The sequence below is a fragment of the Gracilibacillus sp. YIM 98692 genome (assembly GCF_010993965.1).
Lineage (GTDB): Bacteria > Bacillota > Bacilli > Bacillales > Amphibacillaceae > Gracilibacillus.
On record NZ_WIXM01000006.1, the window covers coordinates 4,529 to 62,199 of the forward strand.

Genomic DNA, 57,671 nt, shown 5'->3' on the forward strand with positions numbered 1-57,671 from the left:
TATGGCTGACGAACCAAAGGTTGATGACAAAAATGTTTGGGAAATGTTACAGATAATTAGTGGAATTGATATTTTAGATTCACCCAAAACCTATCTACATAACGAAGAAGATATAAAGGAATGGATTGAAAAAGCAAAAGATTTGTTGTGAAGCTAACGGGTGCTTATCTGGATTTAGCCCTTATTGTGTTAATGAAGCAAATAATGAAGGATGCGATTTAAGAATAATTTATAACTACGAGGAGGTACATCACATGAACTATCTATTACTTATTGTTGCTTTTTTTGTTTTGTTATTCTCCTTGAGAAGAATTTCTATGATTAAATATCATAAAAAGCCTTCTGCTTTAAAAGAGGCTAAACAAAATGCATTTCGATGTTATGGGGAATTTTAGTAATTTCAGCAATTATATTTATCCCTTATCAAGTTTGGGTATTAACTGGAAGGTCTCATTACTTTGATGCAGTATATATTATCGGCGGAACAGCTCTTTTAATAATAGCTCTAAGTTTTCTTTATTATTATAAAAGTGCTGTAAAATTTAACTAATGGGTGCAATAGCTGAACAAGGGGCTGTCGAATGCGGCAGCTCCTATTGCGTTAAAGAGCAGTTATGCTTACAAATGTGCAGCACAACCTAATAAAAAAGTAGAAATAGATGTTTTAACTTATGCAACGTGGAATTTTCCCGGCCTACCAAACAATAAAGTTATAGGTTCAGGGACGATTTTGGATAGTGCGCGATTGCGTTATATGTTAGGGGATTATTTTAATGTAGATACAAGAAATGTACATGCGTATATATTAGGAGAACATGGCGATTCTGAATTTCCTTGCTTGTGTAGGAGCTCAATCCATTTATCAGTTCTCTGAAAGTGTGACAAATAACCGCGATAAGTTTGAGGAAGATTTACAAAATATATTTGAAAATGTAAGAGATGCTGCGTATCACATCATCAATAGAAAAGGTGCCACATATTACGAAATTGCCATGGGGGTAGTTCGTTTAACCGAAGCGATTCTAAATAATGAATCCTCCATATTAACCGTTTCTTGTTTGATAAAAGGTCACTACGGTACAGAGGATGTCTATATTGGTGTTCCAGCAATCCTCGATAGAGAAGGTGTTAGTGATATCATAGATCTTGATTTGAACGAAAAAGTAAAAAACAATTTTTAAATTCAGCCAATATTTTAAAAGAGAATGTGAAAGTCGTTAACAAGTCACTCTAGTAATTTGAGTATATAAAAAGCGCTGAAGAGTAGGTTTCTGGTAAATTAAGAAACAGTAAAATCTCCAGGGCATATACTGAATTATAAAATTACCTGGGGGAATTGTTGTGATCGATCCTATTCAGATTATCTTATTACTGCTTTACCTACTGTTGATCATCATTTTACAAAAACCGCTTTTTAACGACCATCATTCAAATTCAAATCAGAATCCAATTACGATTGTCGGAAACATAGGACCAACAAGCTATGAGGACGGGACATTAAATATCCAGTATATCGGATATCCTTTTATTCCGTTTCAATGAGGAATCCTTAGAGCTGACTTATTGTCAAATGAGTAAAAAAACTAAAAATGTATATATAAAAAATGGTTTCAGCTGAAAAGGCTAATAACATAGATGAAGAAGAAAGATGCGATCATTAGTGTAAAAGCTCAGATACCTTCTACCACATCAATACACATGGAAGGAGCTAATAATGGATAAACAAAGACGAGCTTTAACAGAAAAGAATGCGGCCCCGACAGCCTTGATGAAGAAGATTCCTATAGAAAAGATGCAACAAATAAGAGATTCGAAAAGGCGAATCTTCAAAAGTCACGAGACTCGTTTATAACGAGTATAATGCAAGTGAACCGGAATAAAGGGTATGAATATGAGAAAAAAGTGGGTGTCCCAAGCGCAGATATTGGGACACCCACTTTTACTTATAGTCTAGTAATTTTATTTTTAGAAAAATTTATATCATACCGTTCTTAGTCTTTATTGTTTCTGTGATTACGACATATACAATATTTAATCCAACGTTTTGGGTTTGGGTAGTTATCTATACATTGGGACGAACAATCATTTCATTAATGTCTGCATCCATTAAATAACTTGTATCGTTGGGTGAATTAAGATTTCGCTTATTGTAACAGTTTCAGATGTACTAATCACATCAGCTTCTACATCTGCGGGTATAGCTTGATTTCAAGGAAAAACTTTCTTCTGTGTCCATAAGCTTCTTTACCCATTCTCGGTTGGGTGCCCTATACTTATTATTTCATCTTCTAAGATAGTTAAAAGTGTACCTTTAGGAACATCTTCAAAGCCTGTTGTAACAACTCTCATTAAATCATCATCATCAACTACAGTGACAAGCGTACCTTCTATTGTATGACCACTTCGCAAAAGGACTACGATTTGGTCCTCAACTTCGATGCCACTATTTTCTAATATTTCATTTATATCCATATTATATCTCTCCTTTTGTGTTATGTAGTAACAATTTATGCAACTACAAACAAAATGTTTGAACAAATAAATCATGTTAAATATGGATTTTTCTTTAAAAACAACTAAGCCGATGGGGGCTGACCCACTTTCAGTAGATATATAATCAATCCGTCGGAATGTTTATGATGGGTCATATATTGATAAAGAATGCTTGAGTAGAGTTGTAACTGAATATTGTGAGGGTTGTAGGTTGTCGTTCTTCTTTCCATTGAAAAAAAGGAGATGAACGTAACTTAGTTGTTCAAAAAGCGAAAGGTAGTCCTAGTCTATCAGTAGAGAGCTAGATTTTAAAAAGGCAATCAATGATTGTCTTTTCTTTTTTGAATAAAAAATTGGAATATTATGTTATTATTGAATGGGGAGATATTGAGCTAACTGGCAGTTTAGTTTAAGTAGATAAAAAGGATAAAGGGGATAACATAATGCTAACAGAAAAAGTTCATATTGCTGTGCCAACAGCTTTTTTTGAAGATGAATCTTTAAATATTCAAGGAACCATAAGCCATATAAGAGACCTGTATAAACAAGGAGTAAAATCTGTTCTTGTCTCTGGAACTACAGGAGAACAGCATAGTCTAAAGCTCCAAGAGAAAATTGAAATAATAAACGGTTTAGAATTGGAAGAAGAACTCATTAGTAATATGGAAATTATATTTGGGGTGGCTTCAGTTAGACAGAAAGAAGCAGAGGAATTAGCTGAAAAGATTCGTCACACAAAAATATCAGGTATCATGCTTGGGTATCCACCGTATGTTATACCGACACAAGAAGAAGCATTCGTTTATACAAAAAAGATTATGGATATTAGTAATAAATCTACAATTTTATATAACAATCCAAAAAGAACTGGATTTGATTTATCAGAGAAGAGTATTATTCAATTAAGTAAGATAGACTTAGTGGTTGGAATAAAAGATGCTGGGAACAAAGAAAAAGTTGAACGAATAAAAAACAGTATGTATAGAAATGATTTTTATTTTTATGCTGGTGGAGAAGTAGGTTTAGAAGAAAAAGTATTACATGGATATGATCGCCTTTCTTCCATTGCTGGGAATGTTTCACCGACAGAAATTAGTCAATGGTTTCAAAAAATTCTTATGAAGCAAGAAGTAAGTAAACAAGAAAGCGAAAAAATAGAAAATATTATGGAAAAAGTTTATCAAGGAAATGCTATTGGGAATCTGAAAAAAATCATTAATCATAAGGGTATTCTAATTGGGACTTGCAGGAGCCCAATAGGTAATATTTTAGACTGATTATTAAAATGTTTATCTAATCATGTAATATTTTTGTGAATTGCTGCACTTAAAGTAACAGGTAGCATTCTTCAAGAAGGAGTATCCTTTTCATAAGGAGGGTGGTGAGTGAGAAACAAAAATTTAAGAACGAAAATCAGCAACTAGCTATCGATCAAGCGAAGATTACGATGCAGGATTTTGTGGCACTCATGAAAACCAATCCGCAGCTAGCACAAAAACTTGCAGCAATGAATATGGTTGAGATGTAGTAGAGTAGTAGAACAGACAGAAAGCTACCAAGTATCGGTAGCTTTCTGATTTTTCCTAATCCAATCGAAACGAATCAATAGCACGCTTTTTCGATTCAAAGTCAATATGGGTATATACCTGTGTGGTTGCTAATGATTCATGCCTTAACAACTCCTGCAGGGTTTTCAAATCGACTTTTTCTTTCGGTAAATACGCAATATTTCCTTGTTTATCATTGGTCTCCGTTTTTACTTGCTGCAAGAATAACGTGGCAAAAGTATGCCTTAAATGATGTAACGTAAACCGAGCAGGAGGGAGGCCGGCTTTTTTCAAGACCTCTTTAAAGATATAATGAACGCCTTTTGAATTGAGCTTTTTTCCATGCTAATTTAAGAACACGGGCTCCGATGGATAGGTTTGATATTCTCACAAAGAAGCTTTATAACGCTTCAAAACAGGAACAACAACCGAATGGAGGGGGAGGAGGCGCTCCTTTTTTCCTTTCCCATAAATACGAATGGTTTCGTTATAGAAGTCAAGTTGTTCCCAAGTAAGATCGATGATTTCTTGCCGTCTCATCCCAGTGGTGGCAAGCAACTTAAACATGGATTCACTCCGAAGTGAAAGGGGGTGTTCAGTTTGCTCCAGGGAAGTAAACAGCTGTTTTAATTCTTCCATATTCATGTAGACAGGGAGCTTCGTCTCCGATTTTGGTGCTTTGACTCCGGCCATAAAGTTCGTGTCGATCATACGTTCCTTTAAACAGTAGTTACAAAAGGACTTTAAGCTGGAAATGCGCCGCTGCATGGTTCGCGGTTTCATTTTGCCACCGGCCATCTGATCCTGGATAAATCGTCTCACGACGGATCGGTTGAGATCCTGTAAATCGTTAGAACGCTTGTGACGTTCTAAAAATTGATGAAATACGGTGAGATCATATTCATAACTACGAAGTGTATGATCTGAATAATTTTGTTCAATTTTCAAATACAAGAGAAATTCATCCATTGCTTGCTGAAAATGCATGGGTAACGACCTCCAGAGTTTTTTGTTATTTGGACGCACCAAGCAATTAAATCCCGACCCATGAAGTTATCGTGACGACAACGGAAGTTATCCGGACGGCCCAATTAATTATCGTCAAGTGGGGAAGCAACAACTTCCTTATAATAATTATTACAGGAAGTAGGCAAATAAGTTATTGTTCTGTTCACGTTTTATCTAGTTAACATAATATATAGTGAAGGGCGTAAATTGAAGATTAGAGGAAGTTGACATAATTTATCGTTCAAATTTTGATAAGAAGTAGAAAAGTTGATAATTATCGTTCAATCTTTTAATGTAATTCTAGCACATATGTTCTTACATGTCTAATACAATTCTTATATTTTTTAAAGCTAATAAATTCTGTCATGAAACAGTAGTTAATGAATTAGCTGACCTCCATATTCATAAATATAAAACCCGCTCCTGGTTTTAGTAGAAAAATTCGGTAGAATGGATATTGTATAAAAGTTTAGATGGGGCCCATCTAAGGAATATATTTACATAATGAAAGTACAATTCAATTGAAAAAACAAGATAAGCTCGTGATATTCTAGATGATTAATTGAGTAATAATAGTTAAAAACTATCAGTAGACCATATTAGTAAAGTGGTCTTTTTTAAATGTTATACAGTATTCTAGCCAGAATGCGCGATTGTGGAGAAACTCTTATATTACGTAGTAGACCTATACTACGTAACAAAGATCTTCATTTATAGAAGACTTTGCAATAAAATATGAATAAACAACATTTACATGGAGATCCGTAAGCTTTGGCGAATTTTTTTCTTTTATGATTGAATCATTTTTATTTTAAAAAGTAAAGTATCCATTTCTTTATTGGTGAATAGTTCAACACATTGCCCATTTAATTAAGTACATTAATACATACTATGGTTGCTCCTATTCAATATCACATTTTGGTGAGTTTTGCGAGAGTTTATGCAAGTGTTTAAAAGTTTGATACAATCTTAATACTCGTAAACTAGAATCTTGCAAAATATGTTTACGATTGATTATCTTAATATGGTAAAATATTACCATTGAATATTGTAGTAATAATAGATTAGGAGGAAAAATATTGCAGTTTAAGCGTTTTATAAAGTACAAAGCTTACCCTTATGTAAAAATTTATTTGAAGAATAAAGCTTATAATAAAACTCCATTAGTGATCCTTGGTGTTGGTGTCTCTATTATTCCCGGGTTTGACTGGTTTCCTTATTTAGCTCACTTCTTATTTCCTGAAATTGAGAACACCGGTACTTATATCAATATTATATCCATTTTAGTCTCCTTAGCTCTTATATTGTTCTCCTTATATTGGATAAATAGGCAAATGACCCAGCGTGAGAAAGGCCTTGGCTTTCAATCCAAAGTTATACTAAAACAATTCTCTATTGATTCTTCTGAGAAAAACAAAACTTCACTAAACCCTAAAGATGTATCTTATGTAATTTTAGATCAGAGACCTAAATTGTCAGAATCTAAGTTAACTTGGATCAAAAACAACCTTGTTAAACAAAAGGAAGCAATTGGAGATTATTTATATGTAGTCGAAAGATGGGACCAACCAAAATCACAATATGAAGGATTGGCACATATACCTTTCGTATTCTTATTAGGTTATCAGGTTTCTGATAAAAGAAATTTTATTTTCTCGGAATGGGATGAACATAAACTCAAGTGGAATGAATTACCCGAAAATGGTGACTATGCCAAGTTACAATTAGTGAGAGATTTAAACTCTGATAAGTATGAGGCCACTGATGTTAATATATTGATATCCCTTACAGCAGAAATCAAAAAAAGTCAATTAAAGGGCAGTACTACTGAACACAACGATATCTACCATTTAAAACTTGTAAAATGTAAAAGACATGCAATTAAGTGTTCAACCCAGTTAAGTGAGTATAAGGAACAATTTCGATCGCTATTAGATGAACTTTATGAACTTTATCCAAAATTAACAAGAGTAAATGTCTTTATTTCTGCTCAAACCTCCCTAGTTTTTAATATCGGAAGTTCATTAACAAGGAATGATAAAGTAGTATTCATTTACAACTTTGAGAGTAAAAACCCTATTAATTATCCGTGGTCATTAAAGGTTCATAAAGAGACAGAAGTAAGTAAGCTTAGTTCTTATATTGAACACCAAGGGGGAGTATAAATGTTAAATCTACACAATGAAATGAAAGACTTTCATGATTACGAGGTCAAGTTATCTGAAGATGAAGCAAATAAATTAAGAGACTTAAAAGGTACAAATATCAAGAATCTCAAAAGTGGATTAAGTGCAATTAATGACGAAAAAAAGAAAAATTACGCATTAGTGGATGATGTAGTCCAAGGAAGTATGGCTATGCACACAGTTACTCAAAATGATGAGAATGACTATGATATCGATGTTGCGGTAATATTTGATAAAGATAACATCCCCTCTTCAGCATTGGATTGTAGGAAGTTAGTGGAAGATGCATTAAGGAGGAAGTGTACAAATTTTGTTGTACCTCCAACTACCGGAAAGAATGCCGTAAGAGTACAATATCAAGCTGGCTATCATATTGACTTTGCTGTGTACAGAAAATACAAAGAAAATGAAGAAGATGAAGAATTTGTTTTTGAGCATGCAGGACCTTCTTGGAACTCCAGACACCCCAAAGAGATTAGAGATTATTTTAATCAACAAATTAGAGAGGATAGTCCTAAAGAAGATGATGAAGGAGTTGTTGTAAAGAAAAATCAAATGAGAAGAATTATACGACTGCTAAAAATGTTTTGTCGCTCTCGAAGTAATTGGAGTTTACCAGGAGGAATAATATTAACCACGTTAGTAGATGAATGCTATGTTCCCAATTCTAAAAGGGATGACAAATCTTACTATGATACGTTAGTCGCTATAAAAAATCGAATAATGTTGTCCAACAATGTTAACAATCCAACTGATCCTTCTCTTTCCCTGACACCAAAAGAAAACCACAAAAAGAAAGTAACAAGATTAAAAAATTATATAGAAGAGAAACTCATTCACTTAGACGTTTTGTTTGAAAGTGATTGTACAATCGAAAAAGGTAAAAAAGCATGGAAAAAATTTTTAAAACATGATTACTGGACACCTGAAGAGATTTCTAAATCTGCTACAAATGAAATGTTTACCGAAAGAACACAATATCCAGAAACTTATCGTTTAGAAGTAAGATATGTATTATATAATAATAGTAAGACAAGCAGAATCAACTATATAACTAACCGAAGAAAAGAAAGACTGAATCCCAAACACTGTAATTTGCATTTTGAAGCTATTCATAATGTCCCTGTACCTTATGAAATATTATGGGAAGTAAACAACAACGGTGATGAGGCACAAGACAAAAATGACATATCACATTCAACAAAATATCAAAGTTATGAGGGGAACTACCACTGGGAAGGAACTAGCTATAAAGGAACTCATTCAATGACTGTAAAAATATTGAGAAGTAATAATGTTGTAGCTAAAAGAGAAGTTAAAATCAACATCGTGTAATGAAGAAAATGATAGATGTATTATATAGTCAATGTAAATAGCTGCACAGTACAATGAAACTGTGTGATAGATAGACAGTTTTGTATTTAATTTAAGACGATTACATTAAGTAATCGTCTTATTTAGCATTAAAAAGCCAGAAAATCCATAAACAATATTTAACAGAAAATATTATGTTAAGGGAGGAGTAACATACTTTAGACTTAATTAAATATTATAGAGATCTTATATGTTTTAGGAGGTACCCCCAACTCAGGCTTTTAAAAGGCCTTTAATAGTAATCAAAATCCCCTGGTAAACTCAAACAAAATTGGAAAGAAGGGAGAGATAAAAATGACTATTTGGCTTAATGCCGATAAGCCTACGAAGCTACACATTCGCAATGTAGATTTACTAAAAGTCTAAAAGAAACAGCATTAAAAGGAGTAGGAAAAGAAAAACAAGATGGAGGCTGGTTTCAGTTTAGTAGTCGTGAAGAAGCTCGGGAATTTCTTAACTATCAATATCCAAATTTTACTCTTAAAAGCATTGTTAAAAGTGGAATAAAACTACAATACAAATAACTACACCAGCTATGCTTATACTGCAAGATGTAATGATTGGGTGATTAAATTATGTGCCTTTTAAATAACGCTGTTCCTATCTTGTGTACTTAAAAATTTAAACAGTCTACTTTACTTTGATGTTTTTTTCACAAGCATTCAATTCTATACTAAAGCACAGTTTTAATGTACATAATAGCTACCAGGTCTCTAGAAACCCGCTCCTTTTTGACAATTAACTGGTTCAATTGAGACTTAGAATAGCGAGTCTTTCAGATGGGAAATTAGCAAGCTAATTCTGACTTCCTTTTAGTTGTTGTTATACCAGCTATAACATGCTATTCAGCCCCTTTCACTATCGACATACGTACACGATTTTATGTGTTAATTTCTATACTAAATCAGCAAAAATATTGATATTGCAACAAATATAGCAGTACGAATTGTACTGCTATATCATATGTTATTTTATTTTTTCTCCCCACGCACAACCAGTTAATTTGACAATAGGAGCGGGTTTTTTAAATTGGATTACTTGCTTTATAAATGACAAAAGAATAAAAGTAAGCACATTTTCAAAATCAGGCAGTAGAACTTAAACTAACTTCCCATAATATTAGGATTATTGAGTACATACTCTTTAAAATGAAGATTAATAAATGTAAAATAATGTATAGATAACAAGAGAGGTGTTCGATTTGGAAACAAACTTTGCTATTGAAAAGGCCAAAAACTTTTTTGAGTATTTACTCGAATTAAATAATCTGGTTGGAAAAGTAACTAGAGATTATAGAGAATTCGAAAAGAATTGGCATATTGAAGAGTTTGCTGATTTAAACGGTTGTTATTTATACGAAGATTGCCATAATGAAGAAAGTATTTTTGAAATACATAGGCCAAATATAACTGAAAAGGATAAACAACCTCCAAGACCACCTGATTTGATTAAAGAGTGGATTGATTTTAATTTCTTGAATGAAAACTCTAAGCCATCTTTTATTAAAGAAAAGTTATTCATAAATGATGAAGACGAAGTAACAGAATATTTTTTAGATAGTGAAGAGCGAAAATCAAATTATACAGGGTGGATCTCTGAATGGAGCAAATGGTCTGAGTTTTTAAAGGAAAAAAAACAAGTACTAAAAATATATGAAGAATTCTTTGAACTAATTTCTAGATTAGAAAAGGAAGGGGAGTCACTAGAATTTATTTTAGGAAGTGGACTTTTGTGTTGGCAACATCCAGATGCAAAGGTAGGATCAATACGATCACCACTTTTAACCTCTAAATTGGAACTTGATCTAAATGCCGAAAAAGGGGTTATTTCAGCTAGGCTAGTGGATAAAACAATAAAGATCGAACGGGAAATATTCACAGGAGTTCACTTACCAAATATAAATCAATTTTATAAGCTCTTTAGAAATCTTGATTCTAGGGATATTAATGAAGATCTAACTGATTTCTATACTCAATTTATTCATTTACTTGATGCAAACGGGAAGTTCGTAGATGAACCAAAAACAATTAAAACAAATGAGGATCCTATAATATATAATTTTTCTTTGTTCTCATTAAGAAGTAAAAATGTAAGAGTGCTAAGAGAAGATCTACAGCAAATTATTTCTGGTATTTCAGACGGTTACTTAGAACTGACGGATACCGTATCTGCGATAGTCGGAGATGAAATCAAATCTAAACAAAGAGACGAAAATAAATTAAGTGAGAATAAAACCGTTGTAGCGGATAACAGTTTGTATTTTCCTTTGGAATCAAATGAACAACAAAAAGAGATTATTAACAGAATCGAACGTCATCATGGAGTTACTGTTCAAGGACCACCTGGAACTGGTAAGACACATACAATAGCAAATTTAGTGTCTCATTTTTTATCAGAAGGTAAAAAAGTTTTGATTACAAGTCAAAAAGAAAGCCCTTTAAAAGTCTTAAAAAATAAAATCCCAAAAGAAATCAGAGATTTATGTGTTCCTGTTTTGGGTGGAGGCAGAGAATCTCTTCAAGAGATAGAACAATCTATTCGTTCGATAGGGGAAAAATTAGGCGAGCTAGATGTTCAAAATCTACAAGTTGAAATTCAACGGAATAAAGAATACCTAGATAAAAGTAAACGAACAGAAGCACAGTTGAAAAATCAACTTAAAGATTATGCAGAAAAAGAGGGTGATGAACTTCATTATAAAGGAGAAAAACTATATAAATATGATGTTGCAAAACGTTTAGCAGAATCGAAAATTGATTATTCTTGGTTACATGATGATATTGATATGAAAGAGAATTTCCCATTAAATGAAACTGAGTTCAAAGAACTCTGGAAAATTAGGGGAGAATTAAGAGTAGAATACTTACCTCTAAAAGATCAAATGCTGCCTGACGTAGATACTCATATAAAAAATAAAGTGTCATTCAGTTCGTTCATAGAAAATGGTAATGATTTACTACAGTTTAATAAGATTGGTCAGGAAGTGTTTTTAAAATACGACCTTCCAAAAGATGAGAACTTTCTAAAATCCCTTTTAGCTGACATTAGGGGAATTTTAGGTATGGCTGCAATCTTAAATAACAAGAGCTATGATGCAATTATTGAAGACTGTAAAGCTGGAGGAATTCGTGAAGAACGGTGGCGGAATTTATTAAATGATATGGAGTCTTCAAAGCAAAAACTATTTGGACTTTATAATAACCTTGTTACACACAAGATTAGTTTACCTGATAAATACTTTTCATTAGTAAAAGAAGATTTAAAAATTGCAAAAGAAAGGTTAGATAGTGGTAAAAAACCTAATCTAGTCTTTAACCTCTTTAAAGGAAAGCAAGCTAAGTATCTATTTGAGGATCCTGTCTTAAATGACAAGCCATTAAAAAGCTCTGAAGATGTAATCCCAATAAACGAATATATTGAGTATGAAGAATTAAAGAATGAAACAGCTCGTGTATTCAATGGAAACATGGACGAAATCGGACACTCGATTATTGAAGAAACAGAGAAAAGGTTTCCTCATCTTTTGGAAGAACGATTATATGAACTTAAACTAATAACAAAAGCTGTAGATGCTATCGATGCATTAACTGAGAAGTTAAAACCATATAAATTTAATAATGTTGATTATTACTCAACAGACGTGAATAAACAATTAATAGTTGAAGTTGAAAATGCCATCAAACACCTAGAGTTTGAAAATTGGAATGAGAACTTTGTGAATGAACTTCAATACCTAAAAGAGTTGAATTCAAAAGAAAATGTGCATCCAATTCTCCAAGATTTAATCTATGCTTATGAAAAGAAAGATACATCAGAATGGGGAAAATTGTTAAATCATCTTCAAAACTTACATCAAGCAAAAGAGGTTGTATATAGATTTTATGAATTACTTGAAAAAATAGCAAAATTGCTACCTTTCACTAGTAAATCTATAGAAATGATAGTTGGAGAACAGGTGGATTTACCTGAACAACATGAGGATGCTTTTGAATTAAGAAAACTACAAACTTGGTTAGATGAAACGAAAGATATGAACATTACTCTTTTAAAGAAACAAATTGAAGAAGAGCACAAAAAGCAAAAAAGGCTAATTCGTGAAATTGTTAGTGCATCTACTTGGAAGAACCAAGTGGAGAGAATTACTAATGAGGAGAAAAGGGCTTTATCCGCTTGGAAAACGTATATAAAACGTTTTGGTAAAGGTGGAGGGAAATATGCTCATGTTCATCTTCAGGGTGCAAGAGAAGAAATGAAAACAGCTCAAAGCGCTATTCCTGTTTGGATCATGCCTGTAAATCAAGTTTTAGAGAATTTCCCAGTAGCAAATGAAAAGTTTGATGTCATTATCTTTGACGAAAGCAGTCAATGTGATTTATTCTCTATTAATGTTTTATTACGTGGAAAGAAGACAATTGTAGTAGGGGATGACGAACAAATTAGCCCTCAAGCAATTGGAACAAATCTTGAAGATGTATATGAGTTGGTACGTCGTCATTTAAAAGGCATTCCAAATGCCAACTTGTTTGATGGGAATATCTCATTATATGAAATTGCAGAACAGACATTCCCAAAAGAAGGAAAGCTAATGTTGAGAGAACATTTCAGATGCGTACCCGAAATTATTCAATTTTCCAATGACCTTAGTTATGGTGGTGAAATGATACCACTACGGCTACCATTAGAAGAAGAGAAAATAGATCCGCCAGTAACTGCAATCAAGGTCCAAGATGGATACAATGATGAAAAGGATAAAGATTTAAATGTTGCTGAAGTTGATTCAATTGTATCAGACATGGTTGAGATGGTAGATAATCCAAAGTACGCAGATCAAACATTTGGGGTTATAACTTTACAAGGGCAAAAGCAGCATAAACTTCTTGAAACAAAGATAAGAGAAAAAATAGGAGACAAGGAATTTGTAAACAGAAAAGTAATTTGTGGGAATCCTTATACTCTCCAAGGTGACGAAAGAGATATCATCTTTCTCTCGATGGTAGTTGCGCCAAATCGTAATTTCAGAGCTTTAACTAAGCCGTCAGAAAAACAAAGATTTAATGTTGCAGCAAGTCGTGCTAAAAATCAAATGAGGCTTTATCATTCAGTCGACTTAGAAGAGTTAAGTTCATCTGATTTACGTTATCGTTTATTAAGTTACTGCAAAAATCCAACTAGAATTAATGAAGAAATTGAAAACTTAGAGGAGAAATGTGATTCTCCTTTTGAAATTGATGTTCTTCGCATGATTCTCGCTAGAGGTTATCGTGTAACACCACAAGTTGAAGTTGGTCGATATAGAATTGACCTTGTAATAGAGGGGTTACGTGACAGATTAGCTGTTGAATGCGATGGTGAAAAATGGCATGGACCTGAAAAGTTTGAAGAAGATATGCAATGTCAGGAGTCATTAGAAAGAGCAGGCTGGAAATTCTGGAGAATTAGAGGAAGAGAGTTTTATTTTGACCGGATAAAGGCGATGGAAAGTCTTTGGAAAGAGCTTACTAACATGGGAATAGACCCTGTATATTCAACTTCAACATTAAAAAACAATAACAATACTCAGAGACAGACATCAACTTTAAAAGTGGCCAAAATGCAAGAGGATAAAAGAAAACAGTCGTCACTATTAAGTAAAGATAATGATGCTAATATAGAGAAAGATAACAAGTGTAGAACAAATGTTGGGGTTCAATCGGAGTTATTTGATTCATCTATGGAAGAATTCCACCAACAAATTAATTTATTTGAAGATATTATTGATGTAGAAAATGAAAGTTCACACCAAACAACAGATAATAATTCTAATGATGATTCCCTTTATAATTTTTTGGTAAATAAAGGTTTATACGTAATTGATCAAAGGGAAAAAGGAGGAAGTCTTTGGGTTATTGGTGGAAGTGAACTGAAACCATTAATGAGTGAACTCGCACGAAAGAATATTCAATTTACCTTTGCACAAAGTGGAAGTCGATCTACTAAACGAAAACCTGGTTGGTATTCAAAATATAGAGGATAAATATATCCCCTTGAGAGCAAGTATATTTTTTATACAAAATCTTGAGGGGATAATTTCATTGTATAATTATTAGAAGTTTTATTTATTAAATGAATTACTGAAACAATGGATTTAATAAAAAATAACCATTGGCAAAATGAGGTGATAAAATTGCTTACAATTGAAGAATATGTTGCGCGAAGAAAAAAAGAAGACAAGATAGATGAATTTAATGTAGAAGAACGAAATGAAAATATGAGATTGTGTGTTAATTATGTTTTCGAATACTTTAATAACTATTTAAACATTACAGAGGCTGAAGAAAAAACTGCATTAAAAGATGAAAAACTGGAAAAGTACCGAAACAACTTAAGGATTATGACCCTGAAATAATTGAGTGGTTGACTGATATTTATTCAAAGTATGGCAAACAAATAAATAAAAACATAGGAAATATTTTAAAAGCAGATGAATTTTTTTATTTATATAGCTCTGATAAAGAGTTCAGGTCATTGTCATACGACTGCTATTCAAAATTAATCAAAAAGCTACCTTTTATAAAAGACCAAACTGAAATGTTATTTTTATTTATAAAGGATTATCACCGAGTAATGAGTCAAAAAGGAATGGAAAATGATGATTTTTTTATTTCTGATGAAATAAGTGAATGGATCCAACGAACTTGGAAAAAGTATCAGGTTAATTTAAATAAATTCGCGTTCCATTGGGTGAATTTTTTTTGGGAAAATGACCATTTGTGGCCAGCTTCTCATAGGAGAAAGAGTAATACTAACTATAGGAAATATGATTACGATATTAAAAAAAATAATTTATTTAACCTGGATTCCCTTTATAGAAAAATGCCAAAGAGGTCATATACCAAGGGGAGAAAACAAGAGTTTGAGATTTTGATGATGTATTATTGGATTCATGATATAGAAGGTGATGAAAATTACTGGCAGGAATACTTAGAAAAGACATTACCTTATCTTAATTCAAAATAAAAATCATATATTCAATTGTGAAACGTTGCTGGTTGAAGTTGATGAAATACTAAAACCGATTCTTTTATTAGGATAACTCAATTTGTATGGGAATATATAGTTGATATACTATTGGAAAGATTTATAATTACATTAGAGTAATACAGTTTATTTAGAGAGGGATACTTATAGAGCGGGATATTGTTAGCCAAGTGAATGAGGTAAAGGTGAATGCATTAAAAACTGAATTTAAAGAGTATTTAAATAAAAAGTTTAGTCATCTTAAAGATAAAAGTGTCATTGTAAGTGATGCATTTTATCTCAATAGATACGATATTGGAATTAGTTTATGGGAAGCTCTTAATAGTGAAAAGTCAATGAACCTTTGCCGAGAACTACTAGTAGATTATTTTACAAACGTACATAAAGTGAAAAATCCTTCCAGTAATTCTTCCGTATATATGAGATCTATGAAAATATTAAAAGATTTTATAGATAAAACATATGGAAGCGTAACATTATATATAGAGAGTGAATTAGCTAATTATAACACACACGCGTCAAGTTTCTAGAGAAATAATCGAGAAAGAAACAGAAACGAAAAGAGTATATACACCAATAGCCGCCGAAGATATTCTTCCCCCTTCTCATACAGAGATCAAAAAGTATTTACATGTCTGGGACAATTTAGAGCATTCTTCCGTACAGGAAAGTGCCCTTGAAAAATTATTTTTAAGAACTTATCCAAAGAATGATGACATTAATGATGTACTAATAAAAGTATCTGTTTTAAATGACTTTTACAGTACCAATATATTCTCACCATTCAATGTTGCAAAACACATCGTTTATTTGAGTATCGACGATAGACTTTATAAAGGGGATGTAACGCTTGTAGACAAAGTTGCTAGAGTACAAATGGATAATGGAAAAGTAAAGAACTTTTATTCTTTTGCTACCAAATACTGCAGCCACCATAAACCTCTTGAATTTCCTATTTACAATAGCTATGTTGATAAAGTTCTTCGTTATTTCAGGAATGTAGACAAGTTCTATCATTTCAAAAACGATGATTTAAAAAATATAAAGAGTTTAAAAACATTCTTTTAGAATTTAGAGCATTTTATAAGCTTGAACCATACAACTTGAAGGATATTGACAAATACTTATGGCTATTAGGAAAAGAAAAGTTCCCTAATAAATATAATTAAGCACTAATTAAACCAATAATAGCGAAATTTTTGAGTATAAGAAACATATATGATACGAAAATGATATTGAGGAAATCTTTTGTGTTTTGGGTATATTCTTGGGTAACTTACATCTTATTAAATGGATACTTATGGTAATATATAGATATGACTTCAGAATATTTTTCATAGATTTGAAATTAGTAAAATGTTAGAGAGAGGAAAGTAACTAATGTCTCAAGAACTATTTTATATTTTATCTCTAATTATTACATTTAGTTCTGTAATAGTCGCAATAGTAACTTTAAGGGAAAACATAACAACTAAAAAAGCATCAGTGAAACCTCTATTGAACCCAAGTAGAATTGATAAGTTTAATAGCGATGATAATTTGTTTTCGTGTAATTTTGAATATCCTATTTCAGAGGAGTTAGGTGCAACTGCTCTGGTCCACTTTGGCATAAAAAATATTGGCAAAGGACCAGCAAAAAATGTCCATGTTCTGTCTTTTCAGACTGATGGGGATGATCTTGAAAACTTTAGAGTTGGAAGTAATTCAATTAGTATACCAGAGGGCGGTTCAATTCCATTTGTTATAAGAGTTGGAAAGAAGGATGAAACAGATTATTATTTCGGCACTTACAATACAACGATCTATTATGAAGACATTTTTAATAATGGTTTTTATTTGAGTATCCGACTTTGGATTCAACAGTCTGGAGTTACAGTCATTGAGTATGATGATTCTAAGGAACCTGAATGGCGTGACTTTTCAAGTGTTGTTTCTAGAGAAGTAGAGTCTCATGGATATTTTGAGATGTTAAAGTTAGAAAAAACGTTGCAGCAAAATGATTCAAATCCCGATAAATATTCCTGATTATAGGTATAAATTTATTTAAAGAAAATCCAGTAATAAAAGTTAGTCAATAACAAGACGTTTTAATTGAATTTAATCAAACGCCTTCTGAAAATACAAGAACTTATTCATTTCTGTTTTTATATAAACTTTTTAGTTGTATTTTCAGTTCCTTTTTACATAGTTAAATGATGAATATTTTGTTGTTATAGTTATAGCGTATAATGTACTTTAACATTAGTTTACATAAGTTTACATAATCTTTCGAAGCGGCTTAAACCTTGATATGATAGGGTTGAGCCGTTTTTTGATTTTTGTTGTTGACAGGGAAAGTGCGAATAACTTGAAATCAATACAGGTAACTTTCAATCAAGAGATTAATGAAGATACAATTGATAATGTTACAGCAACTGATGCTTCAGGTAATGATGTAGCGACTACTAACTACCTATCAGAAGACGGTGAAACAATTACATTAGTTAAAAACTCAGCTAGCTTCAACCAGCATGACAAAGTTACGGTAACTGTAGACGGCGTAGAAAACACTGATGGTGATGCAGTTGAATATGAAGAAGTAGTTACAGTAACAGATGTTAAGGCTCCAGAAGTAGTGAGCGCTACAGCAACTTCTTCTAAAACTATTGATGTTTACTTCAGTGAACCAGTTGATTTGACTGAAGAGCAAAAAGTTTGGTCAGACGTATTTGAACTTGATGGTGTTGACCTGTTCGCTGACTTAACAAACCATCCTGAAGATAATAAGATCACATTAAATTTATCAAGCAGTATGGATGTTGGAGCACATATATTAGTTGTTAAAGATACAATTAAAGACTATGGTACATTCCCAGTTTCTGAGAAGGAATTAGGAATTGATGTTGCTGAAGATTCAGAAGCTCCTTATATCTCTTCTGCAGAATTAAGAGCTCCTGGTACTGTTAGAGTAGTATTCAGTGAACCAGTTGTTGAATCGTCAATTGCAACTTCTTCAAATGACTTTACAGTTAAAGCAGCTGGTCAAAGTGCTACTCAAATCAGCTCAGTAACCAAGGTTAATAGCACAACATTTGATTTAGACCTTGTTACTGCATTAGACGCAGGTGCTATTGTTAATACTGAAATCACTTATAAAGGTGTTACAGATCTAGAGGGTAATGATGTTGAAGACGCATTATCATATGAATTTGTTGCACCAAATGATACAGATGAACCTACTGCATCTGTTACAAAAGTAGAGAATGGAAATGTTTATGTACAATTCTCAGAGCCTGTTGATTCTACAGCAGTAACAAACGCTTTTGAACTATACGATAGTAACGATACTAAAGTACGTGCAACTGGTGATATCTCAGCTTCAGCAGATCCTGATGTAGAAAATGGATATATTTTATCTCCAAATTCTAAAGCTGACTTAGATGGTAATTATACATTAAAATTACTAGATGACGTAGTAAGCGATACTTCTATCCGTTCAAACTTTGCAAGTGGAGATACATTTGCAGTGACATTTGAAGATACTAAAGCACCAGGAATTGTTAACTCTGAATTAACTGGTGAACTTAAAACAAATGATGACAGTGAATATACTGCATTAGAATTGAAAGTTCCATTTAATGATAAAATGGACGCTGAAACTGCAACAGACTTAGACAACTACATTCTTAATAACGGAACTGGAACAGATATCATTCTAAGTAATGTAACTGGTGCTGAAGCAACGTTATCTGCAGATGGTACTTTTGTTACAGTAAATGTTCCATCAACTGAGAGCACACTATCTACAACTAAACTAGTTGTAAATAGTCAGGACTTCACACCTGCTGATTTAACAGCTACAAACTATGACTTAAAAGTATTAGGTGTAAATGACGATGCAGGTAACACACTAGTTGCTTCTGACATCAATTCAGCTAAAACAGTTAACGAATTTGATGCAAGTTCACTAACATTAACATCAGCTGAAGTAACTGGAAAGCGTACTGTTGTAATCTCTAGTAATACTGCATTCAAATCAATTAAAGCTAACCAAATTAGATTTGTTGAAAGAGCATCTGGTACTGATGTAGCTCAAGAAATCTTGGTAGCAGGTGTAACATTCAGTGATGATATGAAGAAAGCTACATTATCACTTAACACTGACCTTAAGGCAGATGGTACAGGCGATACTGATGAAAGTGATGGTTACAATAGTTTAGACCTTGTTACTATTTCTGACGATGCAATTGTTGATAGCATGAGTCGTTATGTAGCTAATGGTTCACTAACTGACTCAAACACATTTGATAACACTGGTGCAGTTGCTACAAATGTAACTGATGCTATTAATCCTTCAGTATCTGTAACATCAGAAACTGCTACTGACTTAACACTATCTTTCTCTGAAGAAGTTAACGCAACATCTACTGCTGAATTGGCATCTGATATTATCATCAGAGATGAAGACGGCACAATCGTACCATTAGACTTCAGTGGTGGTGCTTCTGACAACACTGAATTCAGTAATAGTGATGCAGATGATGAGTCTGGATTTACTTCACTTACAATCTCTGATCTAACTTCTGGTGAAGAGTACACGGTAGAAGTAATCTCAAGATACATTGAGGATGCTAATACTAATGGTCTTGATGCTTTAACTGAAACGTAGAATAATTGATTAAATATCATTAATATAGAAAAGGTGCCAGTCACTTTCCTGCTATATGTCAAATGACTGATTAAAACCCTGTGAGTCTAAAATACTCGCAGGGTTTTATTTCTGTGTACGCAACATTTGCGCAGACTAAAGATAAGGTGCTTTTCTTTTTAATTGATATTTTTGCTTTAACCTACTGGTTCATATTAGTAAATAAGTTGTAAGGGATTAATTATCCCCGTTGGCTGTTGATGTTTCAATTGTTGAAAAGTAGAACGAACCTAGCAAATATATACTCCTGAGAAAGAAAAGGAATGATGATTCCTATTACGATTGCTAAGACCCATATTGGAAGTAAAGACCAACCATTTTAGGTGAAGCGGTTGATGCTGACATTATCTCACGTTACACATTTGAAGTTGATGGTAATAAAGTAACTTCTGTTGGTGATAATGCCGATGATGAAACTATAACATTTTCCTTAGAAGATAATATTGATACAGATGATACTCCAGATGTATCTCAAGTACTAGATCTAGAAGATATTAGAAGCAATGTACTTGAAGCAGATAATGATGTTCTATCAATGATTGATAATTTAGCTACAGAATCCTCAAGTGCTTAAATTTGGGATAAGAATCCATTATCAAGCTTTTTTCAAAATGGATTCTTTTTGATGCAGGCTTGTGAGGAATTTTTGGTCAAACTTTATTTTAAAGCAACACGACTAACATTGCTAATCACATATCTTATCTTTAAAGCAGGGGAGGCTGCTAAAATTATACTTCCTTTATGGTTTAGATCTCCTACTACTGTTAACATAGCCTTCAGGGGATCAATCTATGCTAACACATTCAACACTTGCATAAAAAGAACACATATCGTAACAGATAATGTTGTTTCTAGGCAATTGTGAATAATTTACTTATAACACCCCTTCAAAGAACATGCGTTCTCGTCATACACAACGCAATATTATTTGTATACTGGTTTTTTTATCCTTTGAAAATATAGTTTAATTTGTTTTTTTTTACATTAAATGGTTTAAAAGTTATATATAATATGGTACTATTGAATTGTATAAATAGAAAATTTTTCTATTTGAAAAGGTAGGTGAATAAATAATGCGAAAAAGTAATGGACTCAGCATCCAACGAGCATTAGGTCACTATTTAGTAAGGACTATATTTTCTAAACTTTCTTTAACACCAAGATATAGCACTTACAAACTTATTAGTATATCTTACATAGTTTAAAGGAGGAACTGTAATGAAAAAGATTATTTTATTATCGATGTGTATGTTAGTTTTACCATTTAGCTCAGTGCTAGCTTCAAACGAAGAAAATACACAAAAAACTACGATTGATCAACTTAAAGATAAAGGGATAAACATTCCTGAAAATAGTTTACTATTTAGAGATGATATTTCTGAAACGCGAAAAAATATTATGCGTGAGGAAAGTAAATTAATCAATGACTACCTAAATGAAATGTATGATGCACGAGCTAAAGCAAGAGTTATTGATAATAGGCTAAAAGACGAGAGAGATGAGTTAATGAAAAGTGAAATTGCTACTCTTGAAGCAGAAAGAAATCAACTGTTTAATAAATTCACTAACATGAGTCGTAACTTTAGTTACAATTTAGGATTTGAAGAAGTGACTACTTCTTCTGAAGATAGTACGATGTCTATAGCTGATACGCATTCTGGAATGGTAGGGAAAAGTGTAAGCAAAATTTATTATTCTAGCGACTCCAATGCTTATGTAGCATGGGGAGACTTCGCGTGGATAGATAATCAATGGATGAATGATCTTCCAGGTACACGGTATGGTTATGATATTGGAGGTTATGATGGCTTTTATATAGGGATAGAAGAAGACATTGATCCTGTTTCAGCATACTTTAGAACTACCTCTAATGAAGGTAATTCAACTAATTGGTCATGTGATTTATGTGCTGGTGATAGAGATTGGACTCCAAATGGGTGGCATATCAAATGGCAAGATAGTTTTGAGCCTTATCCAAGTGAGTACAACACAGATTCAGGGTATGGACACATATATTTTACGTTTGACAATAGTCCATTAGGAGAGAACATTACCAGTTACATGGGATATGGTCACACATGGGAAAATACAAGTATTTCCAGTATATCGGTTGGACCCTATAGTGGTGGCTTTAGTTGGCATAATCAAGGGGAGAATTGGGATGATGAGGTCTTCGAGAATACCCAATATTAGGAAATATAAAAATGGCCTAATAGGGACTCTTTTCCTATTATAACCTTTTTTACTGTAGCCAAGTGGTAAAAAGTCAAGAGGTGGGGGAACAATCCCCTAAAAAAGTTCTGTCTCTATTATTGTCCTATAGGCACGTCTGAAAGTCTATCAAAAAAATGGCGCAGGATGGGGCTTTCCCCATCCTGCGCCATTTCACCTATTTAATTTTTAGCATTTTTAATAAGTAGTATGAGACATCTTAACTGCGACTTACAAAGGAAAATATTTTGTTAAATTCATTGTCACGCCTCCCTATTCACAGTAAAATACGAAGAGGGCATTCAATGAGATCCGGATCCAATTGGAAATTCCTCTAAGAAGAGCTCTTAAACATATCATACGAGGAGGGATATTATTTCTAAAAAAAGTATAGTATTCTTATTCATTACGATTATAATGGTTTTAGTTATAGTCTTATTTGTTCGCGAAACGAATTCTTCCGAAGGAAACGTTATAAAAAATATAAACGCTGTTATAACACCTAAGATATTAAAGCCTGCCACCGTATTATATGAAGAAGAACAAACCTTGGTAATTGGAAAGAATGTACACAACAGCTTTCTTATTCATCATGTTAGTGATAACGGGAAGGAAATTTTAAGCTCTACCTCAATACCAAAAAACGATTCAGATATGAGTATATCATATGGAGACTTCACCGGTGATCAAAGAATTCTCGCAGGAATCATATACAATCCACATATTCATGAGGTTAAAATAGAAGGCTTACCAAATGAGAATACTCGATATGCCATCATAGACGGAAAGAAGTTATTTATTAATATTACGGATGGACGACTTACCAATGACAATCTGCAAATTAAGGTGCTTGGTCTATCTGCAGATGGAGAAATTCTTTATGAGGACTTTTGAGACCACATCATTATAAAAATAACCAGCTAAACTTCGTATAAAGGCTATTCACCACAATTCTATAAAATATGCCCAACGGCATAAACAAATCTCTGTTTCTCCCAAGACATTTGTAACTACATGTTCAGTGGTAGAACAAAGAAACACAAAAACCTAAGAGCGATTAATAAAAATGTACTAAGTTATGTCATGAAAAATTTTAATCTAAACCGAAAGATTGAGTATTGCCTAGTTCAATACCTGTTACGGCACATTTTCCATATTGGGCAATAAACTTGCTAATGCGGTTTGACACACATCAACAAGCACAAGATTTTTTAATTGCAGCTGGCGGGTCAGAAAGTGACCCTCACCGTCTCGATGGAAATGATAATGATGGGTTAGCCTGTGAAAGTTTACCTTAGATGTAAGACAGTCCTCAAGGATTGTCTTTTTTTATTGCATGTTATACTTGGTTTAATCTATGTTAGGAACAAATGTTCTGTTCGAGAAGGATTGGGATGAAAGCTAACAAGCGAATTTATTCTTCCATTTTATAAATGAGTTAAATAATCAATTATCTATTATATTAACTTCTATCAAGAGGACAAGTGATTGATAAGTAGCATGATGATTTTAGGCAAGGTCGTCCAAGAAAGATAGTAAGAAACAAATTAAACATGCGCTTATGTTGAAGAAAAGTTATTCTTATAAGCAAGTGGAAGAAATGACTGGAATTAACGCGGATAAGGGCTAAAATATAATGAATTTAAGCTAATTTATATATATGGTAAAATAGTAATAGTCACAATTTACTTTTTAGGGATGGGATAAAATGGTGAATATCAAACAAGTTTTCAATGATATTAAGAGCACAAAAAAATTACCCATAATGTTTGTTGGGTCTGGCATAAGTAAAAGATATACAACCAATGATTATGATTGGAAAGAATTACTTATTAAGTGTATAAGTCAATATGATTCAAACCCTGAAAGAAAGTACAAATGGTACCATCACCCTTGCCATTCCTAATTTCTTAGCAATCTTACTTTTTGAAAACCCTAATTCTCTTAGTTGAGAAATTTGGTTATACATTCTCCACTTTTCCACCTTTGTTTCCTCCACATACGATAATAATTCTACCTATCTATCATATATGGAAGGAGTAATGTTTTGGGCGAAAAGTGTTCAATTTTATTGAGCAATAATTGACTATTTTAGTTTAGCAGTTACATGGAAATCCATGCGAGTTAAGTGCTATAGCAGTAATAAAGATAATCACCATAAAAAGGGCAAAATATGGATCTGCGATGAATGGAAAGATGACCCTGTAGCTTTTGTGAATTGGGCTAAAGAAAATGGTTATAAAGAAGGTTTACAATTAGTTAGGAAAGACAAGGAAGAGGGGTATTACCCCGAAAACTGCGCTTTTCTTAAAATAGAAGAGGCAAATAAAACGCATGGAATGAGGCGGACAAGATTATATAACATTTGGACTCAAATGCTCCAAAGATGCAAGAATCAAACCCTTGATCACTATGATAGATATGGTGGAAGAGGGATAACAGTATGTGATGAATGGGGAGATTTTGAGGTTTTTGCAAAATGGGCAAAGGAAAATGGCTATAAAGATGGTTTAACAATTGATCGCATAGATGTAGATGGTAATTACGAACCGAAAAACTGTAAATGGAGTACAAACCTAGAACAAGCAAGAAACAAAAGGACAAGTCGATATATAACAATTAATGGAGAAGCTAAAACAGTAGCTAAATGGGCGGAAATAAGCGGATTACCATATAAGACACTACAAAGAAGGCTTTATACCGGATGTAAAGAAGAAGATTTGTTAGCTCCAGTAGGAACAATATATGAGCATAAATTCCTTATTGAAATAAATGGTGTAACAAAAACAATCAATGCTTGGGCAAAAGAAGCTGGGTTACCTTTCTCTACTGTTAAAAGAAGATATCAAAGAGGTGTTAGAGGGGAAGATTTGATTAAAAAAGGAAGATTAACTAATAACAATAATAATCAATTATCTTTTGATTTTGATTGCTAATGTCCACTTCAGCGTATAATACGCAAAAGTGGGCATTTTTATGTGGGAGATAAAAGTGTAGGGGATATATTTCGGAACCAAGGAGCGGGTGACAATGGTTAATCCCAATAGCCCGTTTATGGAACAACAGGTGACATTATTACTGAAGGTTTATAAAGACGGGAATCCCTTTTGTTACAATATCAATCTATGATGAAAATATCATCGCAAAATCTGACAAAATACAGGTGATTTGGGAAGATAGCCATCAATCAACTGAGTAAATAAATAATAAAACAAATTTTATAATTCCGTATAACTCAAGTGAAGGTAATATAAATGAGAATTTATCTAGAACCACATCAGAAATACTTTTTTTGAATCAAAAAGGTGAGGTAATTTACTCATTAGATTAATAATAAATTACTTTTTTAATTTCTTAACAACGATACCTAAAAGTTAGGTAAGCTCCAATCAATGAACCAATTTGCAAGACACTGGATGCCTGCTATCCGAGACACTTCCGAATGACAGTGATTAATCCTGAAGGTTATTTGATAAAATGAATATAAGGCAGGAGCACTGAAGATTTCATATCTTTGGCGCTTTTTTACGGAGGTGGTGTCATGACTAAAAGGGTTACTATTAATGATATGCGACTATTAGCATTATCTAAAGGAGGTAAATGCATATCAACGAAATATGTGAACGGTAACACGGAATTGGAATGTATAAAAGGGCATAGGTGGTTTGCTAAACCCTCAAAAGTTAAGCGTGGAAATTGGTGTGAAAAATGTGCGAGTAATACCGATAAAAATATAGAGGATATGCATAAACTAGCTGAACAGTACGGAGGAAAATGTATTTCTGCGGTATATATTAATAATCATTCATCTCTTTAATGGATTTGTGATATACGCCATCATTTTATTGCTTCGTATTCAGAAATTAAAGAATTAATAAGTAATGGCTGCTTTTGTTCCAAATGCTATCATATAGTAAAAACGCAAAAGAAACCTCGAGGAAATGAGGAAAATCGCAGAATCAAGAGGTGGCCAATTTCTATCTAATAAATACCTTCATGCGCATGAAGTTTTGATTTGGGAATGCGCTAAAGGGCATACATTTCAGTAAGCTCCAAAGCACGATTATGCCTAACCAAAAATTCTTCAAAGGTTTTTAAATCGTAAGAGTACCCGTTAACCGTATTTTCTGAATAATTCTTTTCGATAGCTAAATACATTAAAAAATCATCGACTGCATGTTTAACATTCATAAATAAACACCTCCGGAAGTTTAAACGAAATAAAATAACTGGTTGAAAAAGAGATAATTATCGTTCATAATTTGATAATTGGTTCAAACGAAAAATTATGATCAACTTGAGGATAGAAGTTCCTAATAGTAGTTATTATGGGAACTTGAGGAGGTAAAGCTTATAAATTCGGGGAAATCATTTAGTTAACATAATATATATTATCAGAAGTCATTGTAGAAAATACCTCAATATCTCAAAAAGCTAGTATACTTGAGATATTGAGATAGAAAATTAATTTTTATCTTCATACATGTCATGTATTTGATCTAAATCCTTAATTGCTGGACCTTCAATTACTCTTCCTTTATAAGTAAATCGTGATCCATGGCACGGACAATCCCATGATTTTTCTGTATCATTCCAATTTAATTCACATCCAAGATGCGTACATGTTGTATCAACAGCATGCAATTCATCATTTTCATCCTTATATATACCAATATTTTGACCGTTTTGTTTCTTTTTAATGGCTGATCCTCTTTGTAATGTTTTGTTCCTGTCATTTGTTGTCAGTTTTCCTTGTATAAACTTACTTGCAACATTTGTATTAATACTTGTAAATTTCTTTAAATCTGGATCGGCGTGGAATCTCGTTGGCTGATATAATGCTGTATATGGATTATCTTTTTCTAAGATGAGATCACTTAAAAGTTTTGCTGCAACTGTACTGTTTGTCATTCCCCATTTCCTGTAACCGGTCGCAACTAATATTTCTGGACGATCCTTATTTAACCTTCCGATATATGGTATTTTATCCAATGTTGTGTAATCTTGAGCAGACCATTCATAGTGAAACTGTGATGGTTCTAGATGTTTCTTCGCAAAATCTTTTAAAATTTTGTAAGGCGTATCGCTGTTTTTATATTGCCCTGTTTTATGAGCTTCACCAGCTAGTAACCATATCGGCTGATTATTATGTTTAATAGTACGTAATGATCGCTTAGGCTGGTCGATATCAAGGTACATACCCCCAGGAAATTCTTGCTCCGAGGTAAAACTGACAATATAAGATCTGCTTGGATACATACGAGCACTATAAAAAGCAGTACCCTCATAAAATGGAAAGTGGGATGCAATTACCACATGGTTACTAACAATATTACATTGTACTTGCTGTTCATTTATTGTTCTCACAATAGAATGTGCTCCATTTTCAATATCTGTTGCAACCGTATTTTGATAAATTTCTCCGCCATTTTTTTTAATTTCATCTACAAGTGTTTTCAAGTAATAAATAGGATGAAACTGTGCTTGTTGTTTCATTTTTAAAGCATATTTAGCTGGAATAGAAAATGGAATTCGGTCCATCTCCTCTCCTTTTATCCCTAACTTTTGATATGCTTTATATTCTTTTTCTAATTTGTCTCTATTTTTTTCATTATTTGTATATAATATCGCGTCTTGTTCTTCCAATTGGCAATCGATGTCATGATCTTGAACTAGTGATTGAATTAATTCTATTGCATCTATTTGACTTCTATAATATTGTAGAGCTTTTTCTTCACCAAAATGTTGAATAAATTCATCGTAGATTATACCATGCTGTGCTGTTACTTTAGCAGTTGTATTACCAGTTGTTCCATTTGCTACTTTATCCCTATCTATAACTATTACTTTTACACCCTTTTTTGCTAATAAATAGGCAGTGGTTATACCAGTAATACCTGCTCCAACTATTGTAACCTCCGTTTTTTTATTCTCTTGTAGTGAAGGAAACTCATCCAATATTTGATCGACTTGCCATAATGGTACATGTTGAAATTCCACTAATAATCCCCTTCCATTTAAGACATATATTTTCATTGTCTCCAAATAGAAAGGGATTATGTATCATAGATAACCAGGTATTCCTGCTTCTGATTTAGCCTTTTTCACACCATCGATAATGGCTTCTTCTACAACTTTTGGAGCTAATACAGCTAATACATTTATGTCTATTTTGATATTTCCTGAAGACATGGTAAAAATAGTGTCTCCGTCTAAAAACGTGTGAGAAGGCCGTACTATTCGTGCTATCCCATCTTGACCAATAGATGCAATTTTTTTGGCTTGTGCTTTCGTCAACGATGCATTGGTCATAATGGTTCCAATTGTCGTATTTTCCAATTGACTAGGTTTAAGTATAGAGTGAAGTATTTTATTCTCTGTGTTTAAAAATTTCTGATTCTTTTGGTCATATAAACCTGCTAAAACTTGATTGGATGCAGGTTCCATAATATCTCCAAATGCATTCACAGCTACTACTGCAGCAATATAAAAATCACCAATTTGATAACCTGCAAATCCAACACCTGTTTTCATCATATAATCAGTTCCTAACAACTTTCCTACTGTTGCTCCAGTTCCTGCGCCAATATTTCCAAAAGATAGCCTATTGCCATAAGCATTTTCACACGCATGATAACCCATATTTTTATCAGGACGTACATGAGCATCACCTATCATGAAATCAAAAAGAATAGCACCTGGTACAATTGGTACCTTTGCCATTGTCGTGTCATAACCAATCCTCTTTTCTTCTAAATAAGCCATAATTCCTGCTCCTACTTCTAATCCATATGCACTTCCACCCGATAAAAACGTTGCATGAACACGCTCTATTGTATTTTCTGGCTTCAATAGATCTGTTTCCCTTGTACCTGGTGCGCCGCCTCTTACATCAACCCCTGTTACAGCACCATTTTCACATAATATAACTGTACATCCTGTCAGGCCACGAAAACTTTGAGCATTTCCTATTTTGAAATCCTTTAACTCGTGTGGTTCTATAGATTTCATCATTTATACTCCCTTTCATCAAGATGTTTTGAACTCTATGACAGATTTGATATGATCAACATAAAAGAGGTGATCTAATTGAAAGCCATACATGTAATTGTAACTGGACGTGTTCAAGGTGTTGGATTTCGTTATTTTACACAACATACAGCAATAGAATACAATGTTACAGGCTGGGTCAAAAACAAAGATGATGGATCCGTGGAGTTAGTAGCTAAAGGCGCAGAATCTGACGTAACCAAGTTTTTAGCTAACATCGAAGAAGGACCTTCCCTTTTTGCTAAAGTGAAAGATGTGCACATCAAAGAATTAAACGATCCTCAAGATTTTCAGTCCTTTGAAATCATTTATTAATGTATATAGGTATATAAAAAAAGCCACTATTAATAGTGGCTTTTTTAGCTTTCTTCAAAAAATTTACGGTTTAAAGAAATATATTCATGTTCTTCATCTGGTACTTCATCTTCCATATAAATAGCTTCAACTGGACAAACAGCTTCACAAGCACCACAATCAATACAGATATCAGGATCAATATAGAACATATCTTTCCCTTCTTCTATACAATCTACAGGGCAAACTTCTACACACTCACCTGCTTTTTCTTCTTTACATGGTGATGTAATGACAAATGCCAAGACTGTCCCCTCCTTTTATAAATTCAACGTTTATGTATCTACATAAATACATGCTTTCATTAAAAAAAGTACGATTATCATTATAACGCATTTAAAAAAATTTTCAAATATTATCACAAAAAGAAGTTTTTTGGAGAACATTTAAACATTGCTGTCTTCCCAAATTCTTTCTGTTACAAATTCTCCACCAATACGTTCAATTAAGTATACATCTGGATTAGTTAGAGATTTCCATTCTTGGAATCCGAAATCGACATTAAATTTTTTCAGCATCAAAGCCAACAAGTTACCATGAGTAACAATCAGAATATTTTCATTGTCTTTGTCTGCAAGACACTCTGATAGTACATTGTCTGCACGATGAAAAGCATCATTCGATGATTCTCCCCCAGGCAGCCTCAGATGATAATCATGAAAAGATTCCTCTAACATATCCATCCAATCATCCATTGGTTGTTCGCTCAATAAACGTTCTTTCAGACGATCATCTATTTCTAATTCAATACTAGCTTTCAGAGCAAAAGGTTTAATACTTTCACGCGCTCTTAAATGAGGGCTAGTTAATATTCTATCAATAGAATAACTTAAGGATGTTAACATATGAGAAAGTTGATACGCTTGTTGGTTTCCTTTTTTAGACAAAGGGGAATCTTTATGTTGTGCTAATGCATGGCAATGCCGGATCAACAAAATTCTTTTCATATTATCAGCTCCTAAGGAGAATCTTTGAAAAATCTATAATAACATAGTAAGCTATTAATGAATCTTTCCCTTATTCATCTATTTTTAAACTTATACTTCTTCAAAATATTCTTTTTTAAACCCAGCGATACGATTTGTATTATCTATTACAAAATAGAATTCTTCTGTTTCATTTTTTACATTGTATGTTTTTCCTTCAGTTAACACATTATTTACTTTATATTTCTTTGCTTTGGTATGCATACATTTTATTTGCTTTATTGTTGTATTTTGTTCCCAATTTTGATGAATCATAAAAGAACCTCCTTCTCTCCTTATCATAAACATTTAAATAAGAGAATACAAGTATCGCATTTTAGTTTACATAATAATATTATTGTTCACTTTTTATCAGACCATACTTTTTCAATATAATTGGCAGTAATAATATGATAAATAACATTCGAAACAATTGTAATGAACCTACAATAGCAGGGTCTGCTTCTACCTCATTTGCTGTAATAGCCATTTCTACTAATCCACCGGGGGCTAAACTTAAAATGGCAGTTGCTGCCGTTAATTCTGAAAAATAAGAAAAGATATATCCAAATACGATAGACAGTAAAATGATGAAGCAGGAAAACACAATAAAAAGCCAAGTTATCTTTCCTGCTATTTTTAAATCATGGAGTTTTATCGATAAACCTAAATGAATGCCAATGGTTAATTGTGCAAAATGATACAAAGATGGATGTACATCGATAATTGGAAAATCTATTATATATATTAAAGCTATGATAAACATTGGTATCAAAACAAATGATGCTGGCACTTTGTTTCGAAAAAGGTAGGCAATCCAAATTGTAACGAAATAAATAAGCACTGTCCACCAAGGGCCTGATAGGGTATTGGAAGTATGAATTTCTTGGATAGTCTCACTTTTTGCAAATAATATAGTGGCTAAAAATGGAACAATAAAGATCACAGTTAACAAGCGAATAGTATGAAAGATAGCCACTAAACCTGTGTTGGCATTATATGAATCACTCATCGCTACCATTACTGATAATCCACCTGGTACACTGCCTAACACACTTGTCGATGTTTTTATAGAAGAATATTTAGATAAAAGCATCCCACTTATTATACAAATACCAATTATCAAAAATGTAAAAAAGAGAAATGGAATGAAATACGGAATAACTTTACCCAAAGTGGATGCTGTAAAAGTTGCACCAATTTGTACCCCGGTAATGACAAAGCTTACATTTTTAAGAGCAGGATGCAATACCATATCCAATTTTGTAAATATTTGGATGAACATAACAACTAATAACGGCCCTAAAATCCAAGCCAAAGGAATATACAGCACTAAAAAAATAAATGCAACAATACATGACACACTATATAAGATAAAATAATTTTTAAAAGGGAAATACATGTATGTGAACACCTACTAAACAAGATTCAAAAGACGAATTTGTACAAGGAAAGCTTCCCAGCAAGACTCGCTTGAAATGGGAAGCTATAAATTAATGAAAAAGAGATAAGTATTCTTCTAAACCTTCTTCCTTTAGTTTATGTTTTGGAACAAACCTCAATGCTGCTGAATTGATACAATACCTCATTCCTCCTTTATCTATAGGGCCATCGTCAAATACATGACCTAAGTGAGAATCAGCATCTTCACTGCGAACTTCAATTCTTCTCATACCATGAGAAGTGTCTAGATTTTCCTTTAAAGATTGACGATCCAAAGGTTTTGTGAAGCTTGGCCACCCGCAACCTGCATCATATTGATCTAATGATGAAAATAAAGGTTCACCACTCACAATATCTACATAAACACCTTCTTCTTGATTATCCCAGTATTCATTATGAAACGGTTGCTCTGTTCCATTCTCTTGTGTGACAAAATATTGAGTGGCTGTTAGTTTATCTTTCAACTCTTCTTTTGTATATTGTTTTTTCCAATGTTGTTTTATAAAATCTGCACGACCTGATCCTTTTTTATAGAGTTGATAATGAAAACTTTGCTTTTTATAATAATCTTGATGTTCATTTTCAGCAGGATAAAAAGGCTTAGCAGGCAATATATCTGTTGCGATCGGCTTAGTGAATTTCCCACTATTTTCTAGTTCTTTCTTGGATGCTTGAGCATGTTCACGTTGCGTTTCGTTTAAGTAATAAATAGCCGTTTTATATGACTCTCCCCTATCATTAAATTGGCCACCTGAATCAGTAGGATCGATTTGTTGCCAAAAAATATCTAATAATTTACTGTACGGAAAAACATTCGGATCAAATGTGATTTCCACCGCTTCCCGATGACCAGTTGTATTTGTACAAACTTCTTTATAGGTAGGGTTAGGTTTATCACCACCTGTATAACCTGATAAAACTTTCTGGATGCCTGGTTTTTTATCAAATGGTTCCACCATACACCAAAAGCAGCCACCTGCAAAAATTGCTTTTTCGTAAGTTACTTCATCCATGAAAAAGCCTCCTAATTATATGAGATTTTAATTTTATTCTGATTGCTTAATTTGAAAAATGCAAGCGGTCTGCCTTTCATGTTGTATTAAATAAACAGCTTGGGCTGTGATGCACCTGAGTTTTTCGAAACAGTTGAACTTTCACCTTCATCAAATTCTGTTGTCTCTAGATCATCTATATCGTCTAATTCCTCATCTAATATATCAACGTCTGTTTCTTTTCCATCATTCACATTATCCTCATCTTCATCTTGTTCCTCGTCATCATCCATCTCATTTAATGCTTTCATCATACTCATTAATTTTGGTGCATTTTTTATCATCGGTCCATATTCTTTTATAAGTGGTGTAGCAGATTGTGCTACTCGTAATACTTGTTGCACATTATTTAACGCACCCATTATATTGCTCCCTCCGCTACCGCTTGCTATATTAGAAGAAGCAGATGGTAACAATCTTTGAATAATTCCCTGTAATCCACTTGAAGGCATTGCCTGATTACCCAAAGGAACTCGAGTTGGCAAAAACGGAGGTCCGGATTGCTGTGGTGGTATAAAAGGTCCTTGACTCGGTGGTTGAAACATGGAAATCCCCTTTCTTTACGACTTTATATATAATATATGTAACCTGCTATAGAAGTGTATAGGCAAAATGGCAGCAGGCAATATTTCCGTTAATATTTCCTGGGAAAGCGCATGTTTTGACATTTCCGATTTATATCTTGTAGAACCTTGGCAGGTAATCTGTGATTTCGTCTTATTCTATCGAAAAGCTTGCGGTTGAACCTTCATGTGAAGTCTGAATAATAAGTTTCGCTTTTATTTCTTCTTTTAATTGTTGAACATGTGAAATAACCCCTATCACTCGATGGTCCTGCTGCAATTCTTTTAAACACTGAATCGCTTGCTCAAGTGAGATCTCATCTAAAGTTCCAAAGCCTTCATCTATAAATAATGTATCTAATTGAATCCCGCCAGCATGTGCCTGTATAATATCAGCCATTCCCAAAGCAAGGCTCAAAGCAGCTTTAAAACCTTCTCCTCCAGATAATGTCTTAACAGATCGCTTTTTACCTGTATAATGATCTAACACTTCTAAATCTAATCCACTTTGTGCTCCTCTTTTTGCTATTTCTTCACTTCTTACTAATTGATATCGATGATCCGTCATCTTATCAAATCGTAGATTAGCTTGTAATAATATTTCGTCTAAAAACGTAGATAACACAAAACGTTCAAAAGATAATCTAGCAGCATTGTCCCCACGAGCTAAAGCAGCTAATTCACCAATATGATAATATTTTTCATTTAAGTCCTGTAATTCTCTATCCAAAGCCTTAATACTTTGTAATGCATTTTTTATTTGTTTGATATCACTGTATATTGCTTGTATGCGCTTCGTTGTATTCGTTTTATCATGCTCTAATGTTTCAATTTGTTGTTCAATAGAAGTTAAATTCGGCTTACTTACTCCTTCCACTTTTTCCTTTAATTCTATTATTCTTTGTCGTACAAATTGAAGTTGTTGATCATATGATTTAATCTCTATTTCCATTTGCTCTTGTTCTTCATTACTCTTTAGTGCATTATGATAATCATCCAATGAAGAAAAATGGTGTTTTTTCAAGGATTCAAACAAATGATCTTTTTGATGATGGTACCGTTTAGATAGTTGTTCACTAAAATGATCTGCTTGCTCGTATCGAGTATAGGAATTGTTCATTTCGTTATATTGATATTCATATTGTTTTTGTATCTCAGTCCACCTTTGTATCATCTGTTGATAATGTTTCTCTTGTTTGATAACTTGTTGTTGAAACTTATCAACAGAAATATTGTAATTAGGTAATGTTTCTTGCAAAGCTGACAACTTGATTTGATACTGTTGAGAGTCTTTTAATTTCTTTTCGTACTGTTTTTTCATTTCTTTAAAGTTTAACTTTTTATTTTCCAGTTGTTGAAGTAACTTATCTGTTTCTTCTACTTTTACTGTTAACTCATTTAACTCCTTTTGTTTCTGGTTGTAATTAGATTGTAATTCCGTAAGGTGTAAGTTGATCTCATGATTGTATTTAGCAATTTGATCGAGTGGCATATTCTTGTCATAACTAGATATGGAATGACGCAGGTGTTCTACTAGTTCTGCCTTGGCTTCCCCTTTTTCTTTTACTTGTAACAGTTGAAACTCCAAATTTTTAAATTCTTCTTCCATTTCTAGCTTATTGCTTCGTTCTTTTTCAACTGTCTGCTCAGTAACTATATCAGAAAGGAGCTGTACTTTATTAGGATGTTCTGTTGAACCACAAACAGGGCAAGGGGTCCCATCTGTTAATTGATGAGCCAGTTCTTTTGCTAATTGAGTCTTTCGTTTTTCTTCTACCTGCTGCAATTCTTCAGATTGCTCTAATACTTTTTGTTTTAGCTTTTGAGATACGTTGTATAGCTGTTTGTAATCCTTTCGGTATATCATTAATTGTTGGTACTCTTTTGATACTTCTTGTAGCACTTTTTGATCTTGTATTTTTTTTTCGATTTGATAATGCAGCTCTTGTAAATGTTGCTGCTTCTGATAAATCAGTTCTTTTTGTTTGAAATTTTCCTCTTTCTTTTTTTCTAAAGATACGATTTCGTTATCGATCTGGGTTATAGTTGATTCTTGTTTTTCAATCGCTTCCGTCATCTTATCTAGTTGTCTCTTAAGTTCATGGTATTCCTGTAATTTTTGGAGAGTATCACGTTGTTGCTCTACTATTTTTCGTAATTGTTCCCGCTCTTGTTCTTTATCCTTTTCATTCAGATATTCTATTTCTATGGTGGTAAATTTCTCTTTTTGTTGCGTAAATGTAGATTTTAAATTTAATGCAACAGCTTCTTGATCCTTCCACTCTTTTTCTCGATCAAGCATTTGTTTTTCAATTGGATATATTTTATCTGCTTGATAAGCTAGCTGAATCATAGACTTTTTATTTTCAATATCTTTAGATTGCTCTAACAATTTCTCGTTGTCTATTTTTCTTTGTTCATACTCTTCAAACCAATCTAGTAATTGTTTACCTTTATAGTATTGTTCATATATATCTTTTAATTGACTCTCCAATTTTATAAGTTTAGCATCAACCGTTGCTTTTTCTCGCTCTAATTCCTCTACTTTTTTTTCAATTCCCTCTGTATCTATTGGATCCTGTTGCTTTATATCATCATCGTTACCATCTAGTACCTTTTCGATTTCTTGCTCTATTTTCCAACGAATTTGTTCCATTGATTCTTGTAAACTTTTCGAGTCACTTTTCATTTTTTCCGTTAAATCTTGATAAAAGTAAGTTCTAAAAATTTTTTGCAGTACGTCTTCTCTTTCACGACTGTTTTCAGAAATTAATTTTCGAAACTCTCCTTGTGGAATCATCATCATTTTTCGGAACTGTTCATAATCTAGTCCTATAAGTGCATGTATATTTTCATTTACTTCTTTTATTTTAGATTGAATCAGCTGCCAGTCTCCTTCGCTATTTTTAATGTAAAGGGAAGCACTTGCCGGTTCTTCCGTATATCCTTGTCCTCTAGCTTTCCTTTTCCATTGCTTAGGAGATCTGGTAATTTTGTATAATTTCTCATGTAGCATGAAAATAAAAGTGACAGTTGTTATTTCATCTGCTGATGCGAAATGACTTCGAAAAACATCCTGATCACGATCTGTACCGCTAGCCTTTCCGTATAAGCTATAACAAATGGCATCAAAGATAGTTGTCTTTCCAGCCCCTGTTGGACCAGTTATTAGAAAGATAGGTTCATTACCTAATTGATTAAAATCAATGACCTGTTTTTTTCGATATGGACCAAAAGCTTCGAGTTCCATTTGGATGGCGCGCATTTATAGCTCCCTCTCTTTCTTTATTAATGATTGAATACATTCTTTTACATATTCTGACCTTTGCTCAGGTATATGTTCCCCCTTCATTTCACGATAGAAGGCCTCAAATAATTGCTCATGGGTCATCTCCTGCTTTTGGCGAATCTGGTTTAACTCTTTTAAGGACTCGTGTACTCGATATTGTTTGCGATTCAGTCGTAATATATTTGGAAATAATTTTCTTAATTTAGATACAGGATCCATGAGTTGTCCATCATCTAGCAACTCTACTTGTAAATAGTCATCTGTACGTTCTATTACTTTTTCCTCAATAATATCTTGAAAATACCCCTCTACAACTTTCATATCTCTTTTAGGTATTAGATTTCTTTGATTAACATTACATAATCCTTTTTCATCCATATCGATGATGGTAATAGATTTTCTATGATTCGCCTCTGAAAAAGAGTATTTTAAAATCGATCCGCTATAACGTAGGGTTTCTTTGGCAATTTTTTGCGGACGATGTAAGTGTCCTAATGCTACGTAATCAAAATATGTAAATAATGAGGAATCAATATATGGGGTTCCTCCAACCATGGTTAAACGTTCTTCAGATTCTGATTCCATACCACCAGCAATAAATGCATGCGCAATTAAAATATGCCGTGTTTCCTTATCCATTTGTACTGAGATCTCATCTATGACTTTCTGCATAGCTTGTTGATGGCTTTCTATTTTTTCATCCGGGAAGGAAGCCTGTACATCCGAGGGCTCTAAATAAGGCACTAGATGAAAATAAATATCACCATATTCATCACGCATTTTAATTGGGGAAAAGGCTTGTTTGATCGAGGTTGCTAAATAAAATTGTTGAGAGCGAAACAATGATGTACCAAAACTTAAACGATCAGGACTATCATGGTTTCCTGAAATAGCGAGGACTGGTATTTGCATGTCCATGCATACAGTTGTTATCGTACGGTTCAATAGCTCTACCGCTTCTTTCGGTGGTATAGCTCTGTCATATAAATCTCCTGCAATAATAACAACATCCGGGGATTCTTCCATTATTATGTTAATAAGTTGCTGTAGGATAAAGTCTTGATCATCTGTCATATGAAGACCATGCACTAGTTTACCTAAATGCCAGTCAGCAGTATGTAGTATTTTCATCCTTTCACCCTTCCATTTCCAATATTTTTCTTTTATTATACACGAACATACAATCGGTGTCCACCACAAAACAGAACATACGTTTCGGTGTAATGGTATGATGAATGATCACAATAGTCTTTACTAACATTACTTCCATGTTTCAATGTATCCACTGCCATTCTCTATATCATGTTCATGTAGAAAGCCATGAGGTTTTAGACTCATGGCTTTACTTCTTCAATATATTGATCCCACATTTCATCAAAGGTTGATATTGCTTGAGGAAACGGGACATTCCATTCTAAATAATCACTTATTTCATCATAATTTGTTGCATGTTTAGGGAAGCTATGATCTTTAAACATCCATTCAGCTAATTGACGCGAATCATCATGTTCTTTATTTCCTCTAAACCGCATCATGAAGTGATAAAAAGTTTGCACAACCTGTAACTCCTTTATCTTTTCTTAATCATTCATAAATGTACGACGTTTTTCTTCCTTCTTTTTAAATACAACATTTGATAATAGAATACTAATTTCATAAAGAATAATTAATGGAATAGCTACAACTATTTGTAAAATGAAATCAGGTGGTGAAATCATTGTACCAATAATAATTAGTATAAAATAAGCATATTTTCTTGTTTTATGCAAAAAGTGTGGTGTTACGATACCTATACTTGTAAGAAACATTGTAATGACAGGTATCTCAAAAAATATAGCAAAAGGTAACGTGACACGAAATATAAAACGGAAATAATTCTCTACGGTAAACATTGTATCGAACATACCATCATTTAATGATAAAACGAAAGGCAAAATAAGCTTAATAAAAATAAAATAACCAAATAACAGACCTGTCAAAAATAAAATAAAAATGACTGGTATATAAGCTAATGAAATACGCTGTTCTCGTTTAGTCAGAGCTGGTCTTACAAATAGCCATAACTGTAAACATAAAAATGGTAATGTGCCAGCAAATGCAACCGTAAAGGCAATGGTAAAGATGACCCATATTATCTCTTCGGGAGATATCAAATTTAATGTTATATCAATATCATTTAGAAAGAAATTACGTATTTCCTCTACGAAATAAATACCTAATGCAAAAAACAATACGAAAACAAGTGCAGTCCATAACAAACGTTTTCGGAGCTCAGCAAAATGATCGAGATATCCCATCTCTTTATCGTTTGGTAATGATTTATCTTGCGTCATCAATCCTTAACTTCCCTTCATCCACAAACATCACTGTAACATAAAAGAGAAAGAAGATGTAAAAGGTTCCATCTTTTACACCTTCTTTATTTTTCTGAACGATCTGTATGTTTAGATTGATCTTCTTTCATAATATCATTTGTGGCTTTTTTAAATTCACGTAATGAGCTACCCACCGCTTTTCCAATTTCAGGTAATTTGGATGGTCCAAAAATAACCAAAGCAATGATAAGAATAAGTATTAATCCTGGAAAACCTATATTAGATAGCATAGTTAAATTTTTCACCTCTATCCATTAACCAATTTGGTATTACTCTTTCTTTTGTTCATTTTCATCCGTTATGTCTTGAGCAGATTTTTTAAATTCACGCAATGTTTCTCCGGTAGCCTTCCCGATTTCAGGTAATTTTTTTGGCCCAAAAATAACGAGCGCAATAATTAATATCAAAATTAATCCTGGAATTCCGATAGATGATAACATCAATTTCCCACCCTTGTTCTAAACATTCTGTTACAAACTATCTTATCATGTTTTTTTTGGCTTGTCTTCCTATACTATTTAATAATTATTTATTTCGATCATACTGAATATAATAGTAGTCATACTTATTTTTTTCATCTTTTGGTCCTTTAGTCTTTTTCGATATTTGCCATTGTGCTTCATCAAAATTTGGGAAGAAAGTATCTCCATCAAAACTCTCGTCTATATAAGTCATATATATCCTATCCGCTATATGCAAGGTTTGTTTAAAGATTTCTTCGCCACCTATTACGAAAATTTCCTCTTCAGAAGATTCCTTTTCTAATTGTTTGATGTCTTCAATTTCATCGATAACAGTACAACCATCTGCTGTAAATGATTTGTTTTTTGTAAGCACAACATTCTTTCGATTAGGTAAAGGGCCGTTCATAGAATCAAAAGTCTTTCTCCCCATCACAATTGTCTTAGATGTCGTTAGTTGTTTAAAAAACTTTAAGTCATCTGGCAAGTACCATGGCAATGTATTGTTCTTTCCGATTACTCGGTTTTTCCCCATTGCAAATAATAAAGATATCATTATTATATTCTCCTTCCTTATACCGCAACAGGTGCTTTAATAGCTGGATGCGGATCATAGTTGTTTAACTCAATATCTTGTACATCCATGTCAAAGATAGAATCTTTTTGCTCATTAATTTTTAATGTTGGCTGCTGACGAATCTCTCGTTTTAGTTGTTTTTTCACTTGTTCAACATGATTTAAATAAATATGAGCATCTCCTAATGTATGTATAAATTCACCTGGTTCTAGATTACATTCATGAGCTATGAGGTGTGTTAGCAATGCGTAACCAGCAATATTAAATGGGACACCTAAAAATATATCCCCGCTGCGTTGATATAATTGACAGCTTAGCTTTCCATTAGCAACATAAAATTGAAACATCGTATGACATGGAGGAAGCGCCATGTTAGTTGGAACATCTTCTGGATTCCATGCTGTTACAATATGCCTTCTAGAATAAGGATTCTTTTTAATCGACTCAATTACGTTTTTTAATTGATCTATAGTGTCTCCTTTTGATGTTTTCCAGTCCCGCCATTGCGCGCCATATACGAATCCTAAATCACCAAATTTTTCAGCAAATTTATCATCTTTTAAGATTCGGTCCTTGAACAATGACATTTGGTGTTCATATTCTAACTTAAATACTTCATCTTGATTTGCGCGATGACCAAAATTCGTCATATCAGGACCATCGTATTCAGCGCTTTCTACCCAATTTTTAAAAGCCCACTCATTCCAAATATTATTATTATGCTCTAACAAGTAACGAATATTGGTATCTCCTTTTATAAACCATAATAATTCACTGACAATTAGCCGAAAAGGAACATATTTCGTTGTAAGCAGCGGAAAACCTTCCTCTAGGCTAAAGCGCATTTGATGACCGAATAGAGATACTGTTCCAGTATTAGTTCGATCATCTTTCATTACCCCTTCTGAAAGAGCCTTTTGGCACAAATCTAAATAGGCTTGTTCACTTGTATTCAAATTCATCTTCCCCTTTTAACATTACTAATATTACAAAATCGTAACAAAACATTCAATTCCTCATATTTCATTTATTCTAACATAAATTTTTGTAAAGCAATAACCTATAGGGGTGATTTTATGTTTTTACAAGATAATTTGTCACAGGTAGTAAAACACTCCGTTGTCTATACTTTTGCTTTTAGCCAACCATTTTCCTTTTATGTGGATGCATATCCCATTATGCAAAATGAAATATTAGAACAATCTTCTGTTTTAAAATATGGCATGCAGCATGAATCCATAAGAGTATTACAACATAAGCTTCACAAATTATCCTACTATGATTCATCATTAAACGGTGATTTCGATGTATTAACAGAGTACGCTTTAAAGAAATTTCAAGAAGAACATGAATTGGAGCAGCACGGTCAAGCAGATAAAGCCACTATAGAACGTATTTTAGATAAAGAAAAAGAAAGCTACTTAGATTATTTAAATGACCACCCATTAGATTTTACTGTTGGAGATAATGGCGAAGAAGTTGTAGAACTGCAAGAGGCTTTATTCTACCTAGGCTACTATACAGATAGTTTAGATGGAATATTTGGACCACGTACAGAAGGAGCATTACGTGCTTATAAACAAGATAGAGGATTAGAATCCAAACATATAGAAAAAGAACCAGTTACATTAAGTGCAACTACAACTCAAGCAGTTTCTACAACTAGTGAAAGGTCAAACATGATAAAATCACAGGCACCGGAAAATAATCAATCGCAAAAAAGTACACAGATTGAACATATCTCTTCTAATAGACAATCTCTTATTGGAAAAGCTAAATTCTACATCGGTGTACCCTATCAATGGGGAGGTGCTACACCTAGTGGATTTGACTGTAGTGGATACCTGCAATTTGTCTTTCAAGAACTTAATATTTCATTGCCACGAACAGTAAGTGATATTTGGAATGCTACTATACCTATAAATAGCCCATCTATCGGTGATTTAGTCTTTTTTGAAACTTATAAGCCAGGTCCTTCACATGCAGGAATTTACTTAGGCAATGGTCAATTTATTCATGCTGGGCTGTCAAATGGAGTGGAAATCAGTCAGTTAAGCCAGGATTATTGGTCTAAAAGATATATAGGTGCAAAAAGAGTTAACCTACATTAAATCAAAAAAGTCCATTTGTTTCGGATGTAAATGCTTGTACTCGATATTTAACATTTGTTGAAGTTGCTTTGCATTATCACTCGCATCACCACCAGAATTGTTGTTAAAAAGAATGGTAATTTGATTCACTTGCTTTTGAAGTTCTCGAATTCGCTCTACCCATTCCTGTAATTCTATTTCGTTATATCGATATAGAAACCGAACTTCCCTCCAATTTTCTTGTCCATGATTATTCCAGCCATGAACGTTTCTACCGTGCATCCGAATTAAAGATTGGTAGGATGAAGCTTCCAATACAACAGGAATTGATCCTTCTCCAGCTTGCGGCTCATCACATATGGTATGAATCCACCCCTCTTGTTCTAAAAAAGAGATGGTGTCTGCTGTATGCTCTCCATACCATGTGCGATTTCGAAATTCAACCGAGACAGGTATATCTTCCATCCATTTTTTTAACTTTTTCAATTTGTTAATATTTTTAGATGTTAGATGGAACCATGGCGGAAATTGGAACAGTACAGAATGCAGCTTATTTGCATCTACCACTGGTTTTATAGATTTTTTAAAATTATTTACAATGTCCTTGGCTTCTAAATTTGTTAATAGCTTACGATCATGTCCTGTTAATGATTGATATGCTTTTATAACAAAAGAGAAATGTTCAGGAGTCTGTTCTACCCATTTTTGATAATTCTTTATCGGCTGTATCGCATAAAAAGAACTGTCGATTTCAACTACTGGGAAATGCGAGCTATAAGTCCATAGTTTATGTTTAGAACGATTATTGTCATTATACAACGTATGGTGATCTCCCCACCCAGTTAGTCCAATAAGAATGGTCATACATTTTTCTCCTTAGCGGAAAGTTTAAATTTACTAAGATGTCAATATGTTTATAAAATAGCATTAATGAATATTATTGAAAAGAATAAAACGATTGTTCACCGTGATAAATTTTTTGTAATCGCTTTTTAACATGATATTCTTGACGTTTATGGAAAAATAAGCTATAGTGAACTCAAGCAAAGAAGATGTTTGGGTTCATTGTTACAGGTAGCTTCTATAGAAGTAAATGGAAATGGTGATCCTATACTTCTGTAGTTGCTACCTTTTTTATTAACCGTCATCTTGTTTGTAATTACCACGTCTTTTGCGTGAAAGGTTTTAGGAGGAAGAAAAACATGGAAAACGGTGTAGTAAAATGGTTCAATGCTGAAAAAGGTTATGGATTCATTCAATTGGAAGAAGGAAATGATGTATTTGTACATTATTCTGCAATCCAAGTAGAAGGTTTCAAAACACTTGAAGAAGGACAAGAAGTGGAATTTGAAATTGTTGAAGGTGAAAGAGGACCACAGGCAGCTAATGTAGTAAAAAAATAAATGGAACAGTCAGGCGGTGATCTTAAGGTCATCGCCTTTTCTTGTAGGATAAATAGGAAGAGTTAAGAGATTATAACAGTAATGCGAGGTTCATTTTTCTTGGCACATCATCAAAAAGCTACTAATAACATGTACGAGTTGGTGAACATCTTTTCTCAGTTATTTAGTATATCAAGTAGGAGGGTCTTCCTTGATTGAAGTTTATACAGATGCAGCTAGTCAAGGCAATCCAGGTCCAAGTAGTGTTGGCATTTATATTAAGAAGGATAAAGAAAAATTTTATCAGAAAAAATATATTGGAACCTATTCTAACCATGAAGCAGAATTTATCGCAGTTTTAGAAGCATTAAATTTTTGCAGAAGAATGTTTCCAAAGGAAATTTTATCTTTTCGATCAGATTCGAAAACCGTCGTAGAAGCGGTGGAGAAAAATTATGTAAAAAATGATGTATTCTATCCATACTTGCAACAGATTAACGAACAGACCGAGTATTTCCCTTATGTATTTTTTAAATGGATACCAGAAAAGCAAAACAAACAAGCAGATAAATTAGCACGTGAAGCGTTATTCGACCAATGACCTAATTATAGCAAGTTGTGTTTTGCTAATATCCGTGTGGCCTCTTTCCATGACTTTATTTGATGTTTCTCAAATAACTCTAATAAGCTGATATAAAAACTGCGATCAAAACTAAGTTGTAACTGCAAGGTTAGCAAAACGGCTAATTTCACATGTTTAACAGAGGTGTTCGTATATTTCTTACCAAAAAAAATAAAATGAACTTCCTCGTCTGTTAATTTAAACCCTTTTGTCCATAAATTTTCTAAAAAATATGCCAGTTCTTCATTATCAGTCACATCCATCCCTCACTCATGACCTCTGTTTTAATAAAATGATTGATCTAACGCCAGTATAGAGATTTTTTCATCATGCGTCCAGTTAATATATGGATAATCTTTGTGATTCACATAAATATGAATAAAGCCAAACATAAATGTTTGGCTTAAGATTTACTGTGGTTTCTTCCAAAATATTGATAAAAATCTGTTTTAATAAATCCATTAAACAGCTTTCTTTTCTTTGTTGCCTTACTTCCAAAGCAATTTTCAAAATTTTCATTTGCTGTTAACATGTAAATGCTCCATGTAGGATATTTTGAAAGCACTGTTCCTAATTTTTTATATAAGAGTTCTACTTCCTTCTTATCCCCAATTCTTTCACCATAAGGTGGATTACTAATCACATATCCCCCTTCTTCTTCTACCGAGAAGTCTGTTGCTTGCATTTGCTTCCATTGAACCAAATCACCTAAACCTGCTTCCAACGCATTATCTTGAGAAATGGAAATCATTTTATGATCTATATCTGTTCCAAAAATAGTCAATGGCTGATCATAATTAGCTAGGTCTTCTGCCTCTTCTAAAGCCTCTTCCCACATTTTCGCTGATAATAAATCCCACTCTTCTGAAACAAAAGAGCGGTTAAAGCCAGGTGCAATGTTTTGACCAATTAAAGCCGCTTCGATTGGAATAGTTCCGGAACCACAAAACAAATCATATAACGGCTTATCTGGTGTCCAATTGGTTAGTTGGACTAGGGCAGCAGCAAGAGTTTCTTTTAATGGTGCATCCCCTTGACCAACTCGATATCCACGTTTATGAAGACCAGTTCCAGATGTATCGATCGTTAACGTAACTTTATCTTTTAATAGTGCCACTTCTACTCGGTAAAACGCACCTGTTTCTTTTAACCACTTAGCAATCCCATGCTTTTGTTTTAACTTTTCCACAATCGCCTTTTTAACAATTTTTTGGCAGTCAGGTACACTGTATAACTTAGACTTCACTGACTTTCCAATAACAGGAAACTCCCCGTCTTCAGGTATAAACTGTTCCCAAGGTAATGCTTTGGTTTGTTCAAACAACTCATCATATGATTTAGCTTCAAATTCACCGACACATAATTTTAATCGGTCTGCTGTTCGCAGCCATAAGTTACATCTAGGAATTGCTTTTGTATCTGCCTGAAAAAAGACTTTTCCGTTTTCAACAGTAACTTGCTCATAGCCCAAGTCTTTTACTTCATTAGCAACGACTGATTCTAATCCCATGGCTGCTGTAGCAATAAACGTTAAATTTTGATTCATTTCGTTAAGGTCCCTTCTATTATTATTCCATTTCATGTTGGTTAAATGTTATGTATAAAAGCAAAACCCCTTTTTTGAAAAAAGGGGTTTTTATGACATATGTGAAAAACCGAATGAATGTCCGTAAGCCATGTTCTGTCCTTTTCGTACTACAAACGGTGGTTAGCCTCGTACCAAAGGGATAATCATCTGTCTACAAGCATTATGAATACTTGTCCTTCGTTCGGTTCTAATTTCCCTACTAAAAGATGCCCCTACCAATATTTGGGTTGCTCACTCGAGGGGTTTACCGCGTTCCACCTAAGTAGTTTCCTACTTAGCTACGTCACTGTGGCACTTTCAAGGTATTCATACCATATCGAAAAGACTTAGGTATTTTCCCTGCCGTTAACCTTTTAGGTTAGGTTACCTTGACTTATGACTTCGTCAAGCACGAACACTACAAGCATCACAGCCTGTGTGAGCATGGACTTTCCTCTACACATTTTGATAATGTGCAGCGATTATCTCAACATTCATTCTATTATCATCTTTTTTAAGACCATTTCTAATTGTAACATGAATTGCAGCTTAGTCAATGGTAAATGTTACATTTATTTTATTCTTCATACTTTTTTCCAAAAACCGCTTTTTCTAAATTTGATAATCGTTTCAAAATATCATAATTGACTTGATGGTTAGATGGTGCTGACCGCACTCTCGTGTCTGATTGCTTCTTGACCCTATCATTTTCTTGTCGTAATCGATTGATCTCATGTTGGAAATATTCATAATCCTGAATAATGACATCTAAAAACTCATCGACCTCTTCTTGATTGTAGCCTCGCATAGAAGTTTTAAAATTCTTTTCTAAAATATCTTTTCCATTTAATTGGTTAGACATACCTTTTCACCTCAATTGATTCCTAATAATTTTTTAATGTGTTTATTCTCTATCATTCTGTTTCGTAAAAATCATTGGCACTTAAACAATCTTGCACCACTTCTTCCAAATCATTCGGAGTTATATATTGAATACTATAATTAGATTGATAAGCCGAATGCTTTGCTTTTTCTAAAAAATATTTTACACTGCCTGGATGCTCCTCATCTACTAATATTAAACTACCATCGGATTTATGAATCAACCATAAATCTTTATTAATAAATTGATGAGGACCTTGGTATGTTTGTTGATATAGCGGTTGATAAAAATCTGCTTGTGCTATCATTTCTTGAAAAAGGGCTTGATACCCATCAGGCCATCTTGCTTCAAATTCCATGAATGGAGGGAAAATACCGAGCTTGATATCATATTGCTTCTTTAAATCGAGCACAACTTGGCATGTCCAAAGCTCAACTCCCATTTGGCCTGTAACTAATACCCAATGAAGTCCTTCATCTAATAAAGAGATGAGTCTTTGCTGTATAGCTTGTTTGATATATGCAATTCTTGAATCATTTTCATTCATGATATTAAGCTCCATCGGCTTATTACCAGTAACTGTCAAAATCCTCATCATATACATAACTCCAATATTTTAATGTCTATACCTATGTAAGTTGAATACACCCATTATAAAGGATTTAAAACAGATAATCTACCGACATATGTATCAATCTTTGCTAAAAAGTACTGTTACTGATTACTTATGAGAAAAGAGACTGTCATCAAAATGACAGCCTCTTTCTTCTTATCGTCGATTGTTGAATGGGTTTTGCTGAAATGGTTGTTGGCCGCCCATTGTACCAGGTCCATTCATCATACCAGGCCCACCTGGACCTCCTGGGCCTCCTAGACCTCCTGGGCCACCTGGGCCTCCATAAATATTTACTTCGTCTACTGTGTTTTGATAGGACGTTGTGTGCGGATAGAAATGCTTATTTTTTACTAAATGATGATTTACAACATTAGTATGAGAAGGGTGTATATGGTTAACTTCACTCTCGCTGCATGTGTGTACCTCGTTACATTTAGTTGGGTATACAATGTTTTTCGCCGGCATTCCACAAGGATTCGGCATTCCAAATGGTGGTCGATGTCTCATATATAGTCACCTCACTATTAATTGTATTCTATACTAACGTATGTCTCTATGTAAGATGTGTATAAGACAACCACCTAAAGCAGACGGATTTCTCTCATTTATTTATCCATATCACTTGCTGCAAACGAATAAGGTAACAAGTCATTCATCGTGACTGTTTTAACCTCATTTTCTAAATTGCATGTATGGATTGAAAAAGATGGGGAGAAAAACTCACTCATAACTTGACGGCATGATCCACATGGAGGGACTGGCCTTTTCGTATCCGCGACTACTGCTAATTGATCAAAGTCTGTTTCTCCTGCGGCAATTGCCTTAAATATTGCCACTCTTTCCGCACAAATAGTCACAGGGTATGCCGCATTTTCAATATTACACCCTTCATAAATTTTACCTGATGTCATAAGCAATGCAGCGCCAACTTTAAATTCAGAATACGGTGTATAGGCCTTTTCTCGCGCTTTTTGTGCAAATAAAATTAATTCAGACTTATTCATGATTGCACCTCTTCAAGATCATTTTTCAGTAAGTCAAAAACATACAGTACGGATTTATATAATTCCATATATCTTTTTCTGCGAACATCTATATAATAGCTATGAAGCAGTATTAATTTTAAATTTTCTGCTGTTGATTCAATTTGTTGTGGATGAACATAAACATTTCGATTTTGAACAAATGAAATAGCCGCTTCATACCATTGATCAATGATTTCAAAAATAGGCTCTGTTTGCTCTCTGACAAATTGGAAAAACTCTGGATCTTTTTTGTTTTCTGGTTTTTCATGTTCTAGATAATATTTTTTTAAATATTCTAATGAATTCGTCAGTTTATTAATAGATGTGTTTAATAACATCTAGACCCGCCTTTCTAATAAAAGCATGATTAAATATATTTTATCTATAATGTATCATGCTTATCAGAAAAAACATACTAATAAAGTCCATTCTAATTAAAATGCTTCTAAATATTCAGATGGATTTATCAAATAATTCGAAGAACATTGCTGTATTTGATGTTCTTCCCAAAGACTTTCTATTGTCTCCACCTTTTCTATTAACTGATCTAAAGATAACTGAATTGTCTTTTTTGAAACAAACTGTTCTGGTTTATTCAACCTTATCCCTCTCCTTCCAAAGTTCTACTAAAACGAACACAAATTTATGATGCTTATTCTTTAACATTCAGCTTTTTATTAAAAACTCCTGCAACGTTGACAAAACTAGAAAAAACATGTTTCTTTTTGTATTTTTTCTACAATTTCAGTCAAACTATTTGTAAAAGGAGGGAGCCTATGCGCGTAAATAAAAAGAAACGAGCAACTTTAAAGAGAGAAAAAATTCAAAACAAGGAAATTCCAACACAAAATGATAAGAAGTTGAACGGGCCTAATCGCCCCTCAACTTAAGAAAAACTACTCGGTATTGTATATGCAATACCGAGTTTTTCAATTACCCCTATAAAAAAATAGCACACTTCGAATGTATAAGTTAGGAATGTTATCCTAATCCATAGAAGATTCACATTTTTATTGAAGAAATAAAAGCCTTGACGTATGATATATCTATCCAAGGCTTCTAAAAATTAGAAGTGTGTGATTTCTATGGAGGAGGAATGAAATTGCAATACCCGAATGGCACCAAATCATCGTTTAATGGTAGAAAGCAAGTATCATCTAAGCAGACTATTTACAGTAATCGGGGGATGACTTTAGAGGAAGATATTAATGAAACAAATCAATATTATATGCAGCAAAGCATAGCAGTCATTCATAAGAAGCCTACTCCTGTACAAATTGTTCAGGTTGACTATCCTAAACGAAGTGCAGCTGTTATTAAAGAAGCATATTTTAAACAGCCATCAACTACAGATTATAATGGCGTTTATAATGGAAAATATATAGACTTTGAAGCAAAAGAAACAAGAAATAAAAACTCTTTTCCGTTAAATAATATACACCAACATCAAATCGATCATATTAAGCAAGTAATGAAACAAGGCGCTATTTGCTTTCTGTTAATACGCTTTAGTATGTACCAGGAAACATACTTTTATCCAGCTAATCAACTGCTTAAGCATTGGGGAAATCAATTTTTAGGTGGTAGAAAATCAATAAAGTACGATACACTTAAGGAAGAAGGTTATATAATACCGATTCAATATCAAGCTCGAGTTGATTACTTAAGCATTATTGATAAGTATTATATGTAGATCGGAGGAAGACATGATGGCGAACAACGGCCAAACAAGAATGGAAAGAAGACAACATCGAAAAAACAATATAAAACAAAAGAACTCAGTATGGAAAAAGATTTTAAAGCTTCTCATATTGGCAGTCTTATTAATTGGAATAGGGGTTGGTGCCCTTTTCAGTTATTACATTGCTTCAGCTCCCGATTTAGATGCAACATTATTATCTGATCCTGCTTCTACCGAAATTCTAGATATTAATGAAGAAGTTTTTGCAACATTAGGTGCCGAAAAAAGAACCAAAATTGATAATAATGACATTCCCGAAGTATTAAGAAATGCTATCATTGCAACAGAGGACGCTCGATTTTATGATCATATAGGAATTGACTTTAGAAGAATTGGTGCAGCTGTTATCGCTAATTTTAGAGATGGGTTTGGTTCCCAAGGAGCAAGTACTATTACACAACAAGTTGTGAAAGGCTCTTTTTTATCTAATGACAAAAACTTAAAAAGAAAAGTTCAAGAACAGTGGCTTGCCCTTAAATTAGATCGAAACTATTCAAAAGAAGAAATTTTAGAGATGTATGTAAACAAAATATATTACGGAGCAGGTGCCTACGGAGTTGCTACTGCTGCTGAAGTCTATTTTGGGAAGGAAGATTTGGATAACTTAACATTAGCTGAAGCAGCCATTCTTGCTGGGTTACCACAACGACCTACTGCTTATGATCCTTTTGTGGATCCTGAATTAACAGACGAGAGAAAAAATACAGTACTAGACTTGATGGTACATCATAATAAAATTAGTCAAGATCAAGCAGAAGAGGCAAAGAATATATCTGTAAGTTCCTTGATTGTTAAGAAGAAAACTGATTTTGTTAGGTATGAAGGATTTATTCAACAGGTTCGTAAAGAAGTAATGGAGAAAACAGGTGCAGATATTTATAAAGATAGTTTAAAAGTTTACACAACGCTAGATCCTGATGCACAAGAACGTGTCGAATTTTTACTAAGTAACCGTGAAGACAATCCGATTGATTATAGTTCAGATGAGGAAATGCAAGTAGGTGTTACCGTATTAGACACACAAACTGGCGCCATTCGTGCTATAGGTGGCGGCAGAAATCGAGAAAATGATGGATGGAACTATGCAATTGATGGGAATGGTCGCCAGCCTGGTTCTACTATGAAACCTATCGTTGCTTATGGGCCAGCAATTGAGCACTTACAATGGTCTACCTATCACCAACTGAACGATGATAAACCCTACCCAATTGGAGGGACTTCTAAGGTTATTGAAAACTGGAACCAGAGTTATCAAGGATGGATGACAGCTAGATATGCTTTAAAAAAATCTCTAAACGTACCTGCTGTTAAAACATTGGAAGAAGTTGGATATTCTAAAGCGAAAAAATTTGCAGAAGGATTAGGTATTTCATTTGCTGATGATCAGATAACGATTGGGGATGCAATTGGCGGTACTGCTACTGGTGTGACTCCACTCCAAATGGCAGGAGCATATGCTGCATTTGGAAATGAGGGAATGTATCATGAACCCTATTCTGTTCTGCGTATAGAATATCCTGATAATAGAACAGAAGAACTTCAATCAGAACCTGTTGTAGCGATGTCTGATTATACAGCATATATGATAACAGATATGCTTAAGTCCGTTGTAAGCAGTTCTGGTACAGGAGCTAGAGCAAATGTCAATGGACTTCCATTGGTAGGTAAAACCGGGACAACAAATGTAGAAGGAAAAGATGGCAGTCCTGATTCGTGGTTTACAGGATATACAACCAATTATACTGTTTCCGTATGGACAGGTTATGATCAAGATCAAAAAATCATTAACAATACGAAGACTGCTCTCGACATCTTTAGAGAAACCATACAAGATATTTCTACTGATGAGGAGACGAATGATTTTGTACAACCTGACAGCGTAGTGGAAGTTTCGGTAGAGAAAGGTTCCAATCCAGCTAAAAGGCCAAGTGAATACACACCGAACTCTGAAATTATAACAGAGCTATTTGTTAAAGGAACAGAACCAGATCAAGTATCTGAAAAATTTGATCAGCTGGAACCAGTTCAAAACTTGGAGGCAGAATATAACGAAGATAATGAAGAAATAGTCGTAGAATGGGAACATGAAGAAGAAGACATCCAATTTGATGTATCTGCTGGAACAAATGGATCGCTAAATCATTTAACAACAACAGACAAAAGAATAGTAGAAATATCAAACGTTGAAAAAGGAGAAACGTATACCATAGAAGTCATTGCAATTAATGAAAACCAAGAAAGCGAACCCGTATCAACAACTATAGAAATTCAAGAGGAAGAAGAAAGAGAATTACCGGCCGTAGAACAACTTCATCAAACATTTGACCCTGTAAATCGATCTGCGTTAGTTAGTTGGAGTTATAGCGAGAATGGCCCTATCGAATTTAATGTAGAGATCGAAGAAGCAGGAAGCACTGTAGATCAATTAACGACTAATAAGACTTCAGTCAATTTAACTCAATTACAACCAAATACAACGTATACGATTCATGTGACTCCAACTCTAAAAAATGAAGATATTCAAGGCCCATCGTCAACCATTCAATTATCAACCGAAGGACTAGAAAATAGTGAAGGTGACAATACGGATGAAGGCGATCAGGAAGAGCAACAAAATGATCCACAACAAGATGGTGAACAGCAAAATGATGATGACGATGAAACAGAAGATACGGAAGAAAACAATCCAGTAGAACAGCAGATAGAAGATACAGTTGAGTAATAAAAAAAGCAGCACTTATAAAGTGCTGCTTTTCTTTATTCTCTTTTTTCCTTCTCTGCAGATATCTAATAAGGGACAAATTTCGCATTGTGGCGCTTTTGCTTTGCAATGGTATCTTCCAAAAAAAATAAAGCGATGATGTGTATTACTCCACTCTTCCTTTGGTATTTTATGCATTAAAGTTTTCTCAACCTCTAATACACTATCCTTCCAGCGACAAATCCCTAATCTTTTTGATACTCTTTCAACATGTGTGTCAACAGCAATAGCAGGTTCATGAAATGCTACAGATGCTACAACATTAGCTGTTTTACGCCCTACTCCTGCTAATTTTTCTAATTCCTGTTTTGTAACAGGAACTTGCCCATCATATTCTTCAATTAACGTCTGACACATTTTACGAATATTTTTTGATTTATTTCGATATAATCCAATAGAACGAATGTCTTGTTGTAATTCTTCCAGCGGTACATTAATATAGTCTTCTGGAGCTTTATATTTTTGAAATAAATCTTTTGTCACCTTATTAACAAGATTGTCTGTACATTGGGCAGATAATACAACAGCGACTAAAAGCTCAAACGGATTATCATGATTTAATTCACACTCTGCACGCGGAAACATTTTTTCCATCTCTTCCATCACTGTATCGATTTGTTTTTTAGTTAACATCTACATCCCCCCTTACTCCTCTAACCAATTATAATATAATGATTTATCGTATGGATTGTTTTGCTTTACTTCACTTTTCGTTTTGGAACGATGAAAAGATTTACTTGTTTGCTTTGCTTCAACGGCAGAATGAATCCCCTTCTTTTTCCATTCTATTAATATTCGGTCAATATATTTTAAATTAAGTTTACTCATTAATACCGCTTCACGTAAAGCGGCATATATCAAGGAAATCTCATGGTTTTCTTCATCAATCCAATTGTTTATTAGCTCTATTTCAAAAGGAGATAAAGGTCTTCCAAATTCCCTTTCAAACCTCTGAAAAATCTCCCCTATTTCTTTATCTTCAGTAAATTCCTCCACTTCGTTATCTTCTTCAAAAAGTTTGACCCATAATGGTTCTAATGAGTATGCTTCCTGTATTCGCTCGTTATTTTGATCTTCTTCAATAGACAAATAACCTTGTTGAATTAATTGTCTTAATATCTGTGTACATTCTTCTTTATCCATTGTCACATGCTCAGCCAACTCCTCAGGGGTCGGAAAATCATTCCCTTTACTTTGAGAAGCATGAATCTGTAAAATGAGCGCTAATTGTTTCTCATTCAGATTGATATCCGTATATCTCTCCATTAAAATAGAAGGAATGGATAGCTGCTGGTGTAACATTTGTTGTATGTTAAATTCCATAATATAAACGCACCTCTATTCCATCTCTATTTTAGTATAAAAAATCCCTTTAATCCAATTAGGCTTTCTTTTAAACAAAAAAAGGATAATCCTTTGCAAAAACAAAGCAAAGGATTATCTAATATCGCATATAAAGCCGAATAAACTAAACAAAAGTGCTCTTATTCGTACCATATTTTCGGAATCACTATTGATGTTTTTCAACAAATCGCTTAATACGCTTTGCTGCTTCTTCAAGCTGATCCAATGATATAGCATACGATAATCGAACGTTTTCAGGAGCTCCAAATCCCGTACCTGGTACTAAAGCTACTTTCTCTTCTTCTAATAGTGCGGTAACCCATTCATCAACACTATCGAAACCGTTCATTTCAACTGCTTTACTTACATTGGGGAATAAATAAAAAGCTCCTTTAGGTTTAACACATTCTACTCCAGGTATATCTAATAACCATTCATATAGCTTTTCCAGTCTTTCACTGAAAGCCTCTTTCATTTCGGTTACTTTTTCTTGAGATTGTGTGTAAGCTGCTTCTGCCGCAACTTGTGCAATAGAAGTAGGATTGGATGTCGAATGGGACGCTAAATTTGTCATTGCTTTTATAATTTGTTGATTCCCAACAGCATATCCAATTCTCCAACCAGTCATAGAATGTGACTTAGAAACCCCGTTAACAATAATAGTGCTTTCTTTTAAATCATTAGAAATTTCTGCTATGGAAATATGTTCAGTAGAAGTATATGTCAATTTTTCGTAAATTTCATCGGAAACAATGAAAATATTATGTTTTAAACAAATCTTTCCTAAAGCTTCTAACTCCTCTTTGTCATACATAACACCAGTTGGGTTACTAGGTGAATTAATAATGACGGCTTTTGTTTTATCTGTAATAGCTTCTTCAAGCTGCTCAGGCGTTAATTTAAATTCATTTTCTTCCTTTGCTTTTACAACGACCGGTTTCCCTTCCGCCAATTTAACTTGTTCTGGATAACTAACCCAATATGGAGCAGGTATGATGACTTCATCCCCTTTATTTAATAAAACTTGAAATAAGGTAAATAAAGCATGTTTAGCTCCTGATGTAACAATCACTTGTTCTGGACCATATTCTAAACCATGGTCTTTTTTCATTTTATTTGAGATAGCATCTTTTAATTCAACAGTACCGCCAGATGGCGTATACTTCGTAAATCCAGCATACATTGCTTTAGCTGCAGCTTCTAAAATATGTTCTGGTGTATTAAAGTCCGGTTCTCCTGCTCCAAGACCAATAACATCATGACCTTCTTGTTTTAATGCTTTCGCTTTTGCTGTTATAGCTAAAGTTGAAGATGGAGTTAATGTTTGAACTCTATTTGCTAATTCCATTATATTAATCACCTTTCTCGTCATATGATGGTTTTAATGTTAATCGATAGCTAGACTTATCCTCTAGCAAAACATGTTCATATACAAGTCGTTCTGAGCTGTTTAAGTATTTAATTTCTAATAGTGGATAATCATTCATAATACCAACGGTTGCTCCTAATAATTGGCATGATGAGCATTTTTCTTTCCAATCGTTAAGTATTTCCTTTTCCGTAAAATAGGCATCTGACTCATAAGTTTGATATACCCACCCTTGATTTTCATCCTCGTGAACGAAAACTAGCACTTCTTCTTCCTGTGTTTCTGCTTTTAACACATAGTATAAAGTACCCCCATGATAGCGTTCTATATTATGTATTTGAACAACATCTGTTTCTTGTAAAACATAGCTCTTCACTTGATCAAAATAACTGGTTTTTGTGTGCATAATATCTTTGTAAATTTTCACTCCGAAAAAAATCATAATGATGGATAGCAATAATAATATGCTTATCAGCCATATGCGGGTTTTATGTTCTATAAATAGTAAAAATTGCTTTTTCATGATTATCCTCATTTAACGTTAATCCGAACATTAAATCATCCTCTTTCAAGGTTCGATTTAGATTATCCACTATTTTATATAGATCATCACTGTAGTTTATTTGTACAGTTGATAATGTAGTAATGTTAGATTGACTCAATTCAACACCTCCAACTTTTAGATGGATAACCTTCCTTATTTATTTTGATGTAAATAGCGGGAATTTTCAACTATAAACTGGTCAATCTTGAAAAAATCCTAAATTAAATGGAAGGATTATGATAAAATTTCATAATCCTTCTCGGTAATTCTCACAAAGACGGTACCTGTTTGTTTAAGAAAGTACACATCAATCCATGTTGCATTTAATCTTTCGACAAGTTCTTCATTTATCGGATCCTTTTGGCTATGGAAAATGATACTCATATATGGATCTATATGTTCAAGGAAATGTTGAGTGGGAGAAAATCCATTGCCAAAACCAGCTATCTTAAGAATGTCTACTTGTAAATCAATCGACAATAATTTCTTTTCAACCGAAGTGTTTTTGTTGTTTAAAAATAGAATGGTTTCATCTCCGTATGTTAGTAAAAAGGAAATATCCCCTTCTTGACTTTGATCAATTGGTTCAATGGTTAAATTTTCCCATACAGTAATGTTTTTTTCAAGTGTCCAGTTGGTTACTGTCACATCATGTGGTGTATCGATAGAAGCATGGTTAGGTAACAATATTTCTTCTACACCATAATATTTCATAAAATAGTGAACATTTCCACTATATTCCTCTGAATGATTGGTTAATATAAGCATATCTATGTGTGACACACCTAATTCTTTCATTTGATGCGCTAAATTTTTTTGACTTTTACGGGAGGCCGTATTAATTAAGATATGCTCACCCTTACTATTCGTAAGCAATGTCGCTTCTCCATGTGGGACGTTGAAAAATACAACATCTACCTCACCTGTGTTCATCGAAGGGGTAACACTTGTATATACTGGGGTTATACTGAAAATATAACAAATCCATACACATAGTAAACCAAACCATACTTTAGCTCTCATGTAAAACCCAACCTTTATGCTGATTTCATCTCCTATATAGTAGCTTAACTCA

At 33.5% G+C, this 57,671-nt stretch carries 62 protein-coding genes, 1 other RNA gene and 2 pseudogenes; 28 read left to right on the forward strand and 37 right to left on the reverse strand.

Annotated elements, in window-relative coordinates:
- The first annotated feature begins 254 nt into the window (after window positions 1–254).
- From GHD00_RS07705 to GHD00_RS21425, 5 genes and pseudogenes are all read left to right on the forward strand, one after another.
- Window positions 255–395, forward strand: coding sequence for a hypothetical protein (locus GHD00_RS07705; protein WP_163537581.1), 141 nt, complete (start codon window positions 255–257; stop codon window positions 393–395).
- A gap of 260 nt (window positions 396–655) precedes the next feature.
- Window positions 656–1,234: pseudogene (locus GHD00_RS21420) on the forward strand (L-lactate dehydrogenase); the annotation flags it as partial.
- A 107-nt stretch (window positions 1,235–1,341) separates the two neighbouring features.
- A complete protein-coding gene (locus tag GHD00_RS07715; RefSeq protein ID WP_163537582.1) occupies window positions 1,342–1,542 on the forward strand; it encodes a hypothetical protein in 201 nt (66 codons plus the stop codon).
- Between the two features lie 172 nt (window positions 1,543–1,714).
- Window positions 1,715–1,852, forward strand: a complete 138-nt coding sequence (locus GHD00_RS07720; protein ID WP_163537583.1) for a hypothetical protein — start codon at window positions 1,715–1,717, stop codon at window positions 1,850–1,852.
- 121 nt (window positions 1,853–1,973) lie between these two features.
- Window positions 1,974–2,114, forward strand: a complete 141-nt coding sequence (locus GHD00_RS21425; protein ID WP_481810382.1) for a DUF2651 family protein — start codon at window positions 1,974–1,976, stop codon at window positions 2,112–2,114.
- Between the two features lie 130 nt (window positions 2,115–2,244).
- On the opposite strand, the gene GHD00_RS07730 is transcribed toward GHD00_RS21425, so the two are convergent.
- Complete coding sequence (locus GHD00_RS07730; RefSeq protein ID WP_163537584.1) at window positions 2,245–2,472, reverse strand: hypothetical protein; 228 nt, start codon at window positions 2,470–2,472, stop codon at window positions 2,245–2,247.
- A gap of 464 nt (window positions 2,473–2,936) precedes the next feature.
- On the opposite strand from GHD00_RS07730, the gene GHD00_RS07735 reads away from it, so the two are divergent.
- Window positions 2,937–3,770, forward strand: coding sequence for a dihydrodipicolinate synthase family protein (locus GHD00_RS07735; protein WP_163537585.1), 834 nt, complete (start codon window positions 2,937–2,939; stop codon window positions 3,768–3,770).
- A 104-nt stretch (window positions 3,771–3,874) separates the two neighbouring features.
- Window positions 3,875–4,021 (forward strand): hypothetical protein, encoded by a 147-nt coding sequence (locus GHD00_RS07740; protein WP_163537586.1) that lies wholly within the window; start codon window positions 3,875–3,877, stop codon window positions 4,019–4,021.
- Window positions 4,022–4,076: 55 nt separating this feature from the next.
- Here GHD00_RS07740 and GHD00_RS21055 read toward each other — a convergent pair whose 3' ends face one another.
- Together GHD00_RS21055 and GHD00_RS21060 are read right to left on the reverse strand one after the other, a co-directional pair.
- Window positions 4,077–4,334 (reverse strand): site-specific integrase, encoded by a 258-nt coding sequence (locus tag GHD00_RS21055; protein WP_240468641.1) that lies wholly within the window; start codon window positions 4,332–4,334, stop codon window positions 4,077–4,079.
- 93 nt (window positions 4,335–4,427) lie between these two features.
- A complete protein-coding gene (locus GHD00_RS21060; protein ID WP_240468642.1) occupies window positions 4,428–5,027 on the reverse strand; it encodes a site-specific integrase in 600 nt (199 codons plus the stop codon).
- Window positions 5,028–6,127: 1,100 nt separating this feature from the next.
- On the opposite strand from GHD00_RS21060, the gene GHD00_RS07750 reads away from it, so the two are divergent.
- The 12 genes and pseudogenes from GHD00_RS07750 to GHD00_RS21430 all read left to right on the forward strand — a co-directional run.
- Entirely contained in the window at window positions 6,128–7,213 is a 1,086-nt protein-coding gene (locus tag GHD00_RS07750; RefSeq protein WP_163537587.1) for an SAVED domain-containing protein, read from the forward strand.
- On the forward strand, window positions 7,214–8,569 hold the full coding sequence (locus GHD00_RS07755; RefSeq protein WP_163537588.1) for a nucleotide-binding domain-containing protein: 1,356 nt from the start codon (window positions 7,214–7,216) through the stop codon (window positions 8,567–8,569).
- Between the two features lie 1,240 nt (window positions 8,570–9,809).
- A complete protein-coding gene (locus tag GHD00_RS07760; protein WP_163537589.1) occupies window positions 9,810–14,621 on the forward strand; it encodes an AAA domain-containing protein in 4,812 nt (1,603 codons plus the stop codon).
- A gap of 150 nt (window positions 14,622–14,771) precedes the next feature.
- Complete coding sequence (locus GHD00_RS21375; protein ID WP_346427626.1) at window positions 14,772–14,993, forward strand: hypothetical protein; 222 nt, start codon at window positions 14,772–14,774, stop codon at window positions 14,991–14,993.
- Between the two features lie 8 nt (window positions 14,994–15,001).
- On the forward strand, window positions 15,002–15,604 hold the full coding sequence (locus GHD00_RS07765; protein ID WP_346427627.1) for a hypothetical protein: 603 nt from the start codon (window positions 15,002–15,004) through the stop codon (window positions 15,602–15,604).
- A gap of 206 nt (window positions 15,605–15,810) precedes the next feature.
- A complete protein-coding gene (locus GHD00_RS07770) occupies window positions 15,811–16,155 on the forward strand; it encodes a hypothetical protein (protein WP_163537590.1) in 345 nt (114 codons plus the stop codon).
- Between the two features lie 850 nt (window positions 16,156–17,005).
- Entirely contained in the window at window positions 17,006–17,650 is a 645-nt protein-coding gene (locus GHD00_RS07775; RefSeq protein WP_163537591.1) for a hypothetical protein, read from the forward strand.
- A 286-nt stretch (window positions 17,651–17,936) separates the two neighbouring features.
- Entirely contained in the window at window positions 17,937–20,273 is a 2,337-nt protein-coding gene (locus tag GHD00_RS07780) for an Ig-like domain-containing protein (protein WP_163537592.1), read from the forward strand.
- 1,257 nt (window positions 20,274–21,530) lie between these two features.
- On the forward strand, window positions 21,531–22,505 hold the full coding sequence (locus GHD00_RS07785) for a hypothetical protein (protein WP_163537593.1): 975 nt from the start codon (window positions 21,531–21,533) through the stop codon (window positions 22,503–22,505).
- A gap of 567 nt (window positions 22,506–23,072) precedes the next feature.
- Window positions 23,073–23,417 (forward strand): hypothetical protein, encoded by a 345-nt coding sequence (locus GHD00_RS07790; RefSeq protein WP_163537594.1) that lies wholly within the window; start codon window positions 23,073–23,075, stop codon window positions 23,415–23,417.
- A gap of 224 nt (window positions 23,418–23,641) precedes the next feature.
- On the forward strand, window positions 23,642–23,821 hold the full coding sequence (locus GHD00_RS07795; protein ID WP_163537595.1) for a hypothetical protein: 180 nt from the start codon (window positions 23,642–23,644) through the stop codon (window positions 23,819–23,821).
- Window positions 23,822–24,028: 207 nt separating this feature from the next.
- Window positions 24,029–24,153 (forward strand): annotated as a pseudogene (locus GHD00_RS21430) (recombinase family protein); the annotation flags it as partial.
- Between the two features lie 225 nt (window positions 24,154–24,378).
- On the opposite strand, the gene GHD00_RS21255 reads toward GHD00_RS21430, so the two are convergent.
- Window positions 24,379–24,507: a hypothetical protein gene (locus GHD00_RS21255; RefSeq protein ID WP_276208260.1), complete on the reverse strand. Its 129-nt coding sequence runs from the start codon at window positions 24,505–24,507 to the stop codon at window positions 24,379–24,381.
- A 133-nt stretch (window positions 24,508–24,640) separates the two neighbouring features.
- Here GHD00_RS21255 and GHD00_RS07805 point away from each other — a divergent pair, with 133 nt between their 5' ends.
- Entirely contained in the window at window positions 24,641–25,459 is an 819-nt protein-coding gene (locus tag GHD00_RS07805) for a hypothetical protein (RefSeq protein ID WP_163537596.1), read from the forward strand.
- Between the two features lie 605 nt (window positions 25,460–26,064).
- A complete protein-coding gene (locus tag GHD00_RS07810) occupies window positions 26,065–26,340 on the forward strand; it encodes a hypothetical protein (protein WP_163537574.1) in 276 nt (91 codons plus the stop codon).
- A gap of 209 nt (window positions 26,341–26,549) precedes the next feature.
- On the opposite strand, the gene GHD00_RS07815 is transcribed toward GHD00_RS07810, so the two are convergent.
- From GHD00_RS07815 to GHD00_RS07825, 3 genes are all read right to left on the reverse strand, one after another.
- Entirely contained in the window at window positions 26,550–26,714 is a 165-nt protein-coding gene (locus GHD00_RS07815) for a site-specific integrase (protein ID WP_163537597.1), read from the reverse strand.
- 273 nt (window positions 26,715–26,987) lie between these two features.
- Window positions 26,988–28,523, reverse strand: a complete 1,536-nt coding sequence (locus GHD00_RS07820; protein ID WP_240468643.1) for an FAD-dependent oxidoreductase — start codon at window positions 28,521–28,523, stop codon at window positions 26,988–26,990.
- A gap of 63 nt (window positions 28,524–28,586) precedes the next feature.
- On the reverse strand, window positions 28,587–29,534 hold the full coding sequence (locus tag GHD00_RS07825) for a P1 family peptidase (RefSeq protein ID WP_163537599.1): 948 nt from the start codon (window positions 29,532–29,534) through the stop codon (window positions 28,587–28,589).
- A gap of 78 nt (window positions 29,535–29,612) precedes the next feature.
- Between GHD00_RS07825 and GHD00_RS07830 the strand changes: the two genes are divergently transcribed.
- Window positions 29,613–29,888 (forward strand): acylphosphatase, encoded by a 276-nt coding sequence (locus GHD00_RS07830; protein ID WP_163537600.1) that lies wholly within the window; start codon window positions 29,613–29,615, stop codon window positions 29,886–29,888.
- A 44-nt stretch (window positions 29,889–29,932) separates the two neighbouring features.
- On the opposite strand, the gene GHD00_RS07835 is transcribed toward GHD00_RS07830, so the two are convergent.
- From GHD00_RS07835 to GHD00_RS07900, 14 genes are all read right to left on the reverse strand, one after another.
- A complete protein-coding gene (locus GHD00_RS07835) occupies window positions 29,933–30,172 on the reverse strand; it encodes an indolepyruvate ferredoxin oxidoreductase subunit alpha (protein WP_163537601.1) in 240 nt (79 codons plus the stop codon).
- A gap of 141 nt (window positions 30,173–30,313) precedes the next feature.
- Entirely contained in the window at window positions 30,314–30,874 is a 561-nt protein-coding gene (locus GHD00_RS07840; RefSeq protein ID WP_163537602.1) for a histidine phosphatase family protein, read from the reverse strand.
- Window positions 30,875–30,964: 90 nt separating this feature from the next.
- Complete coding sequence (locus GHD00_RS07845) at window positions 30,965–31,168, reverse strand: DUF6501 family protein (protein WP_163537603.1); 204 nt, start codon at window positions 31,166–31,168, stop codon at window positions 30,965–30,967.
- 79 nt (window positions 31,169–31,247) lie between these two features.
- Window positions 31,248–32,294 carry an AbrB family transcriptional regulator gene (locus GHD00_RS07850; RefSeq protein WP_163537604.1) on the reverse strand — a complete coding sequence of 349 codons (1,047 nt, stop codon included), beginning with the start codon at window positions 32,292–32,294 and terminating at the stop codon, window positions 31,248–31,250.
- A gap of 91 nt (window positions 32,295–32,385) precedes the next feature.
- Window positions 32,386–33,348: a peptide-methionine (S)-S-oxide reductase MsrA gene (msrA, locus tag GHD00_RS07855; RefSeq protein WP_163537605.1), complete on the reverse strand. Its 963-nt coding sequence runs from the start codon at window positions 33,346–33,348 to the stop codon at window positions 32,386–32,388.
- Window positions 33,349–33,434: 86 nt separating this feature from the next.
- Entirely contained in the window at window positions 33,435–33,932 is a 498-nt protein-coding gene (gene vrrA / locus GHD00_RS07860) for a VrrA/YqfQ family protein (protein ID WP_163537606.1), read from the reverse strand.
- 172 nt (window positions 33,933–34,104) lie between these two features.
- Window positions 34,105–37,215: an AAA family ATPase gene (locus GHD00_RS07865; RefSeq protein ID WP_163537607.1), complete on the reverse strand. Its 3,111-nt coding sequence runs from the start codon at window positions 37,213–37,215 to the stop codon at window positions 34,105–34,107.
- A complete protein-coding gene (locus GHD00_RS07870; protein ID WP_163537608.1) occupies window positions 37,216–38,370 on the reverse strand; it encodes an exonuclease SbcCD subunit D in 1,155 nt (384 codons plus the stop codon).
- 203 nt (window positions 38,371–38,573) lie between these two features.
- Complete coding sequence (locus GHD00_RS07875; protein ID WP_163537609.1) at window positions 38,574–38,795, reverse strand: YozE family protein; 222 nt, start codon at window positions 38,793–38,795, stop codon at window positions 38,574–38,576.
- A 24-nt stretch (window positions 38,796–38,819) separates the two neighbouring features.
- Window positions 38,820–39,572, reverse strand: a complete 753-nt coding sequence (gene tatC / locus GHD00_RS07880; protein WP_163537773.1) for a twin-arginine translocase subunit TatC — start codon at window positions 39,570–39,572, stop codon at window positions 38,820–38,822.
- Window positions 39,573–39,658: 86 nt separating this feature from the next.
- Window positions 39,659–39,844, reverse strand: a complete 186-nt coding sequence (gene tatA, locus GHD00_RS07885) for a twin-arginine translocase TatA/TatE family subunit (RefSeq protein WP_163537610.1) — start codon at window positions 39,842–39,844, stop codon at window positions 39,659–39,661.
- A 39-nt stretch (window positions 39,845–39,883) separates the two neighbouring features.
- Window positions 39,884–40,054: a twin-arginine translocase TatA/TatE family subunit gene (tatA, locus tag GHD00_RS07890; RefSeq protein WP_163537611.1), complete on the reverse strand. Its 171-nt coding sequence runs from the start codon at window positions 40,052–40,054 to the stop codon at window positions 39,884–39,886.
- Between the two features lie 85 nt (window positions 40,055–40,139).
- Entirely contained in the window at window positions 40,140–40,631 is a 492-nt protein-coding gene (locus GHD00_RS07895; RefSeq protein ID WP_163537612.1) for a dihydrofolate reductase, read from the reverse strand.
- Window positions 40,632–40,648: 17 nt separating this feature from the next.
- Window positions 40,649–41,608 (reverse strand): thymidylate synthase, encoded by a 960-nt coding sequence (locus GHD00_RS07900; protein WP_163537613.1) that lies wholly within the window; start codon window positions 41,606–41,608, stop codon window positions 40,649–40,651.
- Window positions 41,609–41,728: 120 nt separating this feature from the next.
- On the opposite strand from GHD00_RS07900, the gene GHD00_RS07905 reads away from it, so the two are divergent.
- A complete protein-coding gene (locus GHD00_RS07905) occupies window positions 41,729–42,763 on the forward strand; it encodes a C40 family peptidase (RefSeq protein ID WP_163537614.1) in 1,035 nt (344 codons plus the stop codon).
- Here the strand turns inward: GHD00_RS07905 and GHD00_RS07910 are convergent.
- Entirely contained in the window at window positions 42,755–43,606 is an 852-nt protein-coding gene (locus tag GHD00_RS07910) for a DUF72 domain-containing protein (RefSeq protein ID WP_163537615.1), read from the reverse strand. The genes GHD00_RS07905 and GHD00_RS07910 overlap by 9 nt on opposite strands.
- 338 nt (window positions 43,607–43,944) lie before the next feature.
- Between GHD00_RS07910 and GHD00_RS07915 the strand changes: the two genes are divergently transcribed.
- On the forward strand, window positions 43,945–44,145 hold the full coding sequence (locus GHD00_RS07915) for a cold-shock protein (RefSeq protein WP_163537616.1): 201 nt from the start codon (window positions 43,945–43,947) through the stop codon (window positions 44,143–44,145).
- A 190-nt stretch (window positions 44,146–44,335) separates the two neighbouring features.
- Window positions 44,336–44,725: a ribonuclease HI family protein gene (locus GHD00_RS07920; RefSeq protein WP_163537617.1), complete on the forward strand. Its 390-nt coding sequence runs from the start codon at window positions 44,336–44,338 to the stop codon at window positions 44,723–44,725.
- A 5-nt stretch (window positions 44,726–44,730) separates the two neighbouring features.
- Here the strand turns inward: GHD00_RS07920 and GHD00_RS07925 are convergent, their stop codons facing one another.
- The 9 genes from GHD00_RS07925 to GHD00_RS07965 form a co-directional block, all read right to left on the reverse strand.
- Window positions 44,731–45,009: a DUF6123 family protein gene (locus tag GHD00_RS07925; protein WP_346427628.1), complete on the reverse strand. Its 279-nt coding sequence runs from the start codon at window positions 45,007–45,009 to the stop codon at window positions 44,731–44,733.
- A gap of 140 nt (window positions 45,010–45,149) precedes the next feature.
- Window positions 45,150–46,292: a THUMP domain-containing class I SAM-dependent RNA methyltransferase gene (locus tag GHD00_RS07930; RefSeq protein ID WP_163537619.1), complete on the reverse strand. Its 1,143-nt coding sequence runs from the start codon at window positions 46,290–46,292 to the stop codon at window positions 45,150–45,152.
- A gap of 119 nt (window positions 46,293–46,411) precedes the next feature.
- Window positions 46,412–46,808, reverse strand: an RNA gene (rnpB, locus tag GHD00_RS07935) — RNase P RNA component class B.
- Between the two features lie 82 nt (window positions 46,809–46,890).
- The gene (gene gpsB, locus GHD00_RS07940) at window positions 46,891–47,175 is read right to left on the reverse strand and encodes a cell division regulator GpsB (RefSeq protein WP_163537620.1); all 285 of its coding nucleotides are present in this window, start codon (window positions 47,173–47,175) and stop codon (window positions 46,891–46,893) included.
- A 52-nt stretch (window positions 47,176–47,227) separates the two neighbouring features.
- The gene (locus GHD00_RS07945) at window positions 47,228–47,794 is read right to left on the reverse strand and encodes an SLOG family protein (protein WP_346427629.1); all 567 of its coding nucleotides are present in this window, start codon (window positions 47,792–47,794) and stop codon (window positions 47,228–47,230) included.
- A gap of 171 nt (window positions 47,795–47,965) precedes the next feature.
- Window positions 47,966–48,319: a CotD family spore coat protein gene (locus GHD00_RS07950; protein ID WP_163537621.1), complete on the reverse strand. Its 354-nt coding sequence runs from the start codon at window positions 48,317–48,319 to the stop codon at window positions 47,966–47,968.
- Between the two features lie 98 nt (window positions 48,320–48,417).
- On the reverse strand, window positions 48,418–48,816 hold the full coding sequence (cdd, locus tag GHD00_RS07955; RefSeq protein ID WP_163537622.1) for a cytidine deaminase: 399 nt from the start codon (window positions 48,814–48,816) through the stop codon (window positions 48,418–48,420).
- A complete protein-coding gene (locus GHD00_RS07960; protein ID WP_163537623.1) occupies window positions 48,813–49,175 on the reverse strand; it encodes a DUF1798 family protein in 363 nt (120 codons plus the stop codon). The genes cdd and GHD00_RS07960 overlap by 4 nt, the downstream gene beginning before the upstream one ends.
- Window positions 49,176–49,271: 96 nt before the next feature.
- Window positions 49,272–49,436, reverse strand: a complete 165-nt coding sequence (locus tag GHD00_RS07965) for a hypothetical protein (protein WP_163537624.1) — start codon at window positions 49,434–49,436, stop codon at window positions 49,272–49,274.
- 177 nt (window positions 49,437–49,613) lie between these two features.
- Here GHD00_RS07965 and GHD00_RS20905 point away from each other — a divergent pair, with 177 nt between their 5' ends.
- The 3 genes from GHD00_RS20905 to GHD00_RS07975 all read left to right on the forward strand — a co-directional run bounded on the left by GHD00_RS20905 (window position 49,614) and on the right by GHD00_RS07975 (window position 53,300).
- Window positions 49,614–49,727, forward strand: coding sequence for a spore protein (locus GHD00_RS20905; protein WP_205600729.1), 114 nt, complete (start codon window positions 49,614–49,616; stop codon window positions 49,725–49,727).
- Window positions 49,728–49,939: 212 nt separating this feature from the next.
- On the forward strand, window positions 49,940–50,530 hold the full coding sequence (recU, locus tag GHD00_RS07970) for a Holliday junction resolvase RecU (RefSeq protein ID WP_276208261.1): 591 nt from the start codon (window positions 49,940–49,942) through the stop codon (window positions 50,528–50,530).
- A 16-nt stretch (window positions 50,531–50,546) separates the two neighbouring features.
- Window positions 50,547–53,300, forward strand: coding sequence for a penicillin-binding protein 1A (locus tag GHD00_RS07975; protein WP_163537626.1), 2,754 nt, complete (start codon window positions 50,547–50,549; stop codon window positions 53,298–53,300).
- Window positions 53,301–53,315: 15 nt separating this feature from the next.
- Here GHD00_RS07975 and nth read toward each other — a convergent pair whose 3' ends face one another.
- The 6 genes from nth to GHD00_RS08005 all read right to left on the reverse strand — a co-directional run bounded on the left by nth (window position 53,316) and on the right by GHD00_RS08005 (window position 57,619).
- Window positions 53,316–53,972 (reverse strand): endonuclease III, encoded by a 657-nt coding sequence (gene nth / locus GHD00_RS07980; protein ID WP_163537627.1) that lies wholly within the window; start codon window positions 53,970–53,972, stop codon window positions 53,316–53,318.
- Window positions 53,973–53,984: 12 nt separating this feature from the next.
- Window positions 53,985–54,662, reverse strand: a complete 678-nt coding sequence (locus tag GHD00_RS07985; RefSeq protein WP_163537628.1) for a DnaD domain-containing protein — start codon at window positions 54,660–54,662, stop codon at window positions 53,985–53,987.
- Window positions 54,663–54,849: 187 nt separating this feature from the next.
- Window positions 54,850–56,031, reverse strand: a complete 1,182-nt coding sequence (locus GHD00_RS07990; protein WP_163537629.1) for a pyridoxal phosphate-dependent aminotransferase — start codon at window positions 56,029–56,031, stop codon at window positions 54,850–54,852.
- Window positions 56,032–56,035: 4 nt separating this feature from the next.
- A complete protein-coding gene (locus GHD00_RS07995) occupies window positions 56,036–56,575 on the reverse strand; it encodes a hypothetical protein (RefSeq protein ID WP_163537630.1) in 540 nt (179 codons plus the stop codon).
- Complete coding sequence (locus GHD00_RS08000) at window positions 56,541–56,714, reverse strand: YpmA family protein (RefSeq protein WP_163537631.1); 174 nt, start codon at window positions 56,712–56,714, stop codon at window positions 56,541–56,543. Before GHD00_RS08000 ends, GHD00_RS07995 begins: the two co-directional genes overlap by 35 nt.
- Window positions 56,715–56,830: 116 nt before the next feature.
- Window positions 56,831–57,619, reverse strand: a complete 789-nt coding sequence (locus GHD00_RS08005) for a ComEC/Rec2 family competence protein (RefSeq protein ID WP_163537632.1) — start codon at window positions 57,617–57,619, stop codon at window positions 56,831–56,833.
- Window positions 57,620–57,671: the final 52 nt, after the last annotated feature.

Coding starts and splice junctions, on each gene's coding strand:
- GHD00_RS20905 (WP_205600729.1), top strand. CDS start 49,614: ATGCGCGTAAATAAAAAGAAACGAGCAACTTTAAAGAGAGAAAAAATT.
- GHD00_RS07975 (WP_163537626.1), top strand. CDS start 50,547: ATGGCGAACAACGGCCAAACAAGAATGGAAAGAAGACAACATCGAAAA.
- GHD00_RS07705 (WP_163537581.1), top strand. CDS start 255: ATGAACTATCTATTACTTATTGTTGCTTTTTTTGTTTTGTTATTCTCC.
- GHD00_RS08005 (WP_163537632.1), bottom strand. CDS start 57,619: ATGAGAGCTAAAGTATGGTTTGGTTTACTATGTGTATGGATTTGTTAT.
- GHD00_RS07950 (WP_163537621.1), bottom strand. CDS start 48,319: ATGAGACATCGACCACCATTTGGAATGCCGAATCCTTGTGGAATGCCG.
- GHD00_RS07985 (WP_163537628.1), bottom strand. CDS start 54,662: ATGGAATTTAACATACAACAAATGTTACACCAGCAGCTATCCATTCCT.
- GHD00_RS07810 (WP_163537574.1), top strand. CDS start 26,065: ATGACTAAAAGGGTTACTATTAATGATATGCGACTATTAGCATTATCT.
- GHD00_RS07915 (WP_163537616.1), top strand. CDS start 43,945: ATGGAAAACGGTGTAGTAAAATGGTTCAATGCTGAAAAAGGTTATGGA.
- GHD00_RS07925 (WP_346427628.1), bottom strand. CDS start 45,009: ATGGATGTGACTGATAATGAAGAACTGGCATATTTTTTAGAAAATTTA.
- cdd (WP_163537622.1), bottom strand. CDS start 48,816: ATGAATAAGTCTGAATTAATTTTATTTGCACAAAAAGCGCGAGAAAAG.
- GHD00_RS07730 (WP_163537584.1), bottom strand. CDS start 2,472: ATGGATATAAATGAAATATTAGAAAATAGTGGCATCGAAGTTGAGGAC.
- tatA (WP_163537611.1), bottom strand. CDS start 40,054: ATGTTATCATCTATCGGAATTCCAGGATTAATTTTGATATTAATTATT.
- GHD00_RS07825 (WP_163537599.1), bottom strand. CDS start 29,534: ATGAAATCTATAGAACCACACGAGTTAAAGGATTTCAAAATAGGAAAT.
- GHD00_RS07995 (WP_163537630.1), bottom strand. CDS start 56,575: ATGAAAAAGCAATTTTTACTATTTATAGAACATAAAACCCGCATATGG.
- GHD00_RS07720 (WP_163537583.1), top strand. CDS start 1,715: ATGGATAAACAAAGACGAGCTTTAACAGAAAAGAATGCGGCCCCGACA.
- msrA (WP_163537605.1), bottom strand. CDS start 33,348: ATGGATGAAGTAACTTACGAAAAAGCAATTTTTGCAGGTGGCTGCTTT.
- tatA (WP_163537610.1), bottom strand. CDS start 39,844: ATGCTATCTAATATAGGTTTTCCAGGATTAATACTTATTCTTATCATT.
- GHD00_RS07805 (WP_163537596.1), top strand. CDS start 24,641: ATGCGAGTTAAGTGCTATAGCAGTAATAAAGATAATCACCATAAAAAG.
- GHD00_RS07945 (WP_346427629.1), bottom strand. CDS start 47,794: ATGATGAGGATTTTGACAGTTACTGGTAATAAGCCGATGGAGCTTAAT.
- GHD00_RS07960 (WP_163537623.1), bottom strand. CDS start 49,175: ATGTTATTAAACACATCTATTAATAAACTGACGAATTCATTAGAATAT.
- GHD00_RS21060 (WP_240468642.1), bottom strand. CDS start 5,027: ATGCATTTTCAGCAAGCAATGGATGAATTTCTCTTGTATTTGAAAATT.
- GHD00_RS07865 (WP_163537607.1), bottom strand. CDS start 37,215: ATGCGCGCCATCCAAATGGAACTCGAAGCTTTTGGTCCATATCGAAAA.
- GHD00_RS07755 (WP_163537588.1), top strand. CDS start 7,214: ATGTTAAATCTACACAATGAAATGAAAGACTTTCATGATTACGAGGTC.
- GHD00_RS07735 (WP_163537585.1), top strand. CDS start 2,937: ATGCTAACAGAAAAAGTTCATATTGCTGTGCCAACAGCTTTTTTTGAA.
- GHD00_RS07930 (WP_163537619.1), bottom strand. CDS start 46,292: ATGAATCAAAATTTAACGTTTATTGCTACAGCAGCCATGGGATTAGAA.
- GHD00_RS07895 (WP_163537612.1), bottom strand. CDS start 40,631: ATGATATCTTTATTATTTGCAATGGGGAAAAACCGAGTAATCGGAAAG.
- GHD00_RS07905 (WP_163537614.1), top strand. CDS start 41,729: ATGTTTTTACAAGATAATTTGTCACAGGTAGTAAAACACTCCGTTGTC.
- GHD00_RS07845 (WP_163537603.1), bottom strand. CDS start 31,168: ATGATTCATCAAAATTGGGAACAAAATACAACAATAAAGCAAATAAAA.
- gpsB (WP_163537620.1), bottom strand. CDS start 47,175: ATGTCTAACCAATTAAATGGAAAAGATATTTTAGAAAAGAATTTTAAA.
- GHD00_RS07910 (WP_163537615.1), bottom strand. CDS start 43,606: ATGACCATTCTTATTGGACTAACTGGGTGGGGAGATCACCATACGTTG.
- GHD00_RS07990 (WP_163537629.1), bottom strand. CDS start 56,031: ATGGAATTAGCAAATAGAGTTCAAACATTAACTCCATCTTCAACTTTA.
- tatC (WP_163537773.1), bottom strand. CDS start 39,572: ATGACGCAAGATAAATCATTACCAAACGATAAAGAGATGGGATATCTC.
- GHD00_RS07850 (WP_163537604.1), bottom strand. CDS start 32,294: ATGTATTTCCCTTTTAAAAATTATTTTATCTTATATAGTGTGTCATGT.
- GHD00_RS07840 (WP_163537602.1), bottom strand. CDS start 30,874: ATGAAAAGAATTTTGTTGATCCGGCATTGCCATGCATTAGCACAACAT.
- GHD00_RS07775 (WP_163537591.1), top strand. CDS start 17,006: ATGTCTCAAGAACTATTTTATATTTTATCTCTAATTATTACATTTAGT.
- nth (WP_163537627.1), bottom strand. CDS start 53,972: ATGTTAACTAAAAAACAAATCGATACAGTGATGGAAGAGATGGAAAAA.
- GHD00_RS07870 (WP_163537608.1), bottom strand. CDS start 38,370: ATGAAAATACTACATACTGCTGACTGGCATTTAGGTAAACTAGTGCAT.
- GHD00_RS07785 (WP_163537593.1), top strand. CDS start 21,531: ATGAAAAAGATTATTTTATTATCGATGTGTATGTTAGTTTTACCATTT.
- vrrA (WP_163537606.1), bottom strand. CDS start 33,932: ATGTTTCAACCACCGAGTCAAGGACCTTTTATACCACCACAGCAATCC.
- GHD00_RS07815 (WP_163537597.1), bottom strand. CDS start 26,714: ATGAATGTTAAACATGCAGTCGATGATTTTTTAATGTATTTAGCTATC.